Source organism: Variovorax ginsengisoli (genome assembly GCF_030811835.1).
Classification (GTDB): Bacteria; Pseudomonadota; Gammaproteobacteria; order Burkholderiales; family Burkholderiaceae_C; genus Variovorax; species Variovorax ginsengisoli_C.
This window is the reverse complement of sequence record NZ_JAUSRO010000008.1, coordinates 57121-113161: the sequence shown is the minus strand read 5'-3', so window position 1 is coordinate 113161 and position 56041 is coordinate 57121. Positions and strand designations below refer to the sequence as shown.

Here is a 56041-nt window from a genome sequence, read left to right as displayed (position 1 = left end):
CACATGGTGGAAGCTGGCACGCCGGGTGCATCGGTGGTCAACCTGGCCTCGCAGGCCGGGCGCCGCGGCGAGGCGCTGGTCGCCCACTATTGCGCAACCAAGGCGGCCGTCATCAGCTATACGCAGAGCGCCGCGCTGGCCATGGCGCCCCACGGCATCCGCGTCAACGGCATCTCGCCGGGCGTGGTCGATACGCCCATGTGGGCCAACGTCGACGCGTTGTTCGCCAAGTACGAAAACCTGCCCATCGGCGAGAAAAAGCGCCAGGTCGGCCTGGCGGTGCCGCTCGGGCGCATGGGCACACCCGACGACATGGCGGGCGCGGTGGTCTTCCTGGCGAGCGACGAGGCCCGCTACATCACGGCGCAGACACTGAACGTCGACGGTGGTAGTGTCATGAGCTGACCATGAGCCGAACCGCCCAGCCGCTGCCCCGCCAACGCCAGCCCGAGGTCGAGCACGACTATGTCCGCTCGCCTTCGCTGGGTTACGAGACGGCGGAGGAGGCCGGCTGGGTGCGCTGCCTGTCGCATGGCTATCCGAGCCCGCTGGCGCGCTGGCACTGCCACGACGAGTACGAGCTGCACCTCATCACCGACACCTCGGGCAAGGCGTTCGTGGGCGACTGGATCGGCCCCTTCCAGCCGGGTCATCTGGTGCTGTGCGGGCCTCGGCTGCCGCACAACTGGATCTCTCTGGACACGCCCGACGGTGGTGTGGGCACGCGTGACCTGGTGATCCAGTTTCGCGCCGAGCCGCTCGAACGCGTGTCGCTGGACATTCCGGAATTCGCGGAGGTCCACCAGTTGCTCGAGCGTGCGCGCCGCGGGGTGGAATTCTTCGGCCTGTCCGAGCGCGCGCACGCGCACTGGACGCGGGTGAAGTCCTCACGCGGGCTGCGGCGCCTGGCGGCCTTCTGCGACTTCATGGCCGACCTGTCGGCCTGCACCGACTACCGGCTGCTGTCGAGCGTGCAGATCAAGGGCGCGGAGGGCGACGCCGAAGTCGACCAGATCAACAGCATCGTCAACCGCATCACCGACAACCTGGCCGAGCCGCTGGCCATGGCCGATCTGGCGGCCGAACTCGGCATGAGCGAAAGCCGATTCAGCCGCTACTTCCGGCGTTCGACGGGCAACAGCTTCACCGACTTCGTCAACCAGGTGCGCATCAACAATGCGTGCCACCTGCTGATGCAGACCGACCAGTTCGTGACCGACATCTGCTACCAGGTCGGCTTCAACAACGTGGCGAACTTCAATCGCCGTTTTCTCGAAATCAAGGGCATGACGCCCAGCGAATTCCGCAAGCAGGCCAACAGCCGCTTCGGCGGCGCCCACTGACCCGCAGGCGCGGTGCCCCGGCGTCGCGCAGGAGCAATGCATGTATCTGGGACTGGACCTCGGCACATCGGAACTCAAGGGCCTGTTGCTGGCCGACGATCACCGCATCGTCGGCGTGGCGCGCGCGTCGCTCAGCGTGAGTCGGCCGCAACCGCTGTGGTCGGAGCAGGCGCCGTCGCAGTGGTGGCTGGCGCTCGACGAAGTGATGCGCAGCCTGCGCGCCGCGCACGGCGATGCATTGGCCGCCGTGCGGGGCATTGGCCTGTCGGGCCAGATGCACGGCGCCGTGCTGCTCGACGCGAAGGGCGAGGTGCTGCGCCCGGCCATTCTCTGGAACGACGGCCGCAGCGCCGCGCAGTGTGCCGAGCTCACCGCCGCCGTGCCTCGGCTCGCCGACATCGCTGGCAATCTCGCGATGCCGGGTTTCACGGCGCCCAAGCTGATGTGGGTGCGCACGCACGAGCCCGAGGTGTTCGCGTGCATCGACAAGGTGCTGCTGCCCAAGGACTGGCTGCGCTTCATGCTCAGCGGCGAAGCGGTCAGCGACATGTCCGATGCCGCCGGCACGTTGTGGCTCGACGTGGCGCGGCGCGACTGGTCTGACGAACTCCTGGCTGTCACCGGCCTCACGCGCGCGCACATGCCTCGCCTGGTCGAAGGTAGCGCGCCGTCGGCCACCCTCAAGCGCGCGCTGGCACAGCGCTGGAGCCTGGGCGCCGACGTGTGCATCGCCGGCGGTGCGGGCGACAACGCGGCGAGCGCGGTGGGCATGGGGCTGGTGGAGGCGGGGCAGGGCTTTGTCTCGCTCGGCACGTCGGGCGTCATCTTCATCTGCGGTGCGGCCTTTGCGCCCAACCCAGCGCAGGCCGTGCACGCTTTCTGTCATGCGCTGCCTGGCCGCTGGCACCAGATGTCCGTGATGCTTTCCGCCGCGAGTGCGGTGACCTGGGCGGCGCGCAGCTTCGGCCTCACGGATGAGGCGACGCTGCTCGCCGCTGCGGCCACGCTCGACCCGGCTGCGCGCGCACAGGCGCCGCTGTTCCTGCCCTACCTGTCCGGTGAGCGCTCTCCCCACAACGACGCGCAGGCGCAGGGCCTGCTGTTCGGATTGACGCACGCGCACGGACCGGCCGATATCGCCTATGCCGTGGTGGAAGGTGTGAGCTTCGGCTTGCGCGATGGCCTGGACACGCTGGAACGCCCGCGAGGCGACCTGGCGCTGGTGGGCGGCGGCGCACGCAGCGTGTGGTGGGCGCAGTTGCTGGCCGACATTCTCGAAGTGCCCTTGGCGCTGGGGGAGGGCGGCGAGGCCGGTGGCGCACTGGGCGCCGCGCGCCTGGCCTGGCTGGCGGACGGCGGCGACATCGCACAGGTGTGCCAACAGCCCGCGCTGCGCCAGCGCTTCGGGCCTGATGCGGCACAGGCAGCGGCGCACCGTGCGCGGCATGCGCGCTTTCACGCGCTCTATCCGGTGCTCCAGCCCTTCTTCGCAGGCTGAAGCAGACGCGGCGCGCTCTACGCGTTGCCGCCGACCAGTGCGGGCTGCGCCCGGTAATCCGATGGAAACACCTTCTTCAGGTTGTCCACCTTCGGCAGGTCGTTGATCACGATGTAAGGGTGGTCGGGATGGCGCGTGAGGAAGTCCTGGTGATAGGCCTCGGCCGCGTAAAAGGTCTTGCCGGTTTCCAGCGTGGTGGCAATCGGTTTGCCGAACACCTTGCTCTTGTCGAGCTGCGCAATATAGTTTTTTGCCACACGTTGCTGGTCGGCATCAACGGGGAACACGGTGGAGCGGTACTGCGTGCCGGTGTCCGGACCCTGGCGGTTCAGTTCGGTCGGATTGTGCGCCACCGAGAAATAGATCTGCAGCAGCCGGCCGTAGCTGACCTGCTTGGGGTCGAAGGTGATGCGCACGGCTTCCGCATGACCGGTATTGCCCATGCCCACCGCGTCGTATTGGGCCGATGACGCGTTGCCGCCTGCATAGCCCGAGACGGCATTGCGCACACCCTTGACGTGCTGGAACACGCCCTGGACACCCCAGAAGCAGCCGCCCGCGAACACGGCGGTCTGCGGGCCGGACACCGAGGCCGCGGCAATGTCGTCAGCCGGTGCGGGAATCACCACGGCTGCTTCAGCCGCGACCGAGGGCACGGCGTGCCACACGGCAGCGCCCGCCACGAGAGCGAACAGTGCCAGCACCGGGCGGCGGGTCAGCGCCGCCCACGGGGTTGCGGCCGCGATGGTGTCGGCCTTGGAAGTGGGGCGTGTCATGAGGCGGAGCCTTCCTTGCAGTGTGTGTCGCATTGTTGATGTTCTTGGCCCTGGCGGACCCATGCCGATGCACGCTGACCACAACGGGACCTCGGTCTTTGTACCGGGCACGATGGCCGTGCGTGCAGCCGGAGGCCTTGGCCTACTTCTTCATGCCGTCCTTGGCCATGCTGTCCTTGGCCATACCGTCCTTGGCCATACCGTCCTTCGCCATCGAGTCCTTGCCCATGGCATCCTTCTTCATCCCGTCCTGCGCCATGGCGTCCTTCTTCATGCCGTCCTTGGCCATGGCGTCCTTGCTCATGGTGTCCTTCTTCATCATGTCGTCGGCGGCAAAAGCCGAGACGGAGCCGATGGCCATGCAGGTGGCGAGGAGGGTGGCAGAGAGCTTGTTCATTTCGGTTTCCTTCGAGTGATTTCAGAGAGGGGCGCGGTTCGACATGAACACGGCCTTTCGTTTCAACAGCGTTGAGCCCGTGGGCTCAACTGCCGCCGAACCAGTTGTAGCCCTGGTCTTCCCAGTAGCCGCCAGAGTAGGTGTTGCTCACGAACACCGCCTGGATGTGTTTTGGATTCTTGTAGCCCAGCTTCGTAGGCATGCGTAGCTTCATCGGGAAGCCGTACTTCGGCGGCAGCGGCTGCCCGTCGTAGCTCAGCGCGAGCAGCGTCTGCGGGTGCAGCGCGGTGGCCATGTCGATGCTGGTGTAGTAGTCATCTGCGCACTTGAATCCGACGTACTTCGCCTGTGTATCGGCGCCAATGCGCCGCAGGAAGTCACCGAAAGGCACGCCACCCCACTTGCCGATGGCGCTCCAGCCTTCGACGCAGATGTGACGGGTGACCTGGTCCTGCTGGGCCATGGCGCGCAGTTCCTCAAGCCGCCAACTGCGCTTGTCCGCCACCAGGCCTGTCACCTCCAGTCGGTAGGTCGCTTCGTCGACCTGGCGGACTTCGCTCTCGCCGTAGTAGGCGTTGAACGGGAAGGGACGCGTGATCATCGACTCGGGGTAGGTCGGTGCCAGTTTGGAGGGGTCGAACAGCCAGCCCTGCACCTCGTCGTTGATGCGCGAGATCCGGCTGAGTGCGGCCTCGACGCTGGCGTTGTCGCTGATGCTGCAGCCCGTGAGCATCGACAGGCCACCCAGGCTCAGCGAGCGTTGCAGAAAGGCGCGGCGTGCCGGTTGCTCGACCTTGCGGGCGATGAGTTTGCGGGCTTCGCAGAGGGCTGCGTCGGCATCGATACCGACCAGGGACGGGCGTTTGAAGAGCTTCATGAGAGGGTCCTTGGTGTGCGGCCGTCGAGCATGGAAAGCAGGGTTCGCGGCACGAGCGCAACCATCGCCAGGTGCACCACGACAAAGGCGACGAGGCCGGCCATGGCGAAGAAGTGGATGCGCCGTGCGAAGTCGTAGCCGCCGAGCAGGTCGCGCAGCACGGGAAACTGCACCGACTTCCAGAGCACCAGGCCCGAGAGCACCAGCAACACGATGTCGAGCATCACGAACAGGTAGGCGAAGCGCTGCACGCTGTTGTAGTGGCGCGGGTCGGCGTGGGAAAGCCTGCCGTGCAATGCTGCGACCGCGTCGTGCCAGATGCCGGCGATCGACAGCGGGAAGAACCTGGCCAAGAGGCGACCGCTCGCGATGTTCAGCGTCAGGTAGATCAGGCCGTTGGCACCCAGCAGCCACATGGCGGCGAAGTGCCATTGCAGTGCGCCACCCAGCCAGCCGCCGAGCGTGATCGTCGACGGGATGTTGAAGGAGAAGAAGGGCGCCGCGTTGTAGATGCGCCAGCCACTGGTCACCAGCACCAGCACGGCCAGCGCATTGAGCCAGTGGGTGATACGCATCCAGGCCGGATGGATCGGCGTGGGCTTCGGTGATGAGTGCTTGCTTGGCATGGAGCGGATTGTTGAGCGCCGTCGGTCGCCGTTTCATCACGAAGAGTTCAATGATTCGTGATAACTCTGCGGCCTGGATCGCCGCACAATGCGCAGACCATGGAATCCCCCAAACGCGTTCTGATCGTCGAGGACGATGCCCACATCGCCGAACTCCTGCGCATGCACCTGCACGACGAAGGCTATGCGGTGACGCATGCGCCCGACGGTCACGCTGGGGTGCGTGAACTGGAGCGCGGCAGCTGGGATGCGCTGGTGCTCGACCTGATGCTGCCGGGCGTCGATGGACTGGAGATCTGCCGCCGCGCCCGTGCCATGACGCGCTACACACCCATCATCATCACCAGTGCACGTTCCAGCGAGGTGCACCGCATCCTGGGCCTAGAGCTGGGTGCCGACGACTACCTGGCCAAGCCCTTCTCGGTGCTGGAACTGGTGGCGCGGGTGCGCGCACTGCTGCGTCGCACCGAGGCCATGGCACGCCATGCGCGCATGGCCTCGGGCCTGCTGGAAGTGGCGAACCTGGCGATCGACCCGTTGGCGCGAGAGGCGCGCGTCGACGGGCGTTTGATCGAGCTGACCCCGCGCGAATTCGACCTGCTTTACTTCTTTGCGCGGCACCCCGGCAAGGTGTTTTCGCGGCTGGACCTGCTCAATCAGGTATGGGGTTACCAGCATGACGGCTACGAGCACACCGTGAACACGCACATCAACCGGTTGCGGACCAAGATCGAAGCCAATCCGGCCGAGCCGAGCCACATCCTGACGGTCTGGGGGCGTGGCTACAAGCTGGGCTCGCCGACGGCAGATGCCAGTGAGGAGGCGCCATGAACTTCTGGCGTGCGAGCCTGTCGCGGCGTCTGTCGGTGGTGTTCGCGGTGCTGCTGCTCGTGTGCAGCGGGGTGTCGGCCTGGCTCCAGGTGAGGGCCAGTGGCCGCCATGAGCAGGAAGTGACCCAGCGCCTGTCGCTCGGGCTGGCGGCGCACATTGCGGGCGACACCGCGCTGATGCAGGGCGGTGGACTCAATGCCGATGCCGTGCATGGACTCTTCGACAAATTGATGGCGGTCAATCCGAGTGTGGAGGTCTACCTGCTCGGCGCCGACGGAGCGATTCAGGCGCAGGCTGCGCCACCCGGGCACATCCGGCGTGAGCGGGTCGATTTGGCACCGGTGCGTCGGCTGCTCGCAGGCGCACCGCTGCCCATCCTCGGCGACGACCCGCGCGGCGACGGCACGCCCAAGGTGTTCAGCGCTGCGCCACTGAAGGTCGACGGCCGCGATGCGGGCTATGTCTACGTGGTGCTCTCCGGCGAAGACCGTGAAGCCCTGTCGGCCAACCTGTCGGTCGACAGCGTTCTGCGAACCACGCTGTGGTCGATGGCGTTGGTGGTGCTGCTGGGTCTTCTGGCCGGGTTGGCGGCCTTCTACTGGATCACGCGACCGCTGCACCAGCTCACCGATGCGATGCGCGGCTTCGACGCCGGCAATGCCGCCGCGCTGGAACAGCCGCTCGCGGTGCCGTCGGCCCACGCGACGGGTGAGGTCGCAACGCTGGCGCACGCCTTTGCGCAGCTCACGCAGCGCATTGCGGAGCAATGGCGGGAACTGACCGCACAAGACCAGCAGCGACGCGAACTCTTCGCCAACATTTCTCATGACCTGCGTACGCCGCTGACCTCGCTGCACGGCTACCTGGAGACGCTGCAGATGAAGGCCGACACGCTGACGCCCGACGAGCGGCGGCGCTACCTCGACATCGCGCTGGGTCAGAGCCGCAAGGTGGGGCGGCTGGCGCAGGAGCTGTTCGAACTCGCGCGCCTCGAATATGGCGTGGTCAAGCCCGACAAGGAGAGCTTCGCGCTGGCGGACCTCGTGCAGGATGTGTTCCAGAAGTTCGAGCTGGCAGCCGAAGCGCGCCGACAGCGCCTGGTCGCCGACATTGCATCGGGTCTGCCGGTCGTCACTGCCGACCTGGGCATGATCGAGCGCGTGCTCACCAACCTGCTGGACAACGCCATTCGGCACACGCCTGCGGGCGGCGAGATCGTGGTGACCTTGCGGCAGGGCAAGGAGGGCGTGCGCGTGGAGGTCAGCGACACCGGCCCGGGCATTCCGAGTGAACTGCAGCCCGTGATCTTCACGCGCCCCGCGTTCGCGACCTCGGGCAGCCGCAACGGCGGCCTCGGCCTGATGATCGTGCGCCGGATCCTGCAACTGCACGACAGCGACATCCGGCTCATTCCCCGGCAGGGCAAGGGCGCTGTGTTTGCTTTCCAGCTGGACTGATCGAGTCATGAATCCACTTGACTGCTCTGCCCGATGAGCCGGGCAGCCCGTTTGCTGCAACTGCTGGAGGTGCTGCGCGGCCACCGGCAGCCGGTCAGTGCGGACATCCTGGCCGACAGTCTGCAGATCAGTCGCCGCACGCTGTACCGGGATGTGGCCACGCTGCGCGAACAAGGCGCGCAGATCGATGGCGAGGCCGGCATCGGCTACCAGTTGCGCCCCGGCTTCACGCTGCCGCCGCTGATGTTCGGAGAGGACGAAATCGAAGCCCTGGTACTGGGCGCGAACTGGGTGATGCGGCAGGCCGATCCGGAACTGGCCGCCGCCGCCCGCAACGCCCTGCATCGCATCAGCGCCACCCTGCCGCAGCGTCTGCGCCTGGCCGTCGAGACCAGCGGCCTGCTGGTGCCGCCGTCCGCCCGCGCCACCTTGCCGGAGCCCTGGCTACCCGCGCTGCGCAGGGCCATTCGCGCCGAGGAGGCCGTGCGGCTGGACTATCTCGATGCCGACGGCCATGCCACCTGTCGAACCGTCTGGCCATTTGCCATGGGCTTCTTCGACACCTCGCGGGTGCTGGCCGCCTGGTGTGAATTGCGGCAGGACTTTCGGCACTTTCGAGCAGATCGCGTGGCGGACCTGCACGTCACCGGAGCGCGCTATCCCGCCCATCGGCATGTGCTGATCCAGCGCTGGCGCGACCAACTGGGCTACGACCTCGACTACTGACAGTTTCTGACACCGCGGGGGCCTACGCTGCAGCTTCACAACCACACCAAGGAAGCTGACGTGACCCAACCCCTGACGTTCTATACCCACCCCATGTCCCGCGGCCGCACGGTGCGCTGGATGCTCGAGGAATGTGGTGCCACCTACGAGACCGTGGTGCTCGACTACGGCACCAGCATGAAGGCAGACGCCTACCTCGCCATCAACCCGATGGGCAAGGTGCCTGCGCTGCGGCACGGCGACACCGTCGTCACCGAGCAGGCGGCCATCTGCGCGTACCTGGCCGATCTGTTCCCGGAAAAGAAGCTGGCACCTGCGCCTGGGAGCGCGGCGCGCGGCGCGTACTACCGCTGGCTGTTCTTCGCCGCCGCGCCGATGGAGGCGGCCTTCATGGGCAAGAGCCTTGGATTGCTGGCGCCGCCGGACAAAGCCACGCAGGTGGGTTATGGCAGCTACGACCAGGTGATGGACACCCTAGAGATCGCGCTGACGCAAGCGCGGCCCTATCTGTGCGGCGACCAGTTCAGCGCCGCCGATCTGTACCTCGTAGCCGCCTTGGCTTTCGGTTTTCGGACCGGCAGTATCGAGAAGCGCCCGGCTTTCGAACGCTATGTGCAGCCGATCCTTGAGCGCGAAGCGCGTGTGCGCGCCATGGCCATCGACGATGAACTGATGAAGACGATCGCCCCATGAAAAAAGCCCTGCAGCTTTCGCTGCAGAGCTTTTCGTGAAACCAGATTCGCCCCTCTTGTCGTGGAACACCGCGGACATGAAGTGCCGCGCAGCGTGGGGGCGAGCCAGATTACATGCCCATGCCGCCCATGCCGCCCATGCCACCCATGTCAGGCATGCCGCCGCCAGCGCCGGCTTCGTCCTTCGGTGCTTCGGCGACCATGGCTTCGGTCGTCAGCAGCAGCGAGGCGACCGAAGCTGCGTTCTGCAGTGCGGTGCGGGTGACCTTCGTCGGGTCCAGGATGCCCAGTTCGAGCATGTCGCCGTACGTGTCGTTGGCAGCGTTGAAGCCGTAGTTGCCCTTGCCGGCCAACACCGCGTTCACGACCACCGAAGCTTCACCGCCAGCGTTGTTCACGATTTCGCGCAGAGGCGCTTCGACGGCCTTGAGCACCAGCTTGATGCCGGCGTCTTGATCGGCGTTGTCGCCCTTGATCGAGTCGCCCACGGCTTGCTTGGCGCGCAGCAGTGCCACGCCGCCGCCAGCCACAACGCCTTCTTCCACTGCAGCGCGGGTGGCGTGCAGGGCGTCTTCGACGCGAGCCTTCTTTTCCTTCATTTCGACTTCGGTGGCAGCGCCGACCTTGATCACTGCAACGCCGCCGGCCAGCTTGGCCACGCGTTCTTGCAGCTTTTCACGGTCGTAGTCGCTCGAAGCTTCTTCGATCTGCACGCGCACTTGCTTGACGCGGGCTTCGATGTCACCGGCAGCGCCAGCGCCGTCGATGATGATCGTGTTTTCCTTGCCCACTTCGATGCGTTGTGCCTGGCCCAGGTCAGCCAGCGTGACCTTCTCGAGCGTCAGGCCGACTTCTTCGGCGATGACCTTGCCGCCCGTCAGGATGGCGATGTCTTCCAGCATGGCCTTGCGGCGGTCGCCGAAGCCAGGGGCCTTGACGGCAACAACCTTCAGGATGCCGCGGATCGTGTTCACGACCAGCGTGGCCAGGGCTTCGCCTTCGACTTCTTCGGCAATGATCAGCAGCGGACGGCCCGACTTCGCGACTTGTTCCAGCGTGGGGAGCAGGTCACGGATGTTGCTGATCTTCTTGTCGTAGAGCAGCACGAAGGGGTTGTCTAGAATCGCCGATTGCTTTTCCGGGTTGTTGATGAAGTAGGGCGACAGGTAGCCGCGGTCGAACTGCATGCCTTCGACGACGTCGAGTTCGCTGTCGAGCGACTTGCCGTCTTCGACGGTGATCACGCCTTCCTTGCCGACCTTGTCCATCGCGTCAGCGATGAGCTTGCCGATGGTTTCGTCGCTGTTGGCCGAGATCGAGCCGACTTGAGCGATTTCCTTGGACGTCGTGGTGGGCTTGGAAGCCTTCTTCAGCTCGGCGACCAGGGCCGTGACAGCCTTGTCGATGCCGCGCTTGAGGTCCATCGGGTTGATGCCCGCGGCCACGTACTTGAAGCCTTCGCGAACGATGGCCTGGGCCAGGACCGTGGCGGTCGTGGTGCCGTCACCAGCGTTGTCGCTGGTCTTGGAGGCCACTTCCTTCACGAGCTGGGCGCCCATGTTCTGCAGCTTGTCCTTGAGTTCGATTTCCTTGGCGACGGACACACCGTCCTTGGTCACCGTGGGGGCGCCGAACGAACGCTCGAGCACCACGTTGCGGCCCTTGGGGCCCAGGGTCACTTTGACTGCGTTGGCCAGGATGTTGACACCCTCGACCATGCGTGCGCGGGCTTCACCGCCGAAGACTACGTCTTTTGCTGCCATGTTGATTCTCCGAATTCAGTTGGGTTTTACTTCTCGACGACTGCGAACAGGTCGTCTTCCTTCATGACGAGCAACTCGTCACCGCCGACCTTGACGGTCTGGCCGCTGTACTTGCCGAACAGGACGCGGTCACCGATCTTCACGGTCAGTGCGGCCAGTTCGCCCTTGTCGTTGCGCTTGCCCGGGCCCACGGCCAGGACTTCGCCCTGATCGGGCTTCTCGGCGGCCGCGTCGGGGATGACGATGCCGGAGGCGGTCTTGGTTTCGCTGTCAATACGCTTGACGATCACGCGATCGGCCAAAGGACGAAGGTTCATTGCATCTCCAGGATAAAACGGGGGTTGTTTTCTGGTGCCACGCCTGCTGGCGGGCTGCCATCCACTTGAAGCGAGCAGCTTGTTAGCACTCTGCTCCAGCGAGTGCTAATGATACGGGCTTTTGTGTCGGTTTCAAGACCTGACTGGTGAAGGGGTGTTGCGGAGCGCCGCCGACACGTCCCGCTCGTTGACCCGCTTCATATATCTGATCACCAAGAAAAAATAGATACGGGTTGAGCTACCGTTGCAAAACGCTAGCGTTTTTCACACAGGAGTCCTGCCTTGGCTGTAACGAAGACTTGAGGTTGTCAGCGCAAGAGTGCCTCCCGATGTGAAGGCCGCGCTGTCGGCTGTCGCGGAGGCGGAGAGACGCAGCGTTGCGTCCATGCTCGAAGTCATGGTGCTCAGCTACTGCCGCGATCACGGCATCGCCGCGTCGGCTGCCACGTCCACCGGCAGGAACCTTGCCACGGCACCCCGTAAGCAACGCCAGCCTTCGAGCTGAAGTGGCCTGATTCGCAGAGGCTTTTCCTGACGCGGCAATTGTGTCGACGCTGTAGACACAATGGAGCTCCCGATGAACGACTTCTACGCTGCGATCTGCCATGAGCGACATCAAACTCTTCCGCCTCCAATCCGGCCGCGCCTTCGAACTGCAAGGCGACGCCTCTGACCTCGAGAAGCCACTCCAGACCCTGATCGAGTCCAACCTCGACACTCTGCTCGGCATCCGCTTCCTGGCCACCGAGTACTCCACCGGCAAGACCCACGCGGGCCGCATCGACTCGCTGGGCCTGGACGAAAACAACTGCCCGGTGATCCTGGAATACAAGCGATCGGTCGGAGAGAACGTCATCAACCAGGGCTTGTTCTACCTGGACTGGCTGATGGACCACCAGGCCGAGTTCAAGCTGCTGGTGATGGACAAGCTGGGCAAGCCCGCAGCCGATGCCATTGACTGGACGGCGCCGCGCCTGGTGTGCATCGCGGCCGACTTCACCAAGTACGACGGCCATGCGGTCCAGCAGATCAACCGCAACGTCGAGCTGATCCGATACCGGCGCTTTGGCGAAGAGCTGCTCCTGCTGGAACTGGCCAACGCCACCAGTGCGAACGGCGGCCGTGCGCCGGTGGCCAAAACGGCAAAGGTCCCGAAGGCGATGCCCGTTGAGGCTGGTGCGGCGAAGCCGATTACGGGAGACCGATCGTTTGCCGAATGGATGCCCTTGCTTGCGCCGCATTTGGGCGAACTGATGGCGTCGCTGGAGGGGCATGTGCTCTCGCTGGGCGACGACGTGCAACGCAAGGAGCTGAAGTTGTACGTGGCCTTCAAGCGCCTGAAGAACTTTGCTACGGTGGTGCCGCAGAAGGCGCGGTTGCTTCTGTACCTGCACGTCGACCCAGATCAGGTGCTGCCGCTGCCGTTGAACGGTCGGGATGTCAGGCAGCAAGGCCATTGGGGAACTGGCGACCTGGAATTGTCCCTTGCGTCGCAGTCCGATCTGGATGCAGCGAAGCCGCTGATCCTGTTGGCGTATGAGGGCCGTGCGATGGGGGCGGTGACTTCTTCAGGACGTTGAGGTTGACTCAGCCAGCTGAATTGCCGGACCGCCCTGAACTAACATCGTCTGTACATTGATGCGCAGACTCGCGGGCCGTGCGCTTGCACAACCCCTTTCGTAATGTCCGCCACATGACGCTGCGCATCCCTCGACTGCTCACGGCCCGCACAGCACTTCAGAAGTGGTTTCGCATCGCCGAATGGCAATCGACTTTGCTGTGGGCCATCGTGGCAGGTGTGGTGGGCGCGCTGGCCACCGAGTTGTTCCGTCTTGCCCTGCACCTGGTCCATGCTACGCTTTTCGGGCCAGGCGATGGCCTGGTTGCGCTGGCCCGGAGCTTGCCGCCCTGGGAGCGCGTTTTGATTCCAACCTGCGGCGGGCTGATCGCTGGGCTGTTGCTGTTGCTCGCCCGGCGCGCCACGGTGCAGAAGGCAACCTCGGACTACATGGAAGCCATCGTGCTGGGCGACGGCCGTATTCCGTTGGCGCAGACGCTCATACGCAGCGCTTCCTCGCTCGTCAGCATCGCCAGCGGTGGCTCGATTGGCCGCGAAGGCTCGATGGTGCAGTTGTCCGCCCTCGGCACCTCGCTGCTGGGCAGATGGTTCAAGTTTCCTGGCGAGCGGCTGCGCTTGTTGGTGGGCTGTGGCGCGGCCGCGGGCCTGACCGCAGCCTATAACGCGCCCATTGCCGGTGCGTTTTTTGTCGCCGAAATTGTTCTCGGCTCCATCGCCATGGAGAGCGTCGGCCCCATCATCGTGGCTGCCGTCGTGGCCAACATCGTGATGCGCGCTTTACCCGGCTACCAGCCCGTGTACGAGATGCCGCCGTTTCCCGCGGTCGCTGGAGCCGAGGTGCTGCTGTTCGCGCTGCTGGGGGTGTTGCTGGGCGGTGCGGCAGCGCTGTTCCTGCGTGGCCTGGCCGCCAGCCGAAAAGCTTTTGCCCGCCTGCCTGTCGCCCTTCCGTGGCGGTTGGCACTCGGTGGATTGGTGGTCGGCGTGATTTCCGTGCCGATGCCCGAGGTGTGGGGCAATGGCTACAGCGTCGTCAGCAGCGTGCTGCACTCGCCATGGTCCTGGGGCCTGATGATGGGGCTGTTGGCCGCCAAGGCGCTCGCCACGTTCGCCACTGCCGGCTCCGGGGCGGTGGGGGGTGTATTCACGCCGGCGCTGTTTTTCGGTTGCATGATCGGCGCGTTGTTCGGCACCGGCGTGCACGCCGTTTTTCCCGACGCCTCCGCCCAGCCATTTGCCTATGCCATCGTCGGCATGGGTGCGTTCCTTGCGGGCGCGACCCAGGCGCCGCTCATGGCGATCCTGATGATTTTCGAAATGACGTTGAGCTACCAGGTGATGCTGCCGCTGATGGCCGCCAGCGTGGTGACCTATTTCGTGGCGCGCTCGGCCAACGCCGGCTCGATGTACGACATCACGCTGATGCGTCGCCGACAACAGAACGAGCGTTTGCGGCTGCGCACGCTGTCTGTCCGTGACCTGATCGAGCCGGCACAAACCGTGGTCCTGCCCGACGCCGGCTTGGCCGAGATGGGAAAGCTTTTCTTGCAGTTTCCCGTGAAGTATCTCTATGTTGTGGACGAAGCCGGGGTTTACCTTGGGGTCGTCCCGCTGAAGGCGCTGACCGCTGCGGGCGGCACCGCGGGTTTGTCGGAGAGGCAAGCGGTGGACCTGATGGCGCAAGACATCTCGCCCATCACTGCGGATATGGACCTTGGACAGGCGCTGCAGCGCTTCATGGAACACCGGGGTGAGCGTCTGCCAGTCATCGAGAACCAGGCTCGCCCGGTACTGATCGGTGTGGTCGCCAAGAGTCGGCTATTGGCCACTTATGTGCAACTGAGCGAATAACCTGCAAAGTTCGCCGCAACGAGAAATCGTGACCGGTCCATCAGCCCCGCGTGTGTTCGCGCCGGCGCGCGTTGAGAGAAAGAGCGATCATGTGCATCCCGGCCAGAGACCGGCATTTCGCCGGAGCCGATATTTCCAAGCGACCCATGAACGCAGATGTGCGCATTCGATCCGCAGACCGCAAAGACTTCGACGCCTGGAAGGTCCTCTGGAATGGCTACAACAGCTTCTATGGCCGGCAGGGCGAAACGGCCTTGCCGGCCGCCCTCACGGAGCTGACCTGGGCGCGTTTCTTCGACGCCTCCGAGCCCATGCATGCGTTGGTCGCGGACCGGGGCGGCGAGATTCTGGGTCTCGCGCATTACCTCTTTCATCGCAGCACCATCCAGGCCAACCCGACGTGCTACCTACAGGACGTGTTCACCAGCGAGGCCGCCAGAGGGCAAGGCGTGGCAAGGGCATTGATCCATGAGGTCTATTGCCGTGCTGCGGCCGAAGGCTCCAGCCGCGTGTACTGGCAAACGCACGAGTCCAACGCGACCGCCATGAAGCTGTACGACAAGATTGCGGACAAGCCGGGCTTCGTTGTCTATCGGAAGTTGCTCTGATGTGACCGGCGGCGATCACCCACCTCCAGTGGGCGGATCCGCATCCTCGCGAACCGCGGCGTGATGCATGCCTGCGCCCAGCATCGTGCCACCCCCGACCCCACCAGCGCCGCCACCACCTCCTCCTCCCTGGCCCGACCTGCCCGCACCTTGACCTCCTCCTGCGCCTGAGCGGCCCCCGGAAGCCGCAACGCGCAGTGGCCCCTGGTTCGGAACGGCGATGTCGCCGGGAATGGCTTCCAGGTCCAGCACGTCGCGGATGAAGGTTCGCAATGACGCGACCAGCGCCGCGGTCTCGATGGCGCGGCCGGCCACCATGTCGCTCGCTGCCAACGCAGCCATGCGCACCTGCTCCTGCGTGCCCAGCAGGATGACGTCGGACAGCGCAGCCTCCACCGCATCGCGGATGCGACGTCGCCGCTCAGAGGTGGCGCCTTGGACGGCCGGCGGCTCGACCGGCACCGACAGGTCGGCGGCCATCTCTGCGCCATCGAGCGCGGCGACGGCAGCGTCGGCCTTGGCGCGCAACGCCTCCAGTTCGCGCACCGACCGCAGATGGCTCGGGTCGACCGCCAGGTCGCCGGTGAAGGAGCCGCCCAGCGTCTTGTAGGCAGCGATCAGCGTCTTGAGTCGCTCGTTGATCTGCCGGTTCTGGCGTTCTCGCCGTTGTTGCACATGTTGCATCACCAGCAGGCGGATGCCCACCGCCACCAGGGAGACCACGATGAGTCCGAGCAAGGTGGACAGAACGCCTTGCCAGGAACTGAAATCGATTGCATTGCGCATGGATGAAAGGGGTAGGGGCTATGAGGGAGGAGGGCGCGGAGGCGCAAGAGGGTGCCTGGCCTGGCGGCACCTCAGCGTAGCGCGGCCGCCTGCGCGCGCGGGCAGGACAAGGCCGCGTGGGGTCAGCGCCTCCGTGCGCGCACCGGGTCGATTCGCACCAAATCGGGCGTGGTGGTGGGCCGCGAAGTGGAAGTTGGCCCGTTCGCGGTGCAATCCGGTGCGAAAGCACCCCCGGAGCACGCAAATCCCCCGGCATGGATGTTGCTTGATACCTCTCACTGTTCCGTCGGCACCGTCGCCGCGGACCCCAGTGCCTCCGCTAATGACGGCGGGATCCGAGCGAACCGAAGGCCACCGTGCCGACGGTTCGTCTGTTCCAACCCGATTCGCTTCCGTCCAGCGGGGGGCCATCGCTGCTGCTGCCGTCTTCACGACCGGCACCGCCAGCACTGGTCAGCACCCCATGAGAACGGTTGCGTGCAGGACCACGAAATGAAAATTGCAGTCATTGGCCACGGTATGGTGGGCCACAAATTCCTAGAGCAACTCCACGAACTCGGCGTCGCCGACGCGCAGGTCACTGTGCTCTGCGAAGAGCCACGTCCGGCCTACGACCGCGTCCATCTGTCGGAGTTCTTTTCCGGCAAGACGGCCGAAGACCTGTCGCTGGTCGAACCCGGCTTCTTCGAGCGCAGCGGCTTCACGCTGCGGCTGGCGGCACGGGCCGTCGCCATCGAGCGGCGCGACAACACGGTCACGACGGCCGATGGCGAAGTCGTGCATTACGACAAGCTGGTGTTGGCCACGGGCTCGTCGGCCTTCGTGCCGCCGGTGCCCGGCCGCGACCGTGCGAACTGCTTCGTCTATCGCACCATCGAAGACCTCGAAGCCATGAAGGCGTGCGGCGCGCGCTCCAGGAGCGGTGTGGTCGTGGGCGGCGGGCTGCTGGGCCTCGAATGCGCCAAGGCGCTGCGCGACATGGGGCTGGAGACGCATGTGGTCGAGTTCGCACCGCGCCTGATGGCCGTGCAGGTCGACGACGGCGGTGGACGCGCGCTGCGCGGCAGCATTGAGGCCCTGGGCCTGCAGGTGCACACCGGCCGCAACACGGTGGAGATCGTCGACGGCGCGACCGCACGGCACCGCATGGTCTTCGCCGATGGCACGTACCTGGAAACCGACATGATCGTGTTCTCCGCGGGCATCCGCCCGCGTGATGAACTGGCGCGCCAGAGCCTTCTGGCCCTGGGCGCGCGCGGTGGCGTGGCCATCGACAGCCACTGCCGCACCAGCGACCACCATGTCTACGCCATCGGCGAGTGCGCCGCATGGAACGACCAGACTTTCGGCCTAGTGGCACCGGGCTACGACATGGCCCGCGTGGCGGCTCGCCACATCGCGGGGCAGGCCGACGCGGCGTTCACCGGCGCCGACATGAGCACCAAGCTCAAGCTCATGGGGGTGGACGTGGCGAGCATCGGCGATGCGCATGGCAAGACGCCGCACGCACGCACGTACCAGTACATCAACGAGCCCAAGCAGATCTACAAGAAGATCGTGGTCAGCGAAGACGGCAAGCACCTGCTGGGCGCCGTGCTGGTGGGCGATGCGGCCGAATACGGCACCCTGCTGCAGCTGGCGCTCAACGGCATCGCACTGCCGGCCGACCCCGAATTTCTGATCCTGCCGTCGAGCGACGGCAAGGCCAAGCCGGGCCTGGGCGTGGACGCGTTGCCTGACAGCGCACAGATCTGCTCGTGCAACAACGTCTCCAAGGGCCAGATCTGCGCGGCGGTCGGCGAGGGCGTCTGCACCATCGCCGACATGAAGGCCTGCAACAAAGCCGGTGCCTCGTGCGGCGGCTGCGTGCCGCTGGTCACGCAAGTCATGAAAATGGAGATGGCCAAGCGCGGCATGGCCGTCAACAACCACCTGTGCGAACACTTCCCGTATTCGCGCCAGGAGCTGTACCACCTGGTGCGCGTGGGCGAGATCAGGAGCTTTGCCGACCTGCTCGCCAAACACGGCAAGGGCCTGGGCTGCGACATCTGCAAGCCGACGGCAGCCAGCATCTTCGCGTCCTGCTGGAACGACTTCGTGCTCAAGAAGGACCTGGCCAGCCTGCAGGACAGCAACGACTACTTCCTGGGCAATATCCAGAAGGACGGCAGCTATTCGGTGGTGCCGCGCATGCCGGGCGGCGAAGTCACGGCCGATGGCCTGATCGCGGTCGGCCAGGTCGCCAAGAAGTACGGCCTGTACACCAAGATCACGGGGGGCGCGCGTGTCGACCTGTTCGGTGCTCGCGTCGAGCAGTTGCCGCTGATCTGGGAAGAGCTGATTGCCGCCGGCTTCGAGTCGGGCCATGCATATGGCAAGTCGCTGCGCACCGTGAAGAGCTGCGTGGGCTCGACCTGGTGCCGCTACGGCGTGGACGACAGCATGGGCATGGCCGTCGAACTGGAGAATCGCTACAAGGGCCTGCGGGCACCGCACAAGATCAAGTTCGGCGTGTCGGGCTGCACCCGCGAGTGCGCCGAGGCGCAGGGCAAGGACGTCGGCATCATCGCCACCGAAAAGGGTTGGAACCTCTACGTCTGCGGCAACGGCGGCATGAAGCCGCGCCATGCCGAACTGATCGCCTCCGACCTCACCAAGGACGCGTTGATCCGGCTGGTCGACCGCTTCCTCATGTTCTACGTGCGCACGGCCGACCGGCTGCAGCGCACCAGCACCTGGCGCGACAACCTCGAAGGCGGCCTGGACTACCTGAAGGACGTGTTGATCGAGGACAGGCTGGGCCTGGGCGCAGAGCTCGAGGCGCAGATGCAGCACGTGGTCGAGACCTACCAGTGCGAGTGGAAGACCGCCGTCAACGACCCGGTGACGCGGCAGCGCTTTCGCTCCTTCGTCAACAGCGACAAGCGTGACGAGCACATCGTGTTCGTCGAAGAGCGCGGCCAGATCCGCCCTGCCCGTGCCGAAGAGCGCGCCGACGCCACCCCTGCCTGAGCGCCGGACGCCCCAAGGACATCCATGACCACCGAAACACTCCAATGGACGCCAGTGTGCCTGGCCAGCGATATCCTGCCCGACACCGGCGTGTGCGCCCTCGTCGAGGGCGTGCATGTCGCGATCTTCCGCGTCGGCCCGACCCCGCAGTTCTTCGCCATCGACAACGTCGATCCCAAATCGCAGGCCAGCGTGCTGTCGCGCGGGCTGGTCGGCAGCCTGGGCGAGCGCATCGTCGTCGCCTCGCCGCTCTACAAGAACCACTTCGACCTGCGCAGCGGCGAGTGCCTGGAGTCGCCCGAGCACTCCGTGCGCGCCCATGCCGTGCGGGTGGAAGGCGACCAGGTGCTGGTCGCGCTGAACTGACACCGCGGCCGCGCCGCACCCTTCCCATCCTCTTTCGACTGACCGTTTTCCAGGACTTCCATGGCCTATCTCGCCCCCGCCGAATTCGTGACCAAGATGGTCGACGCCGGTGAATCCAAGCTGCTGATGTCGACCCGCGACACGCTCATCCGTTCCTACATGGCCGGTGCCATCCTGGCCCTGGCGGCCGCGTTTGCCGTCAGCATCACCGTCAACACCGGCAACGCGCTCGTCGGTGCCATGCTCTTCCCGGTCGGCTTCATCATGCTGTACCTGATGGGCTTCGACCTGCTGACCGGCGTGTTCACGCTGGCACCGCTGGCCGTGCTCGACAAGCGTCCGGGCGCCACCTGGAAAGGCGTCCTGCGCAACTGGGGCCTGGTGTTCTGCGGCAACTTCGCCGGAGCACTGACTGTGGCGGTGTTCATGGCGATCATCTTCACCTTCGGCTTCAGCGAGGCGCCCAATGCGATCGGCGAGCGGCTCGGCCACATCGGCGAAGGCCGCACCGTGGGCTACTCGGCGCACGGTGCAGCCGGCATGCTGACGCTGTTCATCCGCGGCGTGATGTGCAACTGGATGGTGTCGACGGGGGTGGTCGCGGCCATGATGTCGACCACCGTCTCGGGCAAGGCCATCGGCATGTGGATGCCGGTGATGATCTTCTTCTACATGGGCTTCGAGCATTCGATCGTCAACATGTTCCTGTTCCCCACCGGCCTGATGCTGGGCGGCAAGTTCACGCTGATGGACTACCTGATCTGGAACGAAATCCCGACCGTGCTGGGCAACCTGGTCGGCGGCCTGACCTTCGTCGGACTGACCTTGTACGCGACGCATTACAAGACGGCCGCCAAGCGCGTTGTGCGCTGAAACCCCGACGCACACGCTTGCCTCCATGGCCCTGTCGGTGCGCCCCGCGCTGCGGGTGACGCTCGGCCAGCACTCGCTGGCCGGGCACAAGGCCGTCAACCAGGACTTCCACGGTGCGATGCTGCCCGAGGGCGCGCAGCGCATGTCCAAGGGCATCGCCGTGGCCCTGGCCGACGGCATCGGCTCGAGCCGCGTCAGCCAGGTGGCCAGTGCCGCCGCCGTGCGCAGCTTTCTCGACGACTACTACGCGACGTCCGATGCGTGGTCGGTGCGCCGATCGGCGCAGCGCGTGCTCGAGGCCACCAACGCCTGGCTGCACGCGCAGACCCAGCGCAGCGACGCGCGCTTCGACAAGGACAGCGGCTATGTCTGCACCTTCAGCGCGCTGATCGTCAAGGGCCGCGACGTGCACCTCCTGCACGTGGGCGACGCGCGCATCTACCGGCTGCACCCGCACGCGCTCGAGCAACTCACCGAAGACCACCGCGTGCACCTGTCGTCGGTGGAGTCGTACCTGGGCCGCGCGCTGGGCGCCGGGCCCCACGTGGAGATCGACTACCGCGCCTGGGAAGCCGAGGTCGGCGAGGTCTACCTGCTGGCCACCGACGGCGCCTATGCGCACCTCGATGCCGCGACCGTGCAGGGCGTGATGGCCGCCTGCGGCGACGATTTCGACGAAGCCGCGCGGCAGCTCGCACGGGCCGCGCAGACCCGGGGCAGCGACGACGACATCACGGTGCAGTTGCTGCGCATCGATGAACTGCCGTCCGCCGATACGGCGCGCCTGCCGTTCCAGCGCGAGGGCCTGGCCGTGCCCGCGCCACTGGCGCCGCGCGCACGCTTCGAGGGCTTCACGCTCGTGCGCGAGCTGCACGTGAGTTCGCGCAGCCATGTGCACCTGGCGGTGGACGATGCGAGCGGCCAGCAGGTGGTGCTCAAGCTGCCGTCGATCGATCTGCGCGACGACCCGGACTACCTGGATCGCTTCGTCCTCGAGGAATGGGTGGCGCGTCGCATCGACAGCGTGCACGTGCTCAAGGCGAGCCGCATCGAGCGCCCGCGCAACCACCTCTACGTCGCGATGGAATACGTCGAAGGCCAGACGCTGGCGCAATGGATGGTCGACCACCCCCGGCCCAGTCTGGACAGCGTGCGCGCGATCGTCGAGCAATTGGCCCGGGGCCTGCAGGCGCTGCACAGCCGGGAGATGCTGCACCAGGACCTTCGTCCGGAGAACGTGATGATCGATCGCAGCGGCACCGTCAAGATCATCGACCTGGCCACCGTCTATGTGGCTGGCCTGGCCGACAGCGCGGGCGAGCGCCAGGCGCACGCCATCGAGGGCACGCTGCAGTACACGGCGCCCGAGTACTTCGCGGGGCAGGGCGGCAGCGCGCGTTCTGACTTGTTCTCGCTGGCCGTGGTCGCCTACCAGATGCTCACCGGCCAGCTGCCCTATGGCCTGCAGGTTGCGCGCGTGCACACGCCGGCCGATGTGAACCGCCTGCGCGACGTGCCGCTGCGCCATTTCAGGCCCGACCTGCCGGCCTGGGCCGAGGCGGTGCTGCAGAAAGCGCTGCATCCACAGCCAGCGCGGCGGCAGGAAGCGGTCTCGGAATTCGCGCACGACCTGCGAACGCCCGGCCCACAGTTTCTCCGTCCGCGTCCACCTGCGTTGATCGAGCGGCGGCCGGTGCTCTTCTGGCAATGCACCACCGTGCTGCTGGCCGCGGCCGTGGTCGTGCTGCTGGGCTTGCGTGCCTGGGGCCACTGACGCCGTTGCATTGAGGCATCATTGCGGCGATGCGATTGTTCTCGATGTCCTGGCGGCACAGCGCCGCCCTTTGCCTCGTTGTTCTATGGGCAACGTTCACCGTGATGCCGGCCCACGCACAAGCGCTTCCAGCGGGTGTGCGGCTGGGCATGAGCGCCGAAGAGTTGCGCAGTGCGCTGCCCGATGTGGAGCGCGTGGCGCGGCCCCAGCGGCTGGCCGGCGGCCTGGCCGGCACCTGGCGGGCGGCGCCTGTGGCACTGGCGGGGCTGCCCTTCGACCTCACGTTTTTCTTTGCCGATGGCCAACTGCAGCGCATCGAGTACGCGGCGGCCGCACAGCCCGTACAGACCGAACCCGACCGTGGTGCCGCCGCCTTTGCGCAACTGCTCGATTGGGGCAGGGCCACGTTCGGCCCCGAGGTCGGCGCACGCGACCCGGGCAGCGCCTATGCGGCATGGGTGGCAGGCGACGCCGACGTGTACCTGCAGCGCACCGACGGCGCTCGCGGTGCCAGCGTGCGGCTGGTCTACAAGCTGCGCCAGCTCAAGGACGGCAGCGCCCTCTAGCGTCGCAAGCTCAGGCCTCGGCCAGCATGCCGCGCTTCTCGATGAAGGCCATGACCTCCGCCACGCCGGTCAGGGTCTTGAGGTTGGTCATGACGTAAGGACGCTGCTTGCGCATGCGCTGGGTGTCGGCTTCCATCACGCCCAGGTCGGCACCGACGTAGGGTGCGAGGTCGGTCTTGTTAATGACGAACAGGTCGCTTTTGGTGATGCCCGGGCCGCCCTTGCGCGGAATCTTCTCGCCGGCGGCCACGTCGATCACGTAGATCGTCAGATCGCTCAGTTCGGGGCTGAAGGTCGCGGCCAGGTTGTCGCCACCGCTCTCGACGAACACGATGTCGGCATCCGGAAAATCGGCCAGCATGCGGTCGATGGCTTCGAGGTTGATCGAGGCGTCTTCGCGGATCGCCGTGTGCGGGCAGCCGCCCGTTTCCACGCCCATGATGCGTTCGGCAGGCAGCGCACCGGCGACGGTCAGCAGGCGCTGGTCTTCCTTGGTGTAGATGTCGTTGGTGATGGCGATCAGGTCGTATTTGTCGCGCATTCCCTTGCAGAGCATTTCGAGCAGCGTGGTCTTGCCGGAGCCGACCGGTCCGCCGATGCCCACGCGCAGCGGCGGCAGTTTCTTGGTGCGATTGGCGATGTGGTGCAGTGCGGAGGACATGGTGTTGAGCGGTGCCGGTGGCGTTGGGGATTAGCTTCTGAAGAGGCGTGAATACTGGGTTTCATGGCGCGCCGAATGGATGGCGAGCATGGGGGAGAAGGCTTGGCGGTCGTCGTCGCCGAGTGCGATCGCTCGGTCGACCGCATCGGGGATCTCCTGCATCAGGCGCCCGAGCATGCGTTGCCCCGCGCTCTGGCCGAGCGGCACCGACTTCACGGCGGCGCCGATCATGTTTTCGGCCCAACCGAAGGCAAAGGCCAGGGTCCCGTCGCGCACGCTGGCCTGCGTGCGGCTGGCTGCAAAGGCGAAGGCGACCGGGTAGGTGATGGCCAGGCCGTCGAACTGCGAGGCCACGTCGTCGTGATGCAGCTTGAGCCATTCGACGAAGGAGCGGCCCATCTGCTCGGTCTGCAGCAGGAATTCGGCCGACTCGCGCGTCTGCAGCACCCACGCGTTGAGGGCTTCGATGCGCGCCCGGTCGTCATCGCGCCACGCTGCGATGGCCTGTGCGACCACCGGCAGGTCGGCGCGCGAGAGGCTCAGGTGAAGCTGGTCGGCGATCCAGTCCGATGCCGCGGGTTCGGACGAAAGACCGCCCCATTCGACGCCTGCCTCCAATCCTTCGGAGTAAGAGAAGCCCCCGATCGGAAGCGCCGGAGAGGCCAGCCAGATCAGCTGCAGCAGGCTGGCTGCGGGCAGGGCGCCTGACGCGTCGGACATCAGTGGCCGTGGCCGGCACCCGCCGGCGCGGCATAGGCGTCGGGATGCAGCACCGGGCCGACCGGCGCCTTGCCCGGCGCGTGGGAATGGCCGTGGTCATGCGAGTGACCGTGCCCATGGTCATGGTCGTGGTCGTGGTCATGCCCGCCCCCCGCCGCGTGCGCACCGTAGGCGCCGCCTTCGGGTTCGAAGGCCTCGTCGGCCTCGCGCACGATCAGGTGCATCGAACGCAGCATGGCGCCCAGCACATGGTCGGGTTCGATCTTCAGGTGGTCGGGCTTGAGTTCGATCGGCACATGCCGGTTGCCCAGGTGGTAGGCCGCACGTGTCAGATCGAAAGGCGTGCCGTGGGCGGTGCAGTGCGTGATGACCAGCACCGGCTGCGGTGCGGCGATCACCCGCACCAGCGAGCCGTCTTCGGCCACCAGCACGTCGCCACCGCGCACCGCAGTGCCGCGTGGCAGGAACACGCCAATGCGGCGGCCCTGGGAATCGACGGTGTCGAAGCGGCTCTTCTGGCGCACGTCCCAGTCGAGTTCGACCGTGGCGGCGCGCTTGAGCAGCACGGTGGCGAGACCGCTGCCCTGGGGCATGAGTTTGTTGGCGATGAGCATGGAGGACTTCAGAGGGCGGCAATGTTCACCGGTGGAACGCCGCGGTACAAAGAGGACGTATTGTCGAGCGCGATCACAGCATACGCGTCATGAAGCGGCTGTTCGGGTCGTCGATGTATGTGCCGAAGGGCGCGCACGCTGCGAAGCCATGTTTCTCATACAGCGCATGCGCCGGCGCGAAGAAGGGCTGGCTGCCGGTCTCCAGGCTCAGCTGCGCATAGCCCAGCGCCTGCGCCTCGGCGACCACGTACGCCAACATCCGGCCCGCGATGCCCTGGCCGCGCAGCGAGGCCGCCGTGCGCATCGACTTGAGTTCGGCATGGCCGTCGTCGAGGCGCTTCAAGGCCGCCGTTCCCACCAGCGATTCGCCGGCAGGCAGATCGATCCATGCGGTCCAGAACCGGATGTCTGGTCGACGCAAACCGTCCAGGTCCAGCGCATGCACGCTCTCCGGTGGAGAAACCCGACGCATGTCGGTCAGGTGCTCCTCGAGAAACGTGGCGATGCGCGGGTCTTGCAGGTCGTCCAGGCGAATGCGCAGGTCCGTCAGCATCGGATCAAAACAGGAAATACCGCTGCGCCATCGGCAGCGAGGTCGCCGGCTCGCATACCAGCAGATGCCCGTCTGCCCGCACCGCGTAGGTCTGCGCGTCGATCTCCATCTTCGGCGTGTAGCCGTTGTGCACCATGTGCTGCTTGCGCACGCTGCGCACGTTCTTCACCGCGGCCAGCGTCTTGTGCAGGCCGTAGCGCTCGCCGATGCCCGCGTTCAGCCCGGCCTGCGAGACGAAAGTGAGCGAGCTGCGGTGCAGCGAACCGCCGTAGGCGCCGAACATCGGCCGGTAGTGCACCGGCTGCGGCGTGGGGATCGATGCGTTCGGGTCGCCCATGGCGGCCATCGCGATGGTGCCGCCCTTGATGATGGTGAAAGGCTTCACGCCGAAGAAGGCCGGCTTCCACACCACCAGGTCGGCCCACTTGCCGACCTCGATGCTGCCCACCTCGTGCGCGATGCCGTGCGAGATGGCCGGGTTGATCGTGTACTTCGCGACATAGCGCTTGACGCGGAAGTTGTCGTTGCGCGTGCTGTGGTCCGGCGAGTCTGCCCCCGTACCGGGCGCGGGTGGCAGCCAGCCGCGCTGGCCCTTCATCTTGTGCGCCGTTTGCCAGGTGCGGATGATCACTTCGCCCACGCGGCCCATGGCCTGCGAGTCGGAGCTGAACATGCTGATCGCGCCCAGGTCGTGCAGGATGTCTTCGGCCGCAATGGTTTCCTTGCGGATGCGCGACTCGGCAAAGGCCAGGTCTTCCGCGATGCCGGCGTCGAGGTGGTGGCACACCATGAGCATGTCGACGTGTTCGTCGAGCGTGTTCACCGTGTAGGGCATCGTCGGGTTGGTCGACGAGGGCAGGAAGTTGTCCTCGCCCACCACGCGCAGGATGTCGGGTGCGTGGCCACCGCCCGCACCTTCGGTGTGGAACGCGCAGATGCCGCGGCCCTTGACGGCTGCGATGGTGTTCTCGACGAAGCCCGATTCGTTGAGCGTGTCGGAGTGGATCGCCACCTGCGTGTCGGTGGCGTCCGCTACGTCCAGGCAGTTGCTGATGGCCGCAGGCGTGGTGCCCCAGTCCTCGTGCAGCTTGAGGCCGATCACGCCGGCGTCGATCTGCTCGTGCAGGGCGTCGGGCAGGCTGGCGTTGCCCTTGCCGAGGAAGCCCAGGTTCATCGGGAAGGCGTCGGCCGCCTGCAGCATGCGTTCGATGTGCCAGGGTCCGGGCGTTGAGGTGGTCGCGAAGGTGCCGGTGGCCGGGCCGGTGCCGCCGCCGAGCATCGTGGTCACGCCGGATGTCAGTGCTTCCTCGATCTGCTGCGGGCAGATGAAGTGGATGTGGCTGTCGATGCCGCCGGCCGTGACGATGTTGCCTTCGCAGCTGATCACTTCGGTGCCCGGGCCGATGACGATGTCGACGCCCGGCTGCACGTCGGGGTTGCCCGCCTTGCCGATTGCGACGATGCGCCCGCCCTTCAGGCCGATGTCGGCCTTGACGATGCCCCAGTGGTCGAGGATCAGCGCGTTGGTCATCACCGTGTCGACAGCGCCACCGGCCGTCGGGCCGCTACCGGCACCGTTGCGCGTGCGCTGCGACTGCGCCATGCCGTCGCGAATCGTCTTGCCGCCGCCGAACTTCACTTCTTCGCCGTAGCCACCGGCGCGCAGCGTGTAGTCCGCCTCGACCTCGATCACGAGATCCGTGTCGGCCAGGCGCACGCGGTCGCCCACGGTGGGGCCGAAGATCTCGGCGTAGGCACGCCTTCCAATGGTCGCCATTATTAGAGTTTCCCTTGAACGAGGCCACGGAAGCCGTAGACCACGCGGTCGCCGGCGAAGTCGCAGAGTTCGACCGTGCGCTGCTGGCCGGGCTCGAAGCGCACCGCCGTGCCCGATGCGATGTTCAGCCGCATGCCGCGTGCGGCTTCGCGGTCGAAGCCCAGCGCGCCGTTGGTTTCGGCGAAGTGGTAGTGCGAGCCGACCTGGATCGGTCGGTCGGCGGTGTTCTGCACGACCAGCGTGAGCGTGCGGCGGCCGGGGTTGAGGGTGTGTTCGCCCTCGTCGGTGAAGAGTTCGCCGGGGATCATGGCGACGGTCTCAGGCCAGTTGCGCGAGCAGGGTCGCGCCGAACAGCGCGACGGCCGCACCGGCCACGCGCGGCAGCCAGGCGGTGCGTCGGCGCAGCGCCCAGCCGATCGCGATGCCGCCCGCGTGCAGCAGCGCGGTGGCGAGCACCATGCCGCCGATCGCCCAACTCGCCCCGTGGTCGCCCGCCAGCTCGTAGCCGTGCGCCACGCCGTGGAAAACGGCGAAGGCGCCGACCACCGCCGCGGCGACCGGGCCGGGCAGGCGCAGGCGCGTGACGACCAAGAGGCCGATCACCAACAGCGACGCGGCGATCATCGGCTCGACCGCCGGCACTTGCACGCCCGCGAGGCCGACGAGCGCGCCGGCCAGCAGCATCGCCGCAAAACCGACGGGTGCCCACAGCACGTCACGGGCGCCGCGTGCGATCAATGCGCTCCACAGCCCGACCGCGACCATCGCAGCCAGGTGATCCATGCCGGTGAACGGGTGCAGGAAGCCCTGCACGAAGCCGATGTCGTGGTGCGCCGCGCCGTCGACACCGACGTGGGCCGAGGCGGCGAGCGGCAAGGCAGCAATGGCTGCCAGCACGGCAGCGAGGGCGGATCGGTGAATGCGCATCAAAAGTTCTCCAAGGCGAATGGGGCAATATCGGGCCCCCGGTAGGGGGGTGGCGAAGCGACACGAAGTGCGCGCAGCCTGGGGGCGAGCTTCATAGGATCGGCTGGTGTACCGTCACCAGCTTGGTGCCATCGGGGAAGGTGGCCTCGATCTGGATGTCCGGGATCATCTCGGCCACGCCGTCCATGACGTCGGCGCGCGTGAGCACGTTGCGGCCTTCGCTCATCAGCGCGGCCACGCTCTTGCCGTCGCGCGCGCCTTCCATCACGGCCGCGGAAATCAGCGCGACGGCTTCGGGGTAGTTGAGCTTGAGCCCCCGTGCCTGCCGGCGTTCGGCCAGCAGCGCGGCCGTGAAGATCAGGAGCTTGTCTTTTTCGCGTGGCGTCAGTTCCATGGGCGGTCGCAGAGAGGAAATCGGGCCATTATCGGCAGACTGGTGTCATTGCAACAGTCGTGCCGCCCGACCCCTTTCGTGGCATGAAAGCTGCACCGAAACGGTGTGACCGACGCCGAAAGCCCTCCGACCCCCGACGACGCGCCGCAACGTATCGTCAAGGTCCGGCGCGACTACAACAGCTGGGTGGCGCGCGAGACGCTCGAGGACTATGCCCTGCGCTACACGCCGCAGCGCTTTCGCAAGTGGTCCGAATGGCGGGTGGCCAACACGGCCTTCGGCGGCGCGGCGTCCTTCCTGATCCTGGAGGCGGTCGGAGCCACGCTGCTGGTGCAGTACGGCTTCGTCAACGCCTTCTGGGCGGTGCTCGTGACGGGGCTCATCATCTTCCTGGCAGGCGTCCCCATCAGCGTGTATGCGGCGCGCTACGGCGTGGACATGGACCTGCTCACGCGCGGCGCGGGCTTCGGCTACATCGGCTCGACGCTGACGTCGCTGATCTATGCTTCCTTCACCTTCATCTTCTTCGCGCTGGAGGCGGCCGTGATGGCCTACGCGCTGGAGCTGGCGCTGGGCATCCCGCCGGTCTGGGGCTACCTGGTGTGCGCGCTGGTGGTGATTCCGCTGGTCACGCACGGCGTGTCGGCCATCAGCCGGTTGCAGATCTGGACGCAGCCGATCTGGCTGGTGATGCTGGTCGTGCCTTTTGCCTTTGTGCTGGTGCGCGATCCTGGTGCGTTTGGAGGAATAGTGCACTACGCCGGTGTCAAGGGCGAAGCCGATGGCTTCAATTTGCACCTGTTTGGTGCTGGCCTGACGGTTGGCATTGCGCTGATCACGCAACTGGGCGAGCAGGCCGACTACCTGCGCTTCATGCCGGCGCGCACGGCGGCGACGCGTGGGCGCTGGTGGGCGGGCGTGCTGATGGGCGGCCCGGGCTGGGTCGTGATGGGCGTCGCCAAGATGCTCGGCGGGATGATGCTGGCCTACCTGGCCATCACCCACATGGTGCCCCCCGAGCGCGCCGTCGACCCGAACCAGATGTACCTGGCGGCCTACGAATACGTGTTCCCCAATTACGGTTGGGCCGTGGCCGCGGTGGCGCTGTTCGTGGTGATCTCGCAGCTCAAGATCAATGTGACCAATGCCTATGCCGGTTCGCTGGCCTGGAGCAACTTCTTCTCGCGCATCACGCACAGCCATCCCGGGCGGGTCGTGTGGGTGGTGTTCAATGCGCTGATCGCCTTCATGCTCATGGAGATGAACGTGTTCGAGGCGCTGGGCGACGTGCTCGGCCTCTACGCCAACATCGCCATCGCCTGGATGATGGCGGTGGTCGCCGACCTGGTCATCAACAAGCCGCTGGGCCTGTCGCCGCCGGGCATCGAATTCAAGCGGGCCCATCTGTGGGACATCAACCCGGTGGGCGTGGGCGCGATGGCGCTGGCCTCTGCTTTGTCGATCACCGCGCACCTGGGCGCCTTCGGCCCGATGGCGCAGGCCTTCTCGGCGCTGATCGCCATGGGGACGGCGCTGGTGACGGCGCCGCTGATCGCCTGGGCCACGCGCGGCAAGTACTACCTGGCGCGCGGCCCGGTGAACGATGCACGCCATGCGGTGCGCTGGGCGCGCGTGGCGCCGCCGGACGGCGCTCGAACCCTGCTGCTGCAGCGCTGCGTGATCTGCGAACGCGAGTACGAAGGCCCCGACATGGCCCATTGCCCGGCCTACCAGGGTGCAATTTGTTCGCTGTGCTGCACGCTGGACGCGCGCTGCGGCGACCTTTGCAAGCCACGGGCGAGCCTCTCGGCGCAGTGGTCGGGCACGCTGCGCTGGCTGATGCCGCGCCGCGTCTGGCCCTACCTGGACACCGGGCTCGGCCACTTCCTGCTGCTCACACTGATCATCGTGCCGGTGCTCGCGGCCGTCTTCGGCGTGCTCTACCAGCAGGAACTGCGCGCGCTGGGCGACGGTGCGCTGGGCATGCTGCCGGCCGGCGAGCTGGCCTCGACGCTCTTCAACGCGCAAATGGCGTCGCTGCGTTCGGGGTTCCTGAAGTCGTACATGGCGCTGCTGCTGATCGCGGGCATCGTCGCCTGGTGGCTGGTGCTCGCGCACCAGAGCCGCAGGGTGGCGCAGGAAGAGTCGAACCGCCAGACCCATCTGCTGGTGCGCGAGATCGAGCTGCACCGGGAGACCGACCGGGCGCTGCAGGCGGCCAAGCAAAGCGCAGAAGAAGCGCGCGAGGTGGCCGAGCGGGCCAAACAGGCGGCCGACCACGCCAACCAGGCCAAGAGCCGTTACATCAGCGCCATCAGCCACGAGCTGCGCACGCCGCTCAATTCCATCCTGGGCTATGCGCAGCTCATGGGCGAGGACACGGCCGTGCCGCCGCACCGCCAGCAGGCGGTGGCTGTCATCAAGCGGGGGGGCGAGCACCTGCTGTCGCTGATCGAGGGCACGCTCGACCTGGCCCACATCGAGGCGGGCAAACTCACGCTGCACGCGCGGCCGATGCCCTTTGCCGAAGCCATGCGCGAGCTGGCCGACATGTTCGAACTGCAGGCTTCGGAGAAGGGCCTGGCCTTTCACTTCGAGCCCGCGGGCGAGTTGCCCGAGGCCGTGCGCGCCGACGAGAAGCGCGTGCGCCAGATACTCATCAACCTGCTGGGCAACGCCATCAAATTCACCGCCAGCGGCCAGGTGACGCTGCGGCTGCGCTATGCGCGCGAGTTCGCCGCACTGGAGATCGAGGACACCGGGCCGGGCATGTCGGCCGAGGAGATCGAGCGCATCTTCGAGCCCTTTGCGCGCGGCGATTCACCCGGCACCACGGGGCGCGCCTCGGCGCCCGGGTCCGGTCTGGGCCTGACCATCGCCAAGATGCTCACCGACCTGATGGGCGGTGAAATGTCGGTGCAGAGCACGCCCGGCCAGGGCTCCGTGTTCCGTGTGCGGCTGTTCCTGCCGCGCGTCCATGGCCCGGTGGCGCCCACGGTGAGGCCGTCCGACAGCGGCGCAGTGCGGCGCGGCTACAGCGAGGAACGCCGTCGCGTGCTGGTGGTGGACAACGAAGAGGCCGACCGTGAGTTGCTGGCCCACGTGCTCGCGCCGCTGGGCTTCGAGCTGCGCACCGCCGCCAGCGGCCACGATGCGCTCGACCTGATCGCCGCGGGCTTTCGTCCCGACGCCATGTTCATCGACCTGGCGATGCCCGGCATCGATGGCTGGGAGACCATCCGACGTGCGCGGCAGTTCGGGCCTGGCCTGGCGCCGCGCAGCGTGGCCATCGTGTCGGCCAACGCGTTCGACAAGCGGCTGGAGAACGATGTGGGCATTGCGCCCGACGACTTTTTCGTCAAACCGGTGCGCCACAGCGAGCTGCTCGACTGGCTGGGGCGCCGCCTCGGCCTGCAATGGACCGACGGCGGTGCAGCGCCTGCGGCCGCCGCGCCACCGGCGATGGCGCGGGTTCGGCCGTCGGCAGTGCATCTGCGGGCGCTGGAAGAAGCGATCGGACTGGGTTACTTTCGGGGCATCATGAATCAACTCGACGACATCGACGCCGACCAGCCCGAGTGCGCCGGCTGGACCGCGGCGCAGCGCCATCTGGCGCGGCAGTTCCAGTTCGAAAAGATGGACTGTGCGACTTTTCCAGCGGAGGGCAACGGCAGCGCAGCAGCGTCCGGGCCGGCCCGGGCGCGTCCGGAGCAGCCGTGAGCACGACGCCCCGAAGCATTGCCGGCAACAGCGACCTGGTGCTGATCGTCGACGACGTGCCCGACAACCTGGCCCTGCTGCACGACGCGCTCGACGAATCCGGCTACACGGTGCTGGTGGCCACGAGCGGCGAAGCAGCGCTGTCGCGTGCGGTCCAGGCGGGCCCCGACATCATCCTGCTCGACGCGATGATGCCGGGCATGGACGGCTTCGAGGTGGCGCGGCGGCTGAAGGCCGACCCCCAGACCGCCCAGATTCCAATCGTCTTCATGACCGGGCTGACCGAAACCGAGCACCTGGTGGCCGCGCTGGAAGCCGGTGGCGTCGACTACGTCACCAAGCCGATCAAGCCCATGGAGGTGCTGGCGCGCATGAATGTGCACCTGCAGGGCGCTCGGCGCGCACGCCAGCATGCGCAGCAGGCCGGCCAGGCGCGCAATGCCCTCGATGCCTTCGGCTACGCCAGCTTCACCGTGCGCCTGCCCGAGGGGCGGCTGATCTGGCAAACCGTGCTCGCGCGCGACTTGCTGCAGCGCTACTGCGGCACGGCCGCGCCGCAGACGCCGCCCGCGGTGCTCGAATGGCTGCTGCGCCATGTGCCCGATGCGCAGGCCCGGCAGGTCGAGCCACCGGTCTTGAGCATTGCCCAGGGCGCGCGCAGCCTGAGCCTGCGGCTGCACCAGCAGACTGGCGACGGCGACGACGCCACGGCCGGTTCGGGCGACTGGCTGATCATCATGCGCGAGGTGTCCGACACCTCCGTGATCGATGCCATGTGCCTGAGCCTGAAGCTCACGGCGCGCGAGGCGGAGGTGCTCTACTGGGTCGTCAAGGGCAAGACCAACCGCGACATCGGCGAGATCCTGGGCAGCAGCCCGGCAACCGTCAAGAAGCACCTGGAGCGTGTCTATGTCAAGCTCGGCGTGGAAACGCGCACCGCTGCCGCGGGCGTGGCGACCAAGCGTATCCGCGAGTTGCAGCCGCAGTTCGAGATCTAGGTGCCTGGCGCCCCGGTTTCACGTCGTCGTCACACGCGGCGGCATGGCGTTGCCTAGAATCGCCGGCCTTGCCCTGCGAGCGACAAAGGACCTCCGATGAAACGAACCGGCCCGCGGTGGCGAGCCGCCTGTGTGGCGCTGTGCGCGCTCGCTGCCATCGCCGCGCATGCCGGGGGCCACTTCGACGTCGATGATGCCGCCATGCTTTCGCCGGGCGAATGCCAATACGAACTCTGGGCCAGCCGTCCGCGCGGCGACGCGTCCGAGTCGTTCCAGCATGTGGGCCCTTCCTGCCGGATCGGCCCCGTCGAATGGGGGCTCAATGCCGACCGCAGTGCGTCTGCCGACGGCACCGACCTCTCCGTCGGGCCGCAGCTCAAGTGGACCTTTTGGGGCCAGGACGCCGACGCGCCACTGAGCGCCGCGCTGGCGGCTGGCATCAGCCGGGACGTGCGCCACGGCGGGCGCGCTGGCGGCCAGCTCGTGGTGCCCTTGACCTGGCAGGCGACGCCGCAACTCGCGCTCGACGTGAACGTGGGCAGCGACTGGACGGCGGGCACCGGCGAACGCACGCGCCGGCTCGGGCTGGCCACCCAATGGAGCGTGAACCAGGCCGTCGCCCTGATTGCCGAGCGCAACCTTGCCGCCACGCAGTGGACCTCACGCATCGGCACGCGCATCAACCTCACGCCTTTCACGAGCGTCGACCTGAGCGTGGCGCGTACCGGTCCCCAGGGCGTGCGCAGCGTCATCGTCGGCCTCAACCAGGTGTTCGGTGGTCGCTGAATGCCTGGCATCGCCCCCGCGCCGGATGCGATGATCGCGGACTGACGATTCACCGGCCCCGCGCACCGCGGGCGCCTTTCCCCTGTCCAGGAGACAACACATGAAAAAGATCGGAATGGTCGGCATCGGCATGATGGGCCACGGCATTGCCAGCAACATCCTCAAGCACGGCCACGCGCTGGCCGTGCTGGAACATGCGGGCAATCAGCCCCTCGATGCCTTGCAGGCCGCGGGCGCCACCACTTTTGCGAAGGCCAGCGAGCTGGCCGCGGCCGTTGACGTGCTCATCCTGTGCGTGACGGGTTCGCCGCAGGTCGAGGCGGTGATCATGGGCGAGGGCGGCGTGCTGCAGGGCCTGCGCCCTGGCACGGTGATCATCGACTGCTCCACCGCCATTCCGACTTCGACCGAGCGCCTGGCGCAGGCTGTGCACGCCGCTGGCGGGCGCTTCCTGGATGCGCCCATGACGCGCACGCCCAAGGAAGCCGCTGAAGGTCGGCTCAACCTGCTGGTGGGCGGCGACGTCGCGCTGTTCGACGAATGCCGGCCGCTGCTGGCCTGCTTCGCCGAGAACATCACGCATGCCGGCCCCGTGGGTGCGGGCCATCGCATGAAGCTGCTTCACAACTACGTGTCGCTGGGGCAGGTGGCACTGCTGGCCGAGGCGGCGGCCTGCTCGGAGCGTGCGGGCATCGCACCCGAAGTGCTGGTCGATGTGCTGTCCAAGGGCGGCGGCGGCGGCATGGCGCTCGAGCGCCTGAAGCCCTACCTGCTGGCCCGCGACGCGACCGGGCTGCGCTTCACGATGTCGAATGCGCTCAAAGATCTGGGCTACTACACGGCCATGGCCGAGGCCGGTCATTCGGCCCGCAGCATTGCCGAGGGCGTGCGCCAGACGCTCGAGGGTGCGGTGCAGGGCAGCGACCCGCAGGCGCTGGTGCCAGAACTGGTGGCGGTGCTGGCCCAGCGCGGCGACGGCGCCTGAGCGCCTTGCCCGCCGGTCCTGCCCCGCGCGTGATTTCGCGGTGTCAGACCGCCGCTGGCGTGCCTGCCAGCGTCACAAGGGTCTCGCGCACCCAGCGCTGACCGCTGTGGTTGTGGTTGCGCTCGTGCCACAGCATGCTGACCGCAAAGCCAGCCACAGGGAACGGGCATTCGATGATCGTCAGCGTCTCGTGGCGGTCGCACACCAGCCGTTCCGGCACAAGGGCGACAAAGTCCGAGTGGGCGACGATGTCGGGCACGACCAGGAACGAAGCTGCAGAAAGCGTCACGTTGCGGCGGTAGCCCAGTGCCGCGAGCCCGTCATCGACCGGCGTCGTGAAGTCTCCCCCACGCAGCGACACGATGACGTGGTCCAGTTGCGCGAACTGCGCCACGGAAAGTCCGCGCCGTAGGCCGGGATGCCTTCGCCTGCCGATGAGCACATAGCGTTCATCGAACAGATGCCGACTGCGCAGGCTGCCTGGGCCCTGCGCGGGCGTCATCAGCGCGAGGTCCACTTCGCCGCCTGCCATTTGTGTCTCCAGCGCAGACGGGTCCAGATGGCGCAAGGCAATTCGCACACCGGGTGCACGTTGGCGCAGCGCGATGGCCAACGGCTGGACCACCACCGACTGAAGGTAGTCGGTGCAGGCGATGGCAACAGTGAGGGTGGCCTTGGCGGGATCGAAATGCCGATGCGCGGTCAATGCGGTCCGCACCTGATCCAGCGCAAGACGAAGAGGATCGCGCAGTTCCAGCGCCTTGGCCGTGGGCGTCATCCCATGCTGCACCGGTATCAACAACGGATCGTCGAACAAATCCCGCAGGCGACTCAGCTGTGCGCTGACCGCCGGTTGGCTCAGGTGCAGACGTTCGGCTGCGCGTGTCACGTTCTGTTCCGCCAAGAGAGCTTCCAGGGTGACCAGAAGATTGAGGTCGAGCTTCTTGGTATCCATGAAATGGATGGTAAGGGAAGCTTTTTTCTATTTTCCAAATATTTGGAGGCGTCTCAGACTGCTGCCATCTCAACGCTTTGTGAAAGCCATGCCATGCCAGCGATCCCCCGAAAGAAAGTGCTCATCGTTCACGCCCATCCTGAACGAACCTCCATCACCCGCCAGCTGGCCGACAGCGCTTGCGAAGTGCTGGGGGAGCAAGGCCACGTGGTCATGCGGTCCGACCTGTATGGCATGGGGTGGAAGGCGGTATTCGATGGACAGGACTTTCCCCGGCGGGTCAATCCGGATCGCCTGTCGTTCATCGAAGAGTCGGGGCATGCTTTCTCCCATGGTTGCCAGACGCCCGATGTCGAGGAGGAGCAACGCAAGATTCTGGCGGCCGATGCGGTGATCCTGCTCTTCCCCTTGTGGTGGTACAGCATGCCGGCCATCATGAAAGGGTGGGTCGACCGCGTATGGGCCTTTGGCCTGGCGTACGGTTACCAAGGAGCAGGCAACGCTCACCGCTACGGCGAAGGCGGCTTTGCTGGAAAGCGCGCATTGTTGGCTGTCTCCGTGGGCGGGCCGGCGCAGGATTATTCCCCGCGCGGTATCAATGGACCGCTGGAGCAATTGCTCTTTCCCATCACGCACGGCACGTTGTTCTTCCCCGGCATGCAGGTGCTACCCACCTTCGCGGTGTACGGAACTGGATCGATCGACGCCCAAGGCATGGCCGAAGCCACCACAGCATGGCGCGGTCGGGTGGCGAAGCTGTTCGAGGATGAGCCGATTGCCTTTCGTCCGCAGAACGGGGGTGACTATCCGGACCGCCATGCGCTGGGCCCTCACATTGCACCCGACCAGACCGGCCTGATGGCCCACGTCGTCAATGCGTCTCGGCCCCTTCGATGAGAAAGCGCACCCGGCGCACGCCCTGCCATTCGTCGGCGTCGAGCCGGAACGCCAGCACCACCTTGGGTGGCAGCGGCTCGGTGTGGCCGAACCAGATGCCGTCGATCGGCTTGCCCTGGTGCTTGAGCCGCAATGCCAGGTGCTTTTCACCGACCAGGCGCTGCGACAGCACTTCGACCTCTTCGCTGAAGGTCGGCGGCGCAAAGCCTTGGCCCCAGACCTCGTGGTGCAGCGTGTCGACCAGGTCGACACGCAGGTATTCGGCAGCGAGCGGGCCGTCGGTGTCCAGACGGCGCGTGAGCGATGCCGCGTCGAGCCATTCGGTGGCGACCTGTGCGAGCGCGCGTTCGAAAACCGGGAACTGCTCGCGCGCCACGGTGCAGCCGGCCGCCATCGCATGGCCGCCGAAGCGCAGCAGCACGCCGGGGTGCCGTTTGGCGACCAGGTCGAGCGCATCGCGCAGGTGGAAGCCCGGAATGGAGCGGCCCGAGCCCTTGAGTTCGTGCTCCTTGCCGGGCGCGCCGCTGGCGGCGAAGACGAAGGTCGGGCGGTGAAAGCGGTCCTTGAGGCGCGAAGCGACGATGCCGACCACGCCTTCGTGGAAGGCCGCGTCGAACACGCTGATGGCTGCGGGCACCGATTCGCCGCCGTGGCCATCGTCATCGAACAGCGACTCGGCCAGCAGCAGCGCCTGGTCGCGCATGCCGCCCTCGATGTCGCGCCGCTCGCGGTTGATGCCGTCGAGCATGCGCGCCAGTTCGTCGGCGCGGCCGGCGTCGTCGGTCAGCAGGCATTCGATGCCCAGCGTCATGTCGGCGAGCCGGCCGGCCGCGTTGATGCGCGGGCCGAGGGCAAAGCCGAAGTCGAAGGTGGTGGCGACCGGTGCCTTGCGGCCGGCCGCACTGAAGAGCGCGGCCAGGCCTGCGGGCAGCGCGCCCGCGCGGATGCGGCGCAGGCCCTGCGCCACCAGGCGTCGGTTGTTGGCATCGAGCTTGACCACGTCGGCGACGGTGCCCAGCGCGACCAGCGGCAGCAGCGCGTCGAGCTTGGGCTGGTTCGCCACGGTGAACACGCCGCGTGCGCGCAGCTCGGAGCGCAGCGCCAACAGCACGTAGAACATCACGCCGACACCGGCAATGCTCTTGCTCTCGAAGCCGCAGCCCGGCTGGTTCGGATTGACCAGCACGTCGGCCAGCGGCAGCACGGGGCCGGGCAGATGGTGGTCGGTCACCAGCACCTGCAGGCCGCGCGCCTTGGCAGCGGCCACGCCTTCGACGCTGGCGATGCCGTTGTCCACCGTGATGAGCATGTCGGCGCCGCCATCGGCCACGCGCTCGGCGATGGGCGGCGTGAGGCCGTAGCCGTCGACCACGCGGTCGGGCACCAGGTAGTCGACATGGCGTGCGCCCAGCAGGCGCAGGCCGCGCACGGCGACGGCGCAGGCCGTGGCGCCGTCGCAGTCGTAGTCGGCAACGATGCACAGCCGCCGGTCAGCGGCAATGGCGTCGGCCAGCAGCACGGCGGCTTCGCGGGTGCCGCGCAGCGTGTCGGGCGGCAGCAGCCGTGCCAGGCCGTCGTCGAGTTCTTCCTTGCCGCGCACGCCGCGCGCGGCGTACAGACGTGCCAGCAGCGGATGCACGCCCGCCTGCTCCAGCGCCCACACGCTGCGCGGCGGGACGTCGCGCGCGGTGATCTTCACAGGGCCTCCAGCGCCGGCTGGAGGCGGGGCCGCTTGAACAGGCGCTGCAGCCAGGCACCCGCGCCGCGCGGCTGTGGCGTGTAGGTGTGGGCGGCACGGTCGCCGCACAGCGTGAGCGCGATCTCGGCACCGCCTTCGGCAGCGGCCAGCAGTTCGGCCACGGCGCCTGCGTCGAGCGCCTGCCAGGCGGCGGTCCAGGCTGCGCCATCGTCACGCAGGGCGGCATCGCGCAGCGCCGTGGTCACCGTGGGTTCTGCCGCAGTGGGCGTGCCGGCGCCCTTGGGCAGCGCGCCGGTGCCGCTGAGCCAGAAGGAATTGATCGGCTGGGCGCCGCGCGCGCTGCGCTCGTCGTTGACGCGTTGGGTGTAAAGCAGCATCTGCATTTCGTTTTGCAGCTTGCGCACCGGCTTGAGCGCATCGGTCAGCGGCGCCCATTCGGAGATCGGCTGGCCGGCGGCACGGTCGATCGACGCGGTGGCGAGGGCGCGCAGCGGCTCACCGCGCGCCAGCCAGCGGCCGGGCACGCGCGAGGGCCGCAGCGAGATGCCGTCTTCCTGGAAGAACGGCCGCGCGGCTTCGAGCAGCGCCAGCGACTCGGCCGCGTCGATCGCCATGCCGGCCGGGTCGTCGAACACCACTTCGTCGATCGACACCTCCCAGTGGCACAGCGTGACCACGCCCCAGGGTTCGCCCGAGCCGGCCCGTGACAGGCCGGTGGCCTGCGCTTCGCGCGCGCCCCAGGCGATCAGGCCATCCTCGGCGGGCATGCCGAGCAGGCGCGCGAGCGCGCGTTCGTGCGGCGGCGAGAGCGTCTGCTCGCCCTGCGTGTCGTCGTGGGAGCGGGCGAGCCGGCCCAGCAGGGCCTCGAGGTTGGGCAGGCGCAGGGTGGCAAGGGCGTCGCGGCAGGCGGGTGAGGCGCGGCCGGCGAAGGGAATCAGCAGATGACGGGAGGGGGAGACCATGGAGGCTATTGTCGCGTGCCACCGGAAGGCCATCGCGGGGGATGCCACAATCCGGCCCCATGCGACTCCCCTACGAACTGCAGCTCGGCTGGCGATACACGCGGGCAGGCCGTGCCACGCGGCGCAATGGCTTCATCTCCTTCATTTCCGGCGTTTCGATGCTGGGCATCGGCCTGGGCGTGGCCGCGCTGATCATCGTGCTCAGCGTGATGAACGGCTTTCAGAAAGAGGTGCGCGACCGCATGCTGGGCGTGGTGTCGCATATCGAGATCTTCTCGCGCGATGGCCAGGGCCTGCCGGACCTGGACGCCATCATGGCCACCGCGCGCAAGAACCCGCAGGTGATCGGCGTGGCGCCCTTCATCGCCACGCAGGCGCTGATTGCACGCGGCGAGGACATGAAGGGCACGCTGGTGCGCGGCATCGACCCCAAGCTCGAACCGCAGGTGACCGAGTTCGGCGCCAGCGCACAGCACGGCGCCATCGACAAGCTGGTGCCGGGCGAATTCGGCATCGTCCTGGGCGCCGAACTCGCGCGTTCGCTCTACGTGCGGCCCGGCGACCAGGTCACGCTGGTGGCGCCAGGCGGCCAGGTGACGCCTGCGGGCGTGGTACCCCGGCTCAAGCAGTTCACCGTGGTCGGCACCTTCGACTCGGGCCACTACGAATACGACTCCGCACTGGCGATGGTCCACGAACAGGATGCCGCGCGCGTGTTCCGGCTCGAAGGCCCGAGCGGCGTGCGCCTGAAGCTCAAGGACCTCAACCAGGCCCGCGAGGTGGCCGATGAGCTGGCGCTGGCGTTGCCGCCCACCGTGCTGATCCGCGACTGGACGCGCCAGAACAAGACGTGGTTCGCTGCCGTGCAGGTCGAAAAACGCATGATGTTCATCATCCTCACGCTGATCGTCGCGGTGGCCGCGTTCAACCTGGTGTCCACGCTGGTGATGACGGTGACCGACAAGCGCGCCGACATCGCCATCCTGCGCACATTGGGCGCGAGCCCCAAGAGCATCATGGGCATCTTCGTGGTCCAGGGGGCGATGGTGGGCGTCATGGGCACCATCGGCGGCTTGCTGCTCGGGCTGCTCATCGCCTACAACATCGACGTGATCGTGCCCGCGCTCGAACAGCTGTTCCATGCGAGCTTCCTGCCCAAGGACATCTACCTCATCAGCCGGATGCCCAGCGATCCGCAGCGCTCGGACATCATGCCCATCACCGTCATTTCCCTGGTGCTCGCCTTCGCGGCGACGCTGTACCCGAGCTGGCGCGCCAGCCGCGTGAACCCGGCCGAGGCCTTGCGCTATGAGTGAGTCGAACGGCAAGAAGGTCGTGCTGAAGGTGCGCGGGCTGACCAAGCGCTTTCACGAGGGCCGCATCGACCTGACCGTGCTGCACGGTGTCGACCTCGACGTGTATGCAGGCGAAACGCTGGCCATCGTCGGCGCCTCGGGATCGGGCAAGAGCACCATGCTGCACCTGATGGGCGGCCTGGACGCGCCGAGCGCGGGCAGCGTCGAGCTGCTTGGCCAGAACATTGCGCAGGTCGACGCCGCCGCGCAGGGCCGACTGCGCAACAGGCACCTGGGCTTCGTCTACCAGTTCCATCACCTGTTGCCGGAATTCAGTGCGCTCGACAACGTGGCGATGCCGCTGAAGATCCGGCGCACCGATCCGGCAGAGGCCGCGCAGACCGCCACCGCCATGCTCTCTGCCGTCGGTCTGGCCGAGCGGCTGCAGCATCGACCGGCCGAGCTGTCGGGCGGCGAGCGCCAGCGCGTGGCGATCGCGCGGGCGCTGGTCACGCAGCCCGACTGCGTGCTGGCCGACGAACCCACCGGCAACCTCGACCGCGGTACGGCTGACGGCGTCTTCGCGCTGATGCTCGAACTCGCCCGCAAGCACGGCACCGCCTTCGTCATGGTCACGCACGACGAGGCGCTGGCCGGGCGCTGTGACCGCGTGCTGCGCCTGGTGGCGGGCCGGCTGGCTTGAACTGAATCTGAACAGAGGGCCGAGCGATGCGCACCGATGACCGACCGGCGGGCGACGCCGAACTCCTCAACCCGGTGCTTGGACTGCGCCACAAGGGCTACCCACGCACCCAGCCGCCGCGTCAGCGCAGCGAAGTCGGCGCCGCCGGCTGGAATGTGCTGGCAGGCGACCTGCCGTTGCCCCTGGCCGTGCTCAAGCGGGAGGCGCTCGAGCACAACCTGGCGTGGATGCAGGCGCAGGTGCGGCAATGGGGCGTGGAACTGGTGCCGCACGGCAAGACGACCATGTCGCCGCAGCTCTTCCAGCGCCAGCTCGACGCCGGTGCCTGGGGCCTGACGCTGGCCAACGTGACGCAGGCGTCGATCGGCGTGGCTGCGGGCGCGCGCCGCGTGCTCATCGCCAACCAGGTGGTGGGCGACGATGACCTGGCGGGGCTCCAGCAGTTGCTGCGCGACCACGAGGGGTTGCGTATCGTGTTCCTGGTCGATTCGGTCGCACAGCTCGCGCTCATCGAGCAATGGTTTGAACGTCATCCGCAGGCGCTGCCTTTCGAGGTGCTGCTCGAACTCGGCCTGGACGGCGCACGCACCGGCTGCCGCACGCATGCGCAGGCGATCGAGCTCGCCGCGCGGCTGCGCGCCAGCCCGGCGGTACGGCTGGTGGGCATCGAGACCTACGAAGGGCAGGGCGCGATCGGTGACAGTGCGGCCGACCGCGCCTACACCGACACCCTGATGGACCGTGTCGATGCGGTGGCGCGCGAAGCGGTCGCCCGAGGCTGGTTCGAATGCGATGAAGTGCTGGTGTCGGCCGGTGGCTCGGCCATCTACGACATCGTGTCGGCGCGGCTCACGCCTGCGATCGGCAAGCCCGTGCGCGGCCTGCTGCGATCGGGCTGCTACGTCACACACGACCATGGCACGTACCAGCGCTTCCAGGTGGCGATCGACGCGCGGCTGGGCTGCGACTGCAACGACAGCCTGCGCGCGGCGATGGAGGTCTGGGCACTGGTGCAGTCGCGCCCCGAGCCAGGATTGGCGATCCTGTCGGTGGGCAAGCGCGACATCTCCTTCGACCTGTCGATGCCCGTGCCGATCGCGCGCGCCGCTCGCGGCCAGCTGATCGCAGACGCAGTGCCCGCCGGTTGGCGCATCACGGCGCTCAACGACCAGCACGCCTACCTGCGTTGGGACACGCCCGAAGGCGTCGATCCGGCCGAAGCGCCGCCGGTCGGCGAACGCATCGGACTGGGCATTTCACACCCCTGCACGACCTTCGACAAATGGCACTGGATGCCCGTGGTCGAAAACGACTACCGCGTGAGCGACGCCGTGGTCATGCACTTCTAGACCGCAAAGAACCGGTCAGGCTGCAATCGAGTAGCCGCCGTCCACCGGGATCGCCGTGCCGGTGATGAAATCCGACGCAGCGCTGGCCAGGAACACGGCCACGCCGGCCAGGTCCTGCGGCTGGCCCCAGCGGCCCGCCGCGGTGCGAGCGATCACGCGTTCGTTGAGGCCCGCGACCTGCGCGCGTGCGCCATCGGTCAGCTCGGTCTGGATCCAGCCGGGCAGCACCGCGTTCACCTGGATGCCATCGGCCGCCCAGGACGACGCCATGGCCTTGGTCAGCTGCACGATACCGCCCTTGCTCGCGCCATAGGCCGGCGCGTAGGGCGCGCCGAAGATCGACATCATCGAGCCGATGTTGATGATCTTGCCTGCGCCCGCGCGCTTCAGCAGCGGATGGGCCGCGCGGCAGCACAGGAAGGCGCTGGTCAGATTGGTGTCCATCACGCTGTGCCATTCGGCCAATGCGAGTTGGTCGACGGGCTTGCGCACCGTGGTGCCGGCGTTGTTGACCAGGATGTCGAGGCGGCCGCAGCGCTCGCCGACCTGGTCGAACAGCGCCTGCACCGACGCCTCGTCGGTCACATCGGCCGCGAGCGCAAAGCTGTCGCTGCCCGCAGCCTGCAACTGCGCCACGGCAGCAGCGGATTTTTCTGCATTGCGTGCGGCCACGATCACGCGGGCGCCCGCGTGGGCCAGGCCGAGCGCCATGCCCAGGCCGATGCCACCGTTGCCGCCGGTGACCAAGGCGACTTTGCCGTTCAAGTCGAACATGGGGAAATCTCCTGAAAAGTAGATGGCCCCATTCTCGGCGCCCGCGCTACAGGATGCGGTTGAACCAGAGCAGCGACAGTCCGGCCGACAGCAGCGCCAGCAGCGCCGCGCCCAGGGCGAAGAGGGCCGACACCTCCGTCTCCTTCTTCTCCACCGTGAGCCGCGAGCTCAGCGTCTCGTACACCTTCTTCAGGTCGTCGGCGGTGCCGGCATAGAAGTACTCGGCCTGCGTGCGGCTGGCCACGCCCTTGAGTGTTTCCTCGTCGAGCTTCACGCGCATCGACCAGCCTTCGAAGCCGATCGTTTCGCCGTCGACGGTGCCCACGCCCACCGTGTAGATGCGCACGCCGCGGTCGGCTGCCGCCTTGGCTGCTTCCATCGGGTCGACGCCCGTCGTCCGCTGGCCGTCGGTCAGCATGATGATGGCCGCCGAGGTGTAGGAGCCCGGCGCCACGGGCACGAATTCCTTGGGCGGCGGCTTGCCGAGTTGGTCGATCGGCACGCCGCGCTGGCGGCTCTTGGGCGCGAAGCTCTCGATGTCGATGCCCGCGTCCGGGAACAGCGTGGCCAGCGACACGACGATGGCATTGCCGGTGGCCGTCGCGCGCTGCAGCTGGAAGGCGTCGATGGCGGTGACCAGGTCGTCGCGGTTGGTCGTCGGCAGTTGCGCCACCTGTGCGCTGCCCGCGAAAGCGACGATGCCGACCTTCACCGTGCGCGGCAGGTCCTTCAGGAAGCCCTTGGCGGCTTCCTGTGCGGCGACCAGCCGGTTGGGCTGCACGTCGGTGGCGCGCATGCTGCCCGACACGTCCATCGCGAGGATGATGGTCTGTTGGTTCGACGGCAGCGTCACCACCGCCAGCGGGCGCGATGCGGCAATCAGCATCGCCACCAGCGCCAGCAGGAACAGCAAGGGCGGGATATGGCGGCGAATGCTCTGGCCCGGCCCCATCGCCTCGCGCACGATCGACAGGCTGGTGTAGCGCAGCGCCAGCTTCTTCTTGCGGCGCAGGAGCCAGAGGTAGAGCAGCACCAGCAGGGGCACTGCGAGCAGGAGCCACAGGAACTGCGGCCAAAGGAAATTCATGGCACCTCCAGACGTGTCATGCGGTCACCGCCTTGCTGTTACCGGTCCCGCCCGCGTTGCCGGCACGCACCCGGCGCTTGCGCAGGTCGGCAAAGCGCAGGATGGCGCTGGCCAGGTCGTCGCTGGTCGAGAGTTCGAGCGTGTCCACGCCGGCCTTGGCCAGCGCCGCACGCAGCGTGTGTTCGCGCTCGGCCGCCAGCCGCGCGAAGCGCTTGCGGAAGCCCGCGTCATGCGTGTCGACCCAGAGCTGCTCGCCCGTCTCGGCATCGCGCAACGGCACCAGGCCGAGGTCGGGCAGGTCGAGTTCGAGCGGGTCGAACAGGCGCACGGCCACCACCTCGTGGCGCATCGTGAGCCGGGCCAGCGGCAGTTCCCAGCCGGGCTCGCTCTGGAAATCGGAGACCACGAACACGGTCGAGCGCCTGGGCATCAGGCCCGCGGCCGAGCGCAGCAGGTCGGCCAGGCGCGTCGTGCCGTGGCTGGCGGTGGATTCGGCCTTGGCCGCGCGGCGCTCCATGGCATGCAGCAGGTGCAGCACATGTCGGCGCCCGGTGCGCGGCGGGATCACCGCCTCCAGGTCATTGCCGTACACCAGCGCACCCACGCGGTTGCCGTGCCGCGTGAGCAGCCGCGCCAGCACGCCGACGAAGCCGATCGAAATCTCGCGCTTGGCCTTCAGGCCGGAACCGAAGTCGACCGAGCGGCTGAGGTCGAGCACGAACCAGGCGGCCATTTCTCGGTCTTCGGTGAACACGCGCACATGCGGGGTTTGCAGACGCGCCGTGACGTTCCAGTCGATGTGCCGCACGTCGTCGTGGTGCTGGTATTCACGCAGGTCGGCCAGGTCGAGCCCGGTGCCGCGCATCAGGGTGCGGTAGTCGCCCTGCAGCAGCCCGTCGAGCCGGCGGATCACCGTCCATTCGAGCCGTTGCAGCACGCGCTCGGCCGCGCCCGCCTGGACACCCGGCCCTTCGTCGTTGGCCGCCATTGCAGGCGGGTTCTTTTTACGCCACCAGCTTCTCATGCCCGTTCCAGGAACACCGTGGAACCGGCTTCGTCGGGCCACTGGTGTTGCCCCCTGCAAGGGGGTTGGCGAAGCGACACGAAGTGCGCGAAGCCTGGGGGTGTGCTCATTTCAGGCCACCAGCTTTTCATGTTCCAGAGGTTTGGGTGGTGCAGGAACGGCGCGCATGATCTTGTCGATCAGCGTGTCGGGCGTGAGGCCTTCGGACAACCCTTCGTATGACAGCGTCACGCGGTGCCGCAGCACGTCGGGCACCAGCGCAGTCATGTCCTCGGGCAACGCATAGCTGCGTCCACGCAACATGGCCAGCGCGCGCGCGCCTTCGGTGAGGTTGATGGTCGCGCGTGGGCTGGCGCCGAAGGTGATGAAGCGACCCATGTCTTTCAGGCCGTGCCTGTCGGGCGTGCGGGTGGCCGAGACCAGCTTCACCGCATACTGGATGAGCGACGGATCGACGTACACGCGCCGCACCTCGGCCTGCAGCGCGGCGAGCTGCTCGGTGGTCGCCACGCGGTTGACCGCGACCGGCGGGCCGATCACACGCTGCACGATCACGAACTCTTCCTCGTCGGTCGGATAGTCCACCAGGATCTTCATCATGAAGCGGTCGACCTGCGCTTCGGGCAGTGGGTAGGTGCCCTCGGTCTCGATCGGGTTCTGCGTGGCCATGACCAGGAAGGGTCGCGGCACCTTGTGGGTCTCGCCCGCAATGGTCACCTGGCGCTCCTGCATCACCTCGAGCAGCGCGCTCTGCACCTTGGCCGGCGCACGGTTGATTTCGTCGGCCAGCAGCAGGTTGGTGAACACCGGGCCGAGCGAGGTGCTGAAGTCGCCGGTCTTCTGGTTGTAGATGCGCGTGCCGATCAGGTCGGACGGCATCAGGTCGGGCGTGAACTGGATGCGCTTGAACTGCCCCTGTACGGTGTCGGCCAGGGTCTTGATGGTGAGCGTCTTGGCCAGGCCGGGCACGCCTTCGACCAGCAGATGGCCGCCCGCGAGCATGGCGACCATCACGCGTTCGAGAAAACGGTCCTGGCCCACCACGACGCGTTTGACCTCGTAGAGGATCTGTTCCATCAATTCGGCGGTGGCGGGGGCGGTCGAGAAGTTCTCTGTGCTCATGCGTGGCTTTCTGCGTAGCGGAGGGTTCAGAACGGCGGCGAACCCAGGGCCGATGCCGCGTTCTCGATGGGCATCGCAAAGCCGATGCCGATGAAGGTGCGTTGCTGCGTCGGGTTCAGGATGGCGGTGACGATGCCCACCACCTCGCCATCCATGTTGATCAACGGCCCACCGGAATTGCCTGGATTGGCCGCCGCGTCGAACTGGATCAGGTTGCTGAGTTCCTGCTTGCCCTCGGGCGAACGGAACCCGCGCTTCAAGCCCGACACCACGCCCGCCGATACGGAAGGGCCGATGCCGAACGGAAACCCGACGGCGGCGACCTGGTCGCCCGGCATCAGGTCGGCGGTCGAGCGCAGCGTGGCCGGGATGAGGTCGTCGGGAATCTTCTGTGCCTGCAGCACCGCCAGGTCGTTTTCCGGCTGCATGCCAGTGATGGTGGCGACCGCTTCCAGCCCGTCGGCAAAGGTGACCTTGATCTTGTCGGCGCCGGCGACCACGTGCAGGTTGGTGAGGATCACGCCCTTGTCGATGATGACGACGCCGGTGCCGATGCCCCGTTCGAACTCACCGGGTGGCGGTGGCGCTTCGGGTGGCTTGCCGCGCGCCACGTTGCGGCCACGCTTTTCGGTGCGTGCCTCAGGGCTGGCGCGTTCGTTGCCGTAGGCCACTACGCGCACCACCGACGGTCGGATCACCTCGGCTGCGCGTGCGGCGGCCGAGGGCAGGGTGGTCGTCTGCAGCGTGCGCAGCACGGCCGCGTCGATGTCTTTCTGGGTGAGAGGCGCGTGGCCTGGACGGGGCCACAGTGCCGCGCCCCCAGTGACCAGGGCCAGCACCAGCAGCACCATGGCGCCGAAGGCGCGTGGCCCGGGCTGCCAGCGGCCGGCACCCGCTGGCGCGGCGTCGGCATCAACCGGCGGCGTCGCGTCGGGACGCGGCGCTGCGGCGTCTTGCGACACCTGCGGCGAGCGGCTGTAGAGAGCGGGCCTGCGCATGAGCACCTCCGGTCGGTCGGACGGATGGAAGAAGCCAGAGCAGCCACAGTAGCACGCTTTGTACCGCTTTGCTCGCGTTCGGGCATCATGGGGCGATGCGCAGTTTCATTGATACACACTGTCATCTGGACGCGCCAGAATTCGGCGACGACCGGCGCCAGGTCCGTGCGCGCGCCGACGCCGCTGGCGTGGCGCTGTGCGTGATTCCGGCGGTGGCATCTTTCAACTTCGACACGGTGCGCGAACTGGCACATGCGCAAAGCGATGCGTATGCGCTGGGCATCCATCCGTTGTGCACCGGTCAGGCGCAAGAAGACGATCTCGTCGCGCTGGATGCGCAACTCCATGCCCACCGCGACGATCCGCGGCTGGTCGCCGTAGGCGAGATCGGGCTCGACTATTTCGTCCCGGAACTTGACGACGCGCGCCAGACGCATTTCTTCCAGGCCCAACTGCAGCTCGCCCGTGCGCATGACCTCCCGGTGATCATCCATGTGCGCCGCTCGGTGGACAAGGTGCTCGGTCAGTTGCGACGGGCGGGTGGCGGGCGGCCGTGGCGCGGCATTGCCCATGCGTTCAATGGCAGCGAGCAGCAGGCGCAGGCCTGCATCGCCCTCGGGCTCAAGCTGGGTTTCGGTGGGGCTGTGACCTTCGATCGTGCGCTGCAGTTGCGGCGACTGGCCGCCACGCTTCCGCTGGAGGCACTCGTGATGGAGACGGATGCACCCGACATCCAGCCCGAATGGGTCTATCGCACCCGCGAGGCACGCGAGGCGGGTGCGCCGCAGGGGCGCAACGAGCCTGCGGAACTGCCCCGCATCGCCGAGGTGATCGCGCAGTTGCGTGGCATGCCGGTGGCGGCGCTGGCCGAAGCCACCACGTCCAATGCCATGGCCGCCCTGCCGCGGCTGACCGGGCTGCTTCCGTCCATCCGGCCTGCCGCCTGACACGGTGCGCTTGTAGGTCGACACGCCGACCGCCGCGGCGCGTACAAAGTGTTTTAGTTTCGATGTCATCCTGGACGCAAGGTGCTTCGTTGAGGATGCAGTGGCAAATTCGTCACATCAACCGATTCGAGGAGTTCCTTATGAAGACATCTTTCATCCGTACCGTGCCTGCCGTGCTGGCCCTCGCACTCGCCTCTTTCGGCCTGTCCGCCATGGCGCAGACGACCACCACGACGACCGCGCCTGCAACCGCCGCCGTGCCGGCTGCACCTGCACCCACGGTCACCGAAAGGGTCAAGGAAGACAGCAAGGAAGCCTACAGCGCCACCAAGCGCACTGCCAAGAAGGCAGGCAAGGCCACCAAGCGCGTCGCCAAGAAGACCGGCAATGCCGTGGCCAACGTCGGGCACAAGACCGCTGACGGCATGCGCAGCGTGGGCCACAAGATCGGCGAGAAGATTCCCGGTACCGCCGAGAACGCAGCCGCCAAGAAGGAATAAGCCGGCCCTTTGCGCTGAGCTGGAACCCGCTGCGGCGGGTTTTTTGTTGTCCAATCGGAGCTTGACTCCATCGAATTCACCCGCGCTGGCCGGCCTGGCGCCCATCGTCGGCGAACGTACGGCCGTGTTGATCCTGGGCAGCTTCCCCGGTGCACGATCGCTCGCGCAGCAGCAGTACTACGCCCATCCGCAGAACCATTTCTGGAAAATTCTTCAGGCCATCTGGCCCGCGCACGCCTTGCCTGATGCGGCAGACTTCGCAGGGCGGCGACAATGGCTGCTCGACCACGGGCTCGGGCTGTGGGACGTGTATGCGGCCTGCGCGCGCGAAGGCAGCCTGGACTCGGCCATCCGCGATGCGGTGGTCAACGACTTCGGCGGCCTGCGCCTGCCGCGGCTTGCTGCCATTGCGCACAACGGTGCCGAGAGCTTCAAGCATGCGCCGCGCGTGGTGGCGGCGCTCGCCGCGGGTGGGTTGTCCCACCCGTCCGACCTGCCCGTGTACCGACTCCCTTCCACCAGTCCCGCCAATGCGTCCTGGAGCTTCGACCGCAAGCTTGACGCCTGGCGCGACGTATTCGCCCGCCACGGGCTCGCATGATGGCCACGAAGAAGCAAGCATTGCCCGAAGTCAATTTCTCCGATTGGGGCGACATCCGCTACCTGCACCTGGGCACCGAGTGGGTCCAAGGCTCGATGAAGATGGACGCGCCTTACGAGATCGAGCTGGAATACGTGCAGCGCATGATGGCCTGGCTGCTGTTCGTCGAGCCGTCGAGTGTGCTCAACCGCCATGCCATGCAACTCGGCCTGGGCGCAGCCACGCTCACCAAGTTCAGCCGCAAGCAACTGCGCATGCGCACGACGGCCATCGAACTCAACCCGCAGGTGCTCGCCGCCTGCCGCGGCTGGTTCAAGCTGCCCGCCGACGATGCAAAGCTCAGCGTGGTGATTGCCGACGCGGCCGTCGAGATCCGCAAGGCGCAGTGGCACGGCACGGTCGACGCCTTGCAGGTCGACCTGTACGACCACGAGGCCGCAGCGCCGGTGCTCGACAGCGAGGACTTCTACGCCGATTGCCGCGCGGTGCTGACCGACGATGGCTGCATGACGGTCAATCTCTTCGGGCGCTCGTCGAGCTACGAGCGCAGCCTGGAGAAGATCGCCGCGGTGTTCGGTGCCGATGCGGTGTGGGCCTTCAAGCCCACGCGCGAGGGCAACACGGTGGTGCTCGCACAGCGCGCGCCCACACGGCCCAAGCGCGAGCTGCTGTCGGCGCGCGCACAGGTCATCCAGACCCGTTGGGGGCTGCCGGCCAGCAAGTGGCTGCGTGTCTTCAAACCTCAACAGAACTGAGCATTCGCGGGCCTTGCCAGGGCATGGCGCCGCGGGATTACCCTAGCCATCCGGTAGGTGGAATCCACATCCTGCTGACGGGAGCCTGACCACACAATCGGCCGTTCGAATTCTTTCGAGGAGCTTGTTTGTGAAAATCAAAAGTCAGAAGGACTTTTTCTCGGGCGTGATGTTTGCCGTCGTCGGCCTCGCGTTCGCATGGGGTGCGTCCACCTACAACGTCGGCAACGGCGCCCGCATGGGGCCGGGCTACTTCCCGCTGATGCTGGGCATCGTGATGGCCATCATCGGACTGGGCATCATGTTCACTGGCCTGAGCGTCGAGACCGACAGCGGCGACAAGATCGGCAAGTGGGCGTGGAAGCAGATATTTTTCATCATCGGCGCCAATCTGGCCTTCGGCATCCTGCTGGGTGGCCTGCCGAGCATCGGCGTGCCGGCCATGGGCATGATCATCGCGATCTACGCGCTGGTGATCCTGTCGAGCCTGGCTGGCAACGAGTTCGACCTGAAAAAAGTGCTGGTGCTCGCCACCGTGCTGGCCATTGGCAGTTATGTCGCGTTCATCTGGGCCCTGAAGCTCCAGATCCAGGTCTGGCCGACCTTCATCACGGGCTGAGCACGCAATCATGGATCTCATTACCAACCTCTCCCTGGGTTTTGGCGTCGCCTTTACCTTCACCAACCTGCTGTACTGCCTGCTCGGCTGTATCCTGGGGACGCTGATCGGCGTTCTGCCGGGCATCGGCCCGGTCGCGACCATCGCGATGCTGCTGCCCGCGACCTACGCGCTGCCGCCCGTGTCTGCACTCATCATGCTGGCCGGCATCTACTACGGCGCGCAGTACGGCGGCTCCACCACCGCCATCCTGGTCAACCTGCCGGGCGAATCGTCCTCGGTGGTGACGGTGATCGACGGCTACCAGATGGCGCGAAAGGGCCGGGCCGGGCCCGCGCTGGCGGCGGCCGGACTGGGTTCTTTCTTCGCGGGTTGCGTCGGCACGCTGATCCTGGCGGCCTTTGCACCGCCCCTGACCGAGATCGCGTTCAAGTTCGGCCCGGCCGAGTATTTCTCGCTCATGATCCTCGGCCTGATCGGCGCCGTGGTGCTGGCTTCGGGCTCGCTGCTCAAGGCCATCGGCATGATCGTTCTGGGCCTGCTGCTGGGTTTGGTCGGTACCGACGTGAATTCGGGCGTGGCGCGCTTCAGCTTCGACATTCCGGAGCTGACCGACGGCATCGGCTTCGTGGCGATCGCCATGGGTGTGTTCGGCTACGGCGAAATCATTGCCAACCTGTCGCGTCCCGAAGAAGAGCGTGAGGTGTTCACCGCCAAGGTGTCCGGCCTGTTCCCCACCAAGGAAGACTTCAAGCGCATGGTGCCCGCGGTGCTGCGCGGTACGGCGCTTGGCGCTGCGCTGGGCATCTTGCCCGGTGGTGGCGCGCTGCTGGCCGCCTTTGCCGCCTACACGATCGAGAAGAAGACCAAGCTGCAGCCAGGCGAAGTGCCCTTCGGCAAGGGCAACATCCGCGGCGTCGCGGCGCCCGAGTCGGCCAACAACGCCGGTGCACAGACCTCCTTCATCCCGCTGCTGACGCTGGGCATCCCGCCCAATGCCGTGATGGCGCTGATGGTCGGCGCCATGACCATCCACAACATCCAGCCCGGTCCGCAGGTGATGACCAGCAACCCCGAACTGTTCTGGGGCCTGATCGCCTCGATGTGGATCGGCAATGCGATGCTGATCGTGCTGAACCTGCCGCTGATCGGCATGTGGATCAAGCTGCTGTCGGTGCCCTACAAGTACCTGTTCCCGGCGATCGTGCTGTTCTGCGCCATTGGCGTGTACTCGACGAACAACAACACCTTCGACATCTGGATGGTGGGTGCCTTCGGCTTCATCGGTTACCTGTTCTTCAAGCTGGGCTGCGAACCTGCACCGCTGCTGCTGGGCTTCATCCTGGGCCCGATGATGGAAGAGAACCTGCGGCGTGCGTTGCTGCTGTCGCGCGGCGACTGGAGCGTGTTCGTCACGCGTCCGATCTCGGCCACGCTGCTGGGCGCCGCGGCACTGCTGCTGATCATCGTGCTGCTGCCGGCGGTCAAGTCCAAGCGCGAAGAAGCCTTCGTCGAGGACTGATCCCTGACGGTGCACCGCGCGCCGTTCATCCAGAAAACCCCGGGGCGCTTCGGCCCCCGGGGTTTTTCATTGCTGGCGTTGCAGGCGCGTCACGCCTTCATGTGCTGGCGTGCCATGGCGAGGAAGGCCATCGCCGCGGGGCTCAGCGGATGCTTGGCCAGCCGGATCGCCACGACCGGGAACTCCAGCGCGGGGCGCGCGATGCGCACCGCCCGCAGCCGTGCCGGCATCAGCACGTCGACATACTGCGGCAGCAGCGCGACGCCGGCACCGGCCTGCACCAGCCCGAAGGCGGTCGAGAGCATCGACACATGGTGCGCCACCACCGGGTAGACGTTGGCCACGCTTGCGAGCTGGCGGCTGATGGCACGCCACACGTTGGCGTCGGGGTTGACGTGGATGAAGGGCAGTCCATCAAGTGCACGGCCCTCGACTTCGGCGTGCCGGGCGATCGGATGGTCGTCGCGCACGAAGAGGGCCATGCTGGCGCTGAACAGCGCTTCGGTGGCCAGACCTGAATGCTTCTGCCCGATGTCCGAGCCGAAGCCGAGGTCGGCCTCGCGCGAGAGCACGCGCGACATCATCTGCTCGGCCGTGCTGTCGAGCAGCGTGGCGGCGAGCTGCGGATGGGTGCGGGAAAAGCGGTCAAGCACGGGGGGCATCAACGTGCCGGCCGTCAGGTGCCCCACCGCCAGCACCACGCGCCCTTCGCTGAGCTGCGACTGCGAGCGGCACACGCCGACGGACTCGTCAATCAGCCGCAGTGCGCGCAGGCTGGTGTCGGCCATCATCTGGCCCGCGTCGGTCAAACGGATGCGCCGTCCGCGCACGACCAGCGGCTGTCCGAGTTCCTCTTCCATGCGTCGCACCAGGTGGCTGATGGCCGGTTGGGTCAGATGCAGCGTTTCGGCCGCCAGCGTGAAGCTCCCGGTGTCCGCGATGGCTGCCAACGCCCGCAGCTGCTGCAGCGACACCGGCTCGCCACCTTGTTTTGCCATAGACGCGACTTATAGTTGAATAAGTGGGATTATCTGTTGGCATGGTCTCACGGCTCATAGGATTCGAGACTGTTCCATTCCGTACAGAATCCAGCACCATGAATCGAATCCGGTTTCTCCAGGGCATGGCGATCGCGCTCTGCATCGCTGCAGCCTCGACCTCGGGCCTCGCGCAGCCACAGGGCTATCCGAACAAGCCGATCCGGCTGATCGTGCCGTTTCCGGCCGGTGGTGCGACCGATCTCTTTGCGCGCACGCTGTCGCAGAAGATGGGCGAGAAACTCGGCAACGCCGTGGTCATCGACAACAAGCCGGGCGCGGGGGGCGGCATCGGCTCGGACCTCGCAGCCAAGGCGCCGGCCGACGGCTACACCCTGCTGCTGGCGACCACCAGCACGCACTCGATTGGCCCCGCGCTCAGCGCCCGGCTGCCCTATGACACGGTGCGTGACTTCACGCCGATCGCCTATGTCGGCAATGCGCCGAGCATCATGCTGGTGCCCAACAATTCGCCGGCTAAGAACGTGCGCGAATGGGTCGACTACGCAAAAAAGAACCCCGGCAAGCTCAATTACGCGTCCAGCGGCAATGGCACCATCGTGCAGCTCACGGCGGAGCTCTTCAAGTCGCAGGCCGGCGTGTTCGTCACACACATTCCCTACAAGGGCACGGCGCTGGCCATTCCGGACCTGATCGCCGGCAACATCGACGTGATGTTCGATTCGCTGCCCACCGGCATGCCGCATGTGCGCGACGGACGGCTGCGCGCGTTGGGCGTGACCTCGCTCAAGCGCAGCCCGCTGGCGCCCGAACTGCCACCGATCGCCGACACGCTGCCGGGCTTCGAGTCGAGCACCTGGTTCGGCCTGTACGGACCGAAAGGCCTGCCGGCGGACATCGTCGCGCGCATCAATGCCGCGGCCAACCAGTCGCTGGCGGACGCGGAGGTCAAGGACAAGCTCGCGCGGCTGGGCATCGAGCCGGTCGGCAGCACCCCCCAGCAGCTCGCGAAGATGGTCGCCGAGGACGCTGCCAAGTGGAAGAAGATCGTGATCGATCGCAAGATCGCCAATGAATGAAGAAGGTCCCCATGAAGTTCGACTACGCCAACCCTTATCTCTCCACCCGCATTCCGGTGTTCGCGCGGAACGTGGTTTCGACCTCGCACCCGCTGGCCGCCCAGGCCGGCCTGCGCATCCTGCAACAGGGCGGCAATGCGGTCGACGCCGCGGTCGCCACCGCCGCCGTCATGACGCTGGTCGAGCCGGTGAGCAACGGGCTGGGCAGCGATGCCTTCGCGATCCTCTGGGACGGCGAGCAGCTGCATGGCCTCAATGCGTCGGGCCCCGCGCCCAAGGCCTGGACGCCCGCCTACTTTCTCGACAAATACGGCAGCGACACGGCCACGCCGCCGATGCGCGGCATCGACTCGGTCACCGTGCCCGGCGCGGTGCGCGGCTGGGTGGCGCTGAGCGACCGCTTCGGCAAGCTGCCTTTCGCCGACCTGATGGCGCCGGCCATCGACATCGCCGAGCGCGGCTACCTGATGCCGCCGGTGGTGCAGCAGAAGTGGGCCGCGGCCACGCCGGTGCTCCAGTCGATGCCCGGCTTCGCGCAGGCTTTCCTGCCCTGGGGCCGCGCGCCCGAGGTGGGTGAGCTGTTCCGCTTTGCTGCTGCCGCACGCGCGCTCAAGGCCATTGCACGCACCAAGGGCGAGGCCTATTACAACGGCGAGATCGCCGAGGCGCTCGCGAAGTTCGCCCAGGCGCAGGGGGGCGCGCTGACCGTCGAAGACCTGTCGGGCTACCAGCCCGAATGGGTCACCCCGGTGTCGCGCGACTACCGCGGCCATACGTTGCACGAGATTCCGCCGAACGGCCAGGGCATCGCGGCGCTGATCGCGCTGGGCATTCTGGAGAAGTTCGACATGGCGTCGCTGCCGGTCGATTCGGTCGCCTCGCAGCATCTTCAGATCGAGGCGATGAAGCTGGCCTTCGCCGACGTCTACCGCTATGTGGCCGAGCCATCGTCGATGACGGTGACCCCCGCGCAAATGCTCGATGACGCCTACCTCGCTTCGCGTGCGAGACTCATCGACGTGAACAAGGCACAAGACTTCCAGGCGGGCAACCCGGTCAAGGGCGGCACCATCTACCTGACTGCGGCCGACGAGAGCGGCATGATGGTGAGCTTCATCCAGAGCAACTTCATGGGCTTCGGCTCAGGGTGCGTGGAGCCCGAGTTCGGCATCAGCCTGCAGAACCGTGGCCACGGCTTCAGCCTGAAGGAAGGCAGCCCGAACCGCGTGGCGCCGGGCAAGCGGCCCTTCCACACCATCATCCCCGCCTTCCTCACGAAGGACGGTCAGCCGGTGATGAGCTTTG

55 protein-coding genes (2 of these 55 running past the window's edge) are annotated in these 56041 nt (G+C 66.9%); 31 read left to right on the top strand and 24 right to left on the bottom strand.

The window, feature by feature from the left end:
- The 3 genes in view from J2W36_RS14025 to xylB are tightly spaced (at most 40 nt apart) and all read left to right on the top strand, a layout consistent with a single transcriptional unit that may run on beyond the window.
- On the top strand, positions 1–405 hold the 3' end of the coding sequence (locus tag J2W36_RS14025) for an L-iditol 2-dehydrogenase (protein WP_307690358.1). The gene continues 426 nt to the left of window position 1, outside the view; the window shows 405 of its 831 coding nt (coding positions 427–831); its start codon lies off the left edge, out of view; the stop codon is at positions 403–405.
- A gap of 2 nt (positions 406–407) precedes the next feature.
- On the top strand, positions 408–1343 hold the full coding sequence (locus tag J2W36_RS14020; protein WP_307690357.1) for an AraC family transcriptional regulator: 936 nt from the start codon (positions 408–410) through the stop codon (positions 1341–1343).
- Between the two features lie 40 nt (positions 1344–1383).
- Complete coding sequence (gene xylB / locus J2W36_RS14015; RefSeq protein WP_307690356.1) at positions 1384–2841, top strand: xylulokinase; 1458 nt, start codon at positions 1384–1386, stop codon at positions 2839–2841.
- Between the two features lie 17 nt (positions 2842–2858).
- Here the strand turns inward: xylB and msrA are convergent, their stop codons facing one another.
- From msrA to J2W36_RS13995, 4 genes are all read right to left on the bottom strand, one after another.
- A complete protein-coding gene (msrA, locus tag J2W36_RS14010) occupies positions 2859–3617 on the bottom strand; it encodes a peptide-methionine (S)-S-oxide reductase MsrA (RefSeq protein ID WP_370869324.1) in 759 nt (252 codons plus the stop codon).
- A gap of 142 nt (positions 3618–3759) precedes the next feature.
- Positions 3760–4014 carry a pentapeptide MXKDX repeat protein gene (locus J2W36_RS14005; RefSeq protein ID WP_307690355.1) on the bottom strand — a complete coding sequence of 85 codons (255 nt, stop codon included), beginning with the start codon at positions 4012–4014 and terminating at the stop codon, positions 3760–3762.
- 85 nt (positions 4015–4099) lie between these two features.
- Entirely contained in the window at positions 4100–4891 is a 792-nt protein-coding gene (locus J2W36_RS14000) for a molybdopterin-binding protein (RefSeq protein ID WP_307690354.1), read from the bottom strand.
- Positions 4888–5517, bottom strand: coding sequence for a cytochrome b/b6 domain-containing protein (locus tag J2W36_RS13995; protein WP_307690353.1), 630 nt, complete (start codon positions 5515–5517; stop codon positions 4888–4890). The genes J2W36_RS14000 and J2W36_RS13995 overlap by 4 nt, the downstream gene beginning before the upstream one ends.
- A 99-nt stretch (positions 5518–5616) precedes the next feature.
- Here J2W36_RS13995 and J2W36_RS13990 point away from each other — a divergent pair, with 99 nt between their 5' ends.
- From J2W36_RS13990 to J2W36_RS13975, 4 genes are all read left to right on the top strand, one after another.
- Entirely contained in the window at positions 5617–6348 is a 732-nt protein-coding gene (locus J2W36_RS13990) for a response regulator transcription factor (protein ID WP_307690352.1), read from the top strand.
- The gene (locus J2W36_RS13985) at positions 6345–7805 is read left to right on the top strand and encodes a sensor histidine kinase (RefSeq protein ID WP_307690351.1); all 1461 of its coding nucleotides are present in this window, start codon (positions 6345–6347) and stop codon (positions 7803–7805) included. Before J2W36_RS13990 ends, J2W36_RS13985 begins: the two co-directional genes overlap by 4 nt.
- Positions 7806–7838: 33 nt before the next feature.
- Positions 7839–8531, top strand: coding sequence for a helix-turn-helix transcriptional regulator (locus J2W36_RS13980; protein WP_307690350.1), 693 nt, complete (start codon positions 7839–7841; stop codon positions 8529–8531).
- A 93-nt stretch (positions 8532–8624) separates the two neighbouring features.
- Positions 8625–9224, top strand: coding sequence for a glutathione S-transferase family protein (locus tag J2W36_RS13975; RefSeq protein WP_370869327.1), 600 nt, complete (start codon positions 8625–8627; stop codon positions 9222–9224).
- A gap of 109 nt (positions 9225–9333) precedes the next feature.
- Here J2W36_RS13975 and groL read toward each other — a convergent pair whose 3' ends face one another.
- Together groL and J2W36_RS13965 are read right to left on the bottom strand one after the other, a co-directional pair.
- Entirely contained in the window at positions 9334–10986 is a 1653-nt protein-coding gene (gene groL / locus J2W36_RS13970; protein WP_307690348.1) for a chaperonin GroEL, read from the bottom strand.
- A 26-nt stretch (positions 10987–11012) separates the two neighbouring features.
- The gene (locus J2W36_RS13965) at positions 11013–11303 is read right to left on the bottom strand and encodes a co-chaperone GroES (RefSeq protein ID WP_307690347.1); all 291 of its coding nucleotides are present in this window, start codon (positions 11301–11303) and stop codon (positions 11013–11015) included.
- A 605-nt stretch (positions 11304–11908) separates the two neighbouring features.
- Between J2W36_RS13965 and J2W36_RS13960 the strand changes: the two genes are divergently transcribed.
- The 3 genes from J2W36_RS13960 to J2W36_RS13950 all read left to right on the top strand — a co-directional run bounded on the left by J2W36_RS13960 (position 11909) and on the right by J2W36_RS13950 (position 15338).
- Positions 11909–12883 (top strand): DUF5655 domain-containing protein, encoded by a 975-nt coding sequence (locus J2W36_RS13960; protein WP_307690346.1) that lies wholly within the window; start codon positions 11909–11911, stop codon positions 12881–12883.
- Between the two features lie 113 nt (positions 12884–12996).
- Entirely contained in the window at positions 12997–14730 is a 1734-nt protein-coding gene (locus tag J2W36_RS13955) for a ClcB-like voltage-gated chloride channel protein (RefSeq protein ID WP_307690345.1), read from the top strand.
- 146 nt (positions 14731–14876) lie between these two features.
- Positions 14877–15338, top strand: a complete 462-nt coding sequence (locus J2W36_RS13950) for a GNAT family N-acetyltransferase (RefSeq protein ID WP_307690344.1) — start codon at positions 14877–14879, stop codon at positions 15336–15338.
- A 15-nt stretch (positions 15339–15353) separates the two neighbouring features.
- On the opposite strand, the gene J2W36_RS13945 is transcribed toward J2W36_RS13950, so the two are convergent.
- Positions 15354–16124, bottom strand: a complete 771-nt coding sequence (locus J2W36_RS13945) for a hypothetical protein (protein ID WP_307690343.1) — start codon at positions 16122–16124, stop codon at positions 15354–15356.
- 492 nt (positions 16125–16616) lie between these two features.
- Between J2W36_RS13945 and nirB the strand changes: the two genes are divergently transcribed.
- The 5 genes from nirB (at position 16617) to J2W36_RS13920 (ending at position 22715) form a co-directional block, all read left to right on the top strand.
- Positions 16617–19136 (top strand): nitrite reductase large subunit NirB, encoded by a 2520-nt coding sequence (gene nirB / locus J2W36_RS13940; RefSeq protein ID WP_307690342.1) that lies wholly within the window; start codon positions 16617–16619, stop codon positions 19134–19136.
- Positions 19137–19160: 24 nt separating this feature from the next.
- A complete protein-coding gene (gene nirD, locus J2W36_RS13935) occupies positions 19161–19502 on the top strand; it encodes a nitrite reductase small subunit NirD (RefSeq protein WP_307690341.1) in 342 nt (113 codons plus the stop codon).
- 60 nt (positions 19503–19562) lie between these two features.
- Complete coding sequence (locus tag J2W36_RS13930) at positions 19563–20375, top strand: formate/nitrite transporter family protein (RefSeq protein WP_307690340.1); 813 nt, start codon at positions 19563–19565, stop codon at positions 20373–20375.
- 25 nt (positions 20376–20400) lie between these two features.
- Entirely contained in the window at positions 20401–22149 is a 1749-nt protein-coding gene (locus tag J2W36_RS13925; RefSeq protein ID WP_307690339.1) for a bifunctional protein-serine/threonine kinase/phosphatase, read from the top strand.
- Positions 22150–22253: 104 nt separating this feature from the next.
- On the top strand, positions 22254–22715 hold the full coding sequence (locus J2W36_RS13920; RefSeq protein ID WP_307690506.1) for a hypothetical protein: 462 nt from the start codon (positions 22254–22256) through the stop codon (positions 22713–22715).
- A 10-nt stretch (positions 22716–22725) separates the two neighbouring features.
- Here the strand turns inward: J2W36_RS13920 and ureG are convergent, their stop codons facing one another.
- From ureG to J2W36_RS13880, 8 genes are all read right to left on the bottom strand, one after another.
- Positions 22726–23376 carry an urease accessory protein UreG gene (gene ureG / locus J2W36_RS13915; RefSeq protein WP_307690338.1) on the bottom strand — a complete coding sequence of 217 codons (651 nt, stop codon included), beginning with the start codon at positions 23374–23376 and terminating at the stop codon, positions 22726–22728.
- Positions 23377–23406: 30 nt separating this feature from the next.
- On the bottom strand, positions 23407–24096 hold the full coding sequence (locus J2W36_RS13910; protein WP_307690337.1) for an urease accessory protein UreF: 690 nt from the start codon (positions 24094–24096) through the stop codon (positions 23407–23409).
- Positions 24096–24710, bottom strand: coding sequence for an urease accessory protein UreE (ureE, locus tag J2W36_RS13905; protein ID WP_307690336.1), 615 nt, complete (start codon positions 24708–24710; stop codon positions 24096–24098). Before ureE ends, J2W36_RS13910 begins: the two co-directional genes overlap by 1 nt.
- A 73-nt stretch (positions 24711–24783) precedes the next feature.
- The gene (locus J2W36_RS13900; RefSeq protein WP_307690335.1) at positions 24784–25263 is read right to left on the bottom strand and encodes a GNAT family N-acetyltransferase; all 480 of its coding nucleotides are present in this window, start codon (positions 25261–25263) and stop codon (positions 24784–24786) included.
- A gap of 4 nt (positions 25264–25267) precedes the next feature.
- Complete coding sequence (gene ureC / locus J2W36_RS13895; RefSeq protein ID WP_307690334.1) at positions 25268–27040, bottom strand: urease subunit alpha; 1773 nt, start codon at positions 27038–27040, stop codon at positions 25268–25270.
- A gap of 2 nt (positions 27041–27042) precedes the next feature.
- The gene (locus J2W36_RS13890) at positions 27043–27348 is read right to left on the bottom strand and encodes an urease subunit beta (protein WP_307690333.1); all 306 of its coding nucleotides are present in this window, start codon (positions 27346–27348) and stop codon (positions 27043–27045) included.
- A 10-nt stretch (positions 27349–27358) separates the two neighbouring features.
- On the bottom strand, positions 27359–27967 hold the full coding sequence (locus tag J2W36_RS13885; protein WP_307690332.1) for a HupE/UreJ family protein: 609 nt from the start codon (positions 27965–27967) through the stop codon (positions 27359–27361).
- Between the two features lie 91 nt (positions 27968–28058).
- A complete protein-coding gene (locus tag J2W36_RS13880; RefSeq protein WP_307690331.1) occupies positions 28059–28361 on the bottom strand; it encodes an urease subunit gamma in 303 nt (100 codons plus the stop codon).
- A gap of 90 nt (positions 28362–28451) precedes the next feature.
- Between J2W36_RS13880 and J2W36_RS13875 the strand changes: the two genes are divergently transcribed.
- From J2W36_RS13875 to J2W36_RS13860, 4 genes are all read left to right on the top strand, one after another.
- Positions 28452–32081 carry a hybrid sensor histidine kinase/response regulator gene (locus J2W36_RS13875; protein ID WP_307690505.1) on the top strand — a complete coding sequence of 1210 codons (3630 nt, stop codon included), beginning with the start codon at positions 28452–28454 and terminating at the stop codon, positions 32079–32081.
- Entirely contained in the window at positions 32078–33079 is a 1002-nt protein-coding gene (locus J2W36_RS13870) for a response regulator transcription factor (RefSeq protein WP_307690330.1), read from the top strand. The genes J2W36_RS13875 and J2W36_RS13870 overlap by 4 nt, the downstream gene beginning before the upstream one ends.
- A 96-nt stretch (positions 33080–33175) precedes the next feature.
- A complete protein-coding gene (locus J2W36_RS13865) occupies positions 33176–33865 on the top strand; it encodes a PA4824 family protein (RefSeq protein ID WP_307690329.1) in 690 nt (229 codons plus the stop codon).
- Between the two features lie 100 nt (positions 33866–33965).
- Complete coding sequence (locus J2W36_RS13860; protein WP_307690328.1) at positions 33966–34850, top strand: NAD(P)-dependent oxidoreductase; 885 nt, start codon at positions 33966–33968, stop codon at positions 34848–34850.
- Positions 34851–34893: 43 nt separating this feature from the next.
- Here the strand turns inward: J2W36_RS13860 and J2W36_RS13855 are convergent, their stop codons facing one another.
- Positions 34894–35805: a LysR family transcriptional regulator gene (locus J2W36_RS13855; RefSeq protein ID WP_307690327.1), complete on the bottom strand. Its 912-nt coding sequence runs from the start codon at positions 35803–35805 to the stop codon at positions 34894–34896.
- A gap of 93 nt (positions 35806–35898) precedes the next feature.
- Here J2W36_RS13855 and J2W36_RS13850 point away from each other — a divergent pair, with 93 nt between their 5' ends.
- Positions 35899–36702, top strand: a complete 804-nt coding sequence (locus J2W36_RS13850; protein ID WP_307690326.1) for an NAD(P)H-dependent oxidoreductase — start codon at positions 35899–35901, stop codon at positions 36700–36702.
- Here the strand turns inward: J2W36_RS13850 and recJ are convergent.
- Entirely contained in the window at positions 36677–38401 is a 1725-nt protein-coding gene (gene recJ, locus J2W36_RS13845; RefSeq protein ID WP_307690325.1) for a single-stranded-DNA-specific exonuclease RecJ, read from the bottom strand. The genes J2W36_RS13850 and recJ overlap by 26 nt on opposite strands.
- The gene (locus J2W36_RS13840) at positions 38398–39363 is read right to left on the bottom strand and encodes a hypothetical protein (RefSeq protein ID WP_307690324.1); all 966 of its coding nucleotides are present in this window, start codon (positions 39361–39363) and stop codon (positions 38398–38400) included. The genes recJ and J2W36_RS13840 overlap by 4 nt, the downstream gene beginning before the upstream one ends.
- 59 nt (positions 39364–39422) lie before the next feature.
- Between J2W36_RS13840 and J2W36_RS13835 the strand changes: the two genes are divergently transcribed.
- From J2W36_RS13835 to J2W36_RS13825, 3 genes are read left to right on the top strand one after another with little or no spacing between them, the layout of a single operon-like run.
- Entirely contained in the window at positions 39423–40679 is a 1257-nt protein-coding gene (locus tag J2W36_RS13835) for a lipoprotein-releasing ABC transporter permease subunit (RefSeq protein ID WP_307690323.1), read from the top strand.
- Positions 40672–41361, top strand: coding sequence for a lipoprotein-releasing ABC transporter ATP-binding protein LolD (gene lolD, locus J2W36_RS13830; RefSeq protein WP_307690322.1), 690 nt, complete (start codon positions 40672–40674; stop codon positions 41359–41361). The genes J2W36_RS13835 and lolD overlap by 8 nt, the downstream gene beginning before the upstream one ends.
- Positions 41362–41387: 26 nt before the next feature.
- Positions 41388–42710 carry an amino acid deaminase gene (locus J2W36_RS13825; RefSeq protein WP_307690321.1) on the top strand — a complete coding sequence of 441 codons (1323 nt, stop codon included), beginning with the start codon at positions 41388–41390 and terminating at the stop codon, positions 42708–42710.
- 15 nt (positions 42711–42725) lie between these two features.
- Here J2W36_RS13825 and J2W36_RS13820 read toward each other — a convergent pair whose 3' ends face one another.
- The 5 genes from J2W36_RS13820 to J2W36_RS13800 all read right to left on the bottom strand — a co-directional run bounded on the left by J2W36_RS13820 (position 42726) and on the right by J2W36_RS13800 (position 47715).
- Positions 42726–43484, bottom strand: a complete 759-nt coding sequence (locus J2W36_RS13820) for an SDR family NAD(P)-dependent oxidoreductase (RefSeq protein ID WP_307690320.1) — start codon at positions 43482–43484, stop codon at positions 42726–42728.
- Between the two features lie 46 nt (positions 43485–43530).
- Positions 43531–44571: a VWA domain-containing protein gene (locus J2W36_RS13815; RefSeq protein WP_307690319.1), complete on the bottom strand. Its 1041-nt coding sequence runs from the start codon at positions 44569–44571 to the stop codon at positions 43531–43533.
- Positions 44572–44587: 16 nt separating this feature from the next.
- On the bottom strand, positions 44588–45595 hold the full coding sequence (locus J2W36_RS13810) for a DUF58 domain-containing protein (protein ID WP_307690318.1): 1008 nt from the start codon (positions 45593–45595) through the stop codon (positions 44588–44590).
- A 111-nt stretch (positions 45596–45706) separates the two neighbouring features.
- Positions 45707–46717 carry an AAA family ATPase gene (locus J2W36_RS13805; protein WP_307690317.1) on the bottom strand — a complete coding sequence of 337 codons (1011 nt, stop codon included), beginning with the start codon at positions 46715–46717 and terminating at the stop codon, positions 45707–45709.
- Positions 46718–46743: 26 nt separating this feature from the next.
- Positions 46744–47715 carry a S1C family serine protease gene (locus J2W36_RS13800; RefSeq protein ID WP_307690316.1) on the bottom strand — a complete coding sequence of 324 codons (972 nt, stop codon included), beginning with the start codon at positions 47713–47715 and terminating at the stop codon, positions 46744–46746.
- A gap of 95 nt (positions 47716–47810) precedes the next feature.
- Here J2W36_RS13800 and J2W36_RS13795 point away from each other — a divergent pair, with 95 nt between their 5' ends.
- The 6 genes from J2W36_RS13795 (at position 47811) to J2W36_RS13770 (ending at position 52659) form a co-directional block, all read left to right on the top strand.
- Positions 47811–48662 (top strand): TatD family hydrolase, encoded by an 852-nt coding sequence (locus tag J2W36_RS13795; RefSeq protein ID WP_307690315.1) that lies wholly within the window; start codon positions 47811–47813, stop codon positions 48660–48662.
- A gap of 140 nt (positions 48663–48802) precedes the next feature.
- Positions 48803–49162, top strand: a complete 360-nt coding sequence (locus tag J2W36_RS13790) for a hypothetical protein (RefSeq protein ID WP_307690314.1) — start codon at positions 48803–48805, stop codon at positions 49160–49162.
- 61 nt (positions 49163–49223) lie between these two features.
- A complete protein-coding gene (locus J2W36_RS13785) occupies positions 49224–49763 on the top strand; it encodes a DNA-deoxyinosine glycosylase (protein ID WP_307690313.1) in 540 nt (179 codons plus the stop codon).
- The gene (locus tag J2W36_RS13780) at positions 49763–50518 is read left to right on the top strand and encodes a class I SAM-dependent methyltransferase (RefSeq protein WP_307690312.1); all 756 of its coding nucleotides are present in this window, start codon (positions 49763–49765) and stop codon (positions 50516–50518) included. Before J2W36_RS13785 ends, J2W36_RS13780 begins: the two co-directional genes overlap by 1 nt.
- A 130-nt stretch (positions 50519–50648) precedes the next feature.
- Positions 50649–51137, top strand: a complete 489-nt coding sequence (locus tag J2W36_RS13775) for a tripartite tricarboxylate transporter TctB family protein (RefSeq protein WP_307690311.1) — start codon at positions 50649–50651, stop codon at positions 51135–51137.
- A gap of 10 nt (positions 51138–51147) precedes the next feature.
- Positions 51148–52659, top strand: coding sequence for a tripartite tricarboxylate transporter permease (locus J2W36_RS13770; protein ID WP_307690310.1), 1512 nt, complete (start codon positions 51148–51150; stop codon positions 52657–52659).
- Between the two features lie 89 nt (positions 52660–52748).
- Here J2W36_RS13770 and J2W36_RS13765 read toward each other — a convergent pair whose 3' ends face one another.
- Positions 52749–53657 carry a LysR family transcriptional regulator gene (locus J2W36_RS13765; RefSeq protein ID WP_307690309.1) on the bottom strand — a complete coding sequence of 303 codons (909 nt, stop codon included), beginning with the start codon at positions 53655–53657 and terminating at the stop codon, positions 52749–52751.
- A 98-nt stretch (positions 53658–53755) separates the two neighbouring features.
- On the opposite strand from J2W36_RS13765, the gene J2W36_RS13760 reads away from it, so the two are divergent.
- Positions 53756–54736, top strand: coding sequence for a Bug family tripartite tricarboxylate transporter substrate binding protein (locus J2W36_RS13760; RefSeq protein ID WP_307690308.1), 981 nt, complete (start codon positions 53756–53758; stop codon positions 54734–54736).
- Between the two features lie 11 nt (positions 54737–54747).
- On the top strand, positions 54748–56041 hold the 5' portion of the coding sequence (locus tag J2W36_RS13755; protein WP_307690504.1) for a gamma-glutamyltransferase family protein. The gene runs 320 nt beyond the window's last position; 1294 of the gene's 1614 nt are visible here — the first part of the coding sequence; the start codon lies at positions 54748–54750; its stop codon lies off the right edge, out of view.

Coding starts and splice junctions, on each gene's coding strand:
- J2W36_RS14020 (WP_307690357.1), top strand. CDS start 408: ATGAGCCGAACCGCCCAGCCGCTGCCCCGCCAACGCCAGCCCGAGGTC.
- xylB (WP_307690356.1), top strand. CDS start 1,384: ATGTATCTGGGACTGGACCTCGGCACATCGGAACTCAAGGGCCTGTTG.
- msrA (WP_370869324.1), bottom strand. CDS start 3,617: ATGACACGCCCCACTTCCAAGGCCGACACCATCGCGGCCGCAACCCCG.
- J2W36_RS14005 (WP_307690355.1), bottom strand. CDS start 4,014: ATGAACAAGCTCTCTGCCACCCTCCTCGCCACCTGCATGGCCATCGGC.
- J2W36_RS14000 (WP_307690354.1), bottom strand. CDS start 4,891: ATGAAGCTCTTCAAACGCCCGTCCCTGGTCGGTATCGATGCCGACGCA.
- J2W36_RS13995 (WP_307690353.1), bottom strand. CDS start 5,517: ATGCCAAGCAAGCACTCATCACCGAAGCCCACGCCGATCCATCCGGCC.
- J2W36_RS13990 (WP_307690352.1), top strand. CDS start 5,617: ATGGAATCCCCCAAACGCGTTCTGATCGTCGAGGACGATGCCCACATC.
- J2W36_RS13985 (WP_307690351.1), top strand. CDS start 6,345: ATGAACTTCTGGCGTGCGAGCCTGTCGCGGCGTCTGTCGGTGGTGTTC.
- J2W36_RS13980 (WP_307690350.1), top strand. CDS start 7,839: ATGAGCCGGGCAGCCCGTTTGCTGCAACTGCTGGAGGTGCTGCGCGGC.
- J2W36_RS13975 (WP_370869327.1), top strand. CDS start 8,625: ATGTCCCGCGGCCGCACGGTGCGCTGGATGCTCGAGGAATGTGGTGCC.
- groL (WP_307690348.1), bottom strand. CDS start 10,986: ATGGCAGCAAAAGACGTAGTCTTCGGCGGTGAAGCCCGCGCACGCATG.
- J2W36_RS13965 (WP_307690347.1), bottom strand. CDS start 11,303: ATGAACCTTCGTCCTTTGGCCGATCGCGTGATCGTCAAGCGTATTGAC.
- J2W36_RS13960 (WP_307690346.1), top strand. CDS start 11,909: ATGAGCGACATCAAACTCTTCCGCCTCCAATCCGGCCGCGCCTTCGAA.
- J2W36_RS13955 (WP_307690345.1), top strand. CDS start 12,997: ATGACGCTGCGCATCCCTCGACTGCTCACGGCCCGCACAGCACTTCAG.
- J2W36_RS13950 (WP_307690344.1), top strand. CDS start 14,877: ATGAACGCAGATGTGCGCATTCGATCCGCAGACCGCAAAGACTTCGAC.
- J2W36_RS13945 (WP_307690343.1), bottom strand. CDS start 16,124: ATGCGCAATGCAATCGATTTCAGTTCCTGGCAAGGCGTTCTGTCCACC.
- nirB (WP_307690342.1), top strand. CDS start 16,617: ATGAAAATTGCAGTCATTGGCCACGGTATGGTGGGCCACAAATTCCTA.
- nirD (WP_307690341.1), top strand. CDS start 19,161: ATGACCACCGAAACACTCCAATGGACGCCAGTGTGCCTGGCCAGCGAT.
- J2W36_RS13930 (WP_307690340.1), top strand. CDS start 19,563: ATGGCCTATCTCGCCCCCGCCGAATTCGTGACCAAGATGGTCGACGCC.
- J2W36_RS13925 (WP_307690339.1), top strand. CDS start 20,401: ATGGCCCTGTCGGTGCGCCCCGCGCTGCGGGTGACGCTCGGCCAGCAC.
- J2W36_RS13920 (WP_307690506.1), top strand. CDS start 22,254: ATGCCGGCCCACGCACAAGCGCTTCCAGCGGGTGTGCGGCTGGGCATG.
- ureG (WP_307690338.1), bottom strand. CDS start 23,376: ATGTCCTCCGCACTGCACCACATCGCCAATCGCACCAAGAAACTGCCG.
- J2W36_RS13910 (WP_307690337.1), bottom strand. CDS start 24,096: ATGTCCGACGCGTCAGGCGCCCTGCCCGCAGCCAGCCTGCTGCAGCTG.
- ureE (WP_307690336.1), bottom strand. CDS start 24,710: ATGCTCATCGCCAACAAACTCATGCCCCAGGGCAGCGGTCTCGCCACC.
- J2W36_RS13900 (WP_307690335.1), bottom strand. CDS start 25,263: ATGCTGACGGACCTGCGCATTCGCCTGGACGACCTGCAAGACCCGCGC.
- ureC (WP_307690334.1), bottom strand. CDS start 27,040: ATGGCGACCATTGGAAGGCGTGCCTACGCCGAGATCTTCGGCCCCACC.
- J2W36_RS13890 (WP_307690333.1), bottom strand. CDS start 27,348: ATGATCCCCGGCGAACTCTTCACCGACGAGGGCGAACACACCCTCAAC.
- J2W36_RS13885 (WP_307690332.1), bottom strand. CDS start 27,967: ATGCGCATTCACCGATCCGCCCTCGCTGCCGTGCTGGCAGCCATTGCT.
- J2W36_RS13880 (WP_307690331.1), bottom strand. CDS start 28,361: ATGGAACTGACGCCACGCGAAAAAGACAAGCTCCTGATCTTCACGGCC.
- J2W36_RS13865 (WP_307690329.1), top strand. CDS start 33,176: ATGAAACGAACCGGCCCGCGGTGGCGAGCCGCCTGTGTGGCGCTGTGC.
- J2W36_RS13860 (WP_307690328.1), top strand. CDS start 33,966: ATGAAAAAGATCGGAATGGTCGGCATCGGCATGATGGGCCACGGCATT.
- J2W36_RS13855 (WP_307690327.1), bottom strand. CDS start 35,805: ATGGATACCAAGAAGCTCGACCTCAATCTTCTGGTCACCCTGGAAGCT.
- J2W36_RS13850 (WP_307690326.1), top strand. CDS start 35,899: ATGCCAGCGATCCCCCGAAAGAAAGTGCTCATCGTTCACGCCCATCCT.
- J2W36_RS13840 (WP_307690324.1), bottom strand. CDS start 39,363: ATGGTCTCCCCCTCCCGTCATCTGCTGATTCCCTTCGCCGGCCGCGCC.
- J2W36_RS13835 (WP_307690323.1), top strand. CDS start 39,423: ATGCGACTCCCCTACGAACTGCAGCTCGGCTGGCGATACACGCGGGCA.
- lolD (WP_307690322.1), top strand. CDS start 40,672: ATGAGTGAGTCGAACGGCAAGAAGGTCGTGCTGAAGGTGCGCGGGCTG.
- J2W36_RS13825 (WP_307690321.1), top strand. CDS start 41,388: ATGCGCACCGATGACCGACCGGCGGGCGACGCCGAACTCCTCAACCCG.
- J2W36_RS13820 (WP_307690320.1), bottom strand. CDS start 43,484: ATGTTCGACTTGAACGGCAAAGTCGCCTTGGTCACCGGCGGCAACGGT.
- J2W36_RS13815 (WP_307690319.1), bottom strand. CDS start 44,571: ATGAATTTCCTTTGGCCGCAGTTCCTGTGGCTCCTGCTCGCAGTGCCC.
- J2W36_RS13810 (WP_307690318.1), bottom strand. CDS start 45,595: ATGAGAAGCTGGTGGCGTAAAAAGAACCCGCCTGCAATGGCGGCCAAC.
- J2W36_RS13805 (WP_307690317.1), bottom strand. CDS start 46,717: ATGAGCACAGAGAACTTCTCGACCGCCCCCGCCACCGCCGAATTGATG.
- J2W36_RS13800 (WP_307690316.1), bottom strand. CDS start 47,715: ATGCGCAGGCCCGCTCTCTACAGCCGCTCGCCGCAGGTGTCGCAAGAC.
- J2W36_RS13795 (WP_307690315.1), top strand. CDS start 47,811: ATGCGCAGTTTCATTGATACACACTGTCATCTGGACGCGCCAGAATTC.
- J2W36_RS13790 (WP_307690314.1), top strand. CDS start 48,803: ATGAAGACATCTTTCATCCGTACCGTGCCTGCCGTGCTGGCCCTCGCA.
- J2W36_RS13780 (WP_307690312.1), top strand. CDS start 49,763: ATGGCCACGAAGAAGCAAGCATTGCCCGAAGTCAATTTCTCCGATTGG.
- J2W36_RS13770 (WP_307690310.1), top strand. CDS start 51,148: ATGGATCTCATTACCAACCTCTCCCTGGGTTTTGGCGTCGCCTTTACC.
- J2W36_RS13765 (WP_307690309.1), bottom strand. CDS start 53,657: ATGGCAAAACAAGGTGGCGAGCCGGTGTCGCTGCAGCAGCTGCGGGCG.
- J2W36_RS13760 (WP_307690308.1), top strand. CDS start 53,756: ATGAATCGAATCCGGTTTCTCCAGGGCATGGCGATCGCGCTCTGCATC.